This is a genomic window from Geodermatophilus sp. CPCC 205506 (assembly GCF_051383635.1).
Taxonomy (GTDB): domain Bacteria; phylum Actinomycetota; class Actinomycetes; order Mycobacteriales; family Geodermatophilaceae; genus Geodermatophilus.
The window spans coordinates 1-56403 of the sequence record NZ_JALPKP010000038.1; the positions used below are offsets into that span (position 1 = coordinate 1).

Sequence of the window (56403 nt, forward strand, 5' to 3'; positions counted from 1 at the left end):
CCCCGACCAGCCCCTGTTCCCCGGCCACAGCAGCGACGACCCCGCCGGCATCGGCGCGACCGCGCACTGAGCCCTGATCTCAGGAGACACCCCCGTGCCCTACGTCATCGGCTCCGAGTGCATCGACACCACGGACATGTCCTGCGTCGAGGAGTGCCCGGTCGACTGCATCTACGAGGGCGACCGCAAGCTCTACATCAACCCCAAGGAGTGCATCGACTGCGGCGCCTGCGAGCCGGTGTGCCCGGTGGAGGCGATCGCCCAGGACCGGCGGGTGAGCGAGGACAACGAGCCGCACATCGACGACAACCGGCGCTTCTTCGTCGAGGTCCTCCCCGGCCGGGACGCCCCGCTGGGCAGCCCGGGCGGCGCCTCCAAGGTGGGCAAGATCGGCGTGGACACCGAGCTGGTCGCCGAGCACGGTTGACCGATGCGCGTCGTCCTCACGCTCAGCAGCGACCAGCCCGCCGTCGCCGCCGAGGCCCGGGCCGCCGAGGAGGCCGGCTACGACGGCGTGGCCACCGGCGAGCACCTGTTCTTCCACGGCCCCGTCGCCAACGGCTTCGTCGTCCTCGCCGCGGCCGCCGGGGCGACCACCCGCATCCGGCTGCTCAGCTCGCTGACCGTCGTGCCGCTGTACCCGGCGGCGCTGGCGGCGAAGCTGGCGACCACGCTGGACCAGGTCAGCGGCGGCCGCTTCGACATGGGCGTCGGTGTCGGCGGCGAGCACCCGCCGGAGTTCGTCGCCGCCGGCGCCGACGTCGCCGAGCGCGGCGCCCGGGCCGACGAGGCGCTGGAGCTGTTCCGCGCGCTGTGGCAGGGCGGGCCGGTCGACTTCGCCGGCCGGTTCACCCGGGTGCCGGGCCTGGCCCTGGACCCGGGGCCGGTGCAGCCGGGCGGGCCGCCGATCTGGCTCGGGGGCCGCCGGCCGGCGGCGATCCGCCGGGCCGGCCGGTTCGGCGACGTCTGGATGCCGTACATGTACACGCCCGAGCAGGTGGCCCGCAGCCTCGGGGAGGTGCGCGCGGCGGCCGAGGCCGCCGGCCGGGACCCGGCGTCGGTCCGGGGCGCGGTCTTCTGCTGGGGCGGCGTGGGGGAGGACGCCGCCCGGTCGCGCCGGCAGGTCGTCGACACGGTCAGCACCGTCTACCAGCAGGACTTCGACCCGCTGGCCGACCGCTACCTGCTGCACGGGGACCCCGACCGGGTCGCCGCCCGGGCGCGGGAGTACGCCGACGCGGGTGCGGAGACCCTGGTCTTCTCCCCCGTCGGCGAGGGCGCCGAGCGGCGGCAGATCGTCGACCTGTTCACCGCGCAGGTGCTCCGCCGCCTGCGCTGACGCCGGCCGGCGATCACCCGGCGCGCCGCCCGTCCCACTGGTACCGTGCGGTTCCGGTCGAAGCTCCGGCCGCGCGCACACCGGTGCGCACCTCTCGGCCGCCCGGAGCTCTCGCCCGGGCTCGGACACCGCGACGAGGTGCTCCGTGCTGGCTCGTTCCCCCGGGTCGTCCCCCGACCCGCTCCCCCGCCCCCTGCTCGTGTCGGTCGACCTCCGGGCCGGCCGCGTCTCCGTCACCGGCGAGCTGGACCGCGGCTCCGCCCACCACCTGCTCGACGCCCTGGCCGCGCTGTCGCTGACCGGCCTCCCGGCGTGGACGGTCGACGGCGCCGGCATCACCTTCTGCGACGCCACGGGCCTGCGGGCGCTGGCCCGGGCCCGGGTGCTGGCCGCCGGCCGCGGCCGGACGCTGGGGGTGGTCGGTCTCCGGCCGTTCCTCGCCGCACTCGTCGAGCTGGCGGGGCTCGGCTCGCTGCTGCCCGGGGAGCCCGTCCGCGGTGGGCGGACACCGTCCTGGCGCTGCGGCACGACGTCGTAGCGGGCCTCCCCCGTCGGGGTGGCGGGCGGGCGCGCGGGAGGTCCCGCCGCCGCGTCCGGCGGGGATGATGGGCTGGGCGACGGGCGCCGGGGACAGGGTGGGGGCGATGGCCGGACGCGGAACGGGACCGGACTTCGTCGAGGCGCTGGCCCGCGGCCTCGACGTCATCGCCGCCTTCGGCGCCGACCGGCCGGCCATGTCGCTCACCGAGGTGGCCACCGCCGCCGGCCTGGCCCGGCCCACCGCCCGCCGGCTGCTGCTGACGCTGGAGGAGCTGGGCTACGTCCGGACGGCCGACGGCGTCTTCCACCTCACCCCGCGGGTGCTCGAGCTCGGCACGGCCTACGTCGGCGCCCTGGGCCTGTGGGACATCGCCCGCCCGCACCTCGAGGCGCTGGTCGCGCAGACCGGCGAGTCCTCGTCCATGGCCCAGCTCGACGGCTCCGACATCGTCTACGTCGCCCGGGTCGCGGTGCCGCGGATCATCGCGCTGCGGGTGGAGATCGGCACCCGGTTCCCCGCCGTCCGGACCTCGCAGGGCAAGGTGCTGCTGGCCGCCCTCTCCCCCGCCGAACTGGAGGCGGCGCTCGCCCAGCCCAGCCGCGCCGGGCTCCCGGCGTCGCCCCCGCCGGACCCGGAGCAGCTGCGCGAGGAGCTGGTCAAGGTGCGGGCACGGGGCTGGGCGCTGGCCGACGAGGAGCTGGCCCCGGGCATCCGCTCGGTGGCGGTGCCGGTGCGCGACGGGGACGGAACCGTGCGCGCCGCCATGAACGTCACCGTGCACGCCGCCGAGACCTCGACCGAACGGCTCGTCCAGGAGCACCTGCCGCGGCTGCTGCAGACCGCCGGCAACGTCAGCGCGGAGTGGGCGCTGTGGCGGTCCCGGCCGCACGTGGAGACCCGCCAGGCGCCCGCGGCGGACACCGCCAGCGCCTGACCCCCGGCACCGCCGTCGGGCTCAGGGCAGCTCGAGCGCGGCGTGGGTGCCGAACACCCGGCCGTGGTAGGTCAGCGGCTGCCCCTCCGTGGTCTCCGCCGCGACCACCGTGCCGAGCGCGACCACGTGGTCGCCGCCGTCGACGAGGGTGGCGACCTCGCAGGCCAGCCAGCCCGGCGCACCGGGCAGCCGCGGCAGGTCGGAGTCGATCTCCCACCGGACGCCGGAGAACTTCCCGGTGCCGCCCTTGCGGGCGAAGGCCAGCGCGAGGTCCGACTGGTGCGCGCCGAGCACGTTCACCCCGAACCGCTGCGTCTCCCGGACGACGGCGAGCAGGTCCGACCCGCGGTCCAGGCTGACCAGCACCATCGGCGGGGTCATCGACAGCGAGGCGAAGGCGCTGACCGTCGTCCCGTGCGGGAGGCCCCCGGCGGTGCTGGTGACGACCGACACCGGCGTCGGCACCCCGGCCATCACCTCGCGGAAACGTGCCTGCAGCTCCGGGTCGACGGGCGCGTCCTCGTCCACCGGGACGATCGGCTGGGCGGGATGGGTCATCAGGAGGTCCTCCCGGGGTCGTCGGCGGGCGGCGTCCGTGCCGGGCCGTACTCGATGAGCTCGATCATGCCGGGCCGGCTCGGGCCGCCGTCCAGGTAGGCCACCTCGCCGCCGGTCAGGTCAGCTGCGTCGCAGGTAGCGCGAGATGGCCACCGCCGCGACCAGCGCGCCGCCGTAGAACAGCTGCTGGGCGTAGTCCTGCGCGCCGAGCAGCTGCAGGCCGGCGGTGCCCGTGGCCAGGAAGAGCACGGCCACGCCGGTGCCGAGGGCGTTGAACCGGCCCGGCTGGATGGTCGTGGCCCCGAGGAACACCGCCGCATAGGCCGGCAGCAGGAAGGTCTCCACCGAGGTCGGGCCGGCCGAGCCGGTGGTGCCGACGTACAGGATCCCGGCCAGGGAGGCGATCACGCCGGCGAGGGTGAAGGCGCCGAACCGGATGCGGTCGGCGTTGATGCCGCTGAGCACCGCCACCTCGCGCGACTGGCCGACGAACAGGTTCCGCACGCCCAGCGGGGTGTGGTTCATGACGTACCAGATGACGAGCATGACCAGCAGGCAGTAGTAGAACTGCACCGGCACCTGCCCGATCTGGCGCAGGTAGGTCCACATCGACAGGTCGCGGTCGACGCCGACGATCGTCGTCGAGTTGGCGATCCAGAACACCAGGCCACCGAAGAGCGTGCCGGTGCCGAGGGTCATGATGAACGGCTCGGTCTTGAACTTGACCACGAACAGCCCGTTGAACGCCCCGCACAGCGCGCCGACGGCGACCGCGATCAGGCAGGCCAGCGGGAGCGACACCCCCTGCTGGACGTTGAGCACCGCGACGAGGATCGCCGCGAGCCCGCCGATGCTGCCCAGCGACAGGTCGAGGTCACCGGACCGGGTGGGCAGCAGCGCGGCCAGCGCCAGCATGAACAGGATCGACTGCGATCCCAGGATGTTGGCGATGTTCCCCATCGAGAGGAACGTGTCGGGGGCGAGGGCGGCGAAGACGACGAACAGCACGAGCCACGCGATGGGCAGCGCGGCCTTCTCCCCCCACCGGCCGCGGACCGAGCCACTGCCCTGGGCGACGCTCGGCGGCGGCTGCTGGTCCTTGGTGTCGACGGCGTCCGTCGCGCTCATGGCCTCACCTGTTCAACGGTCGGGACGATGGTGGACTCGCTGGTGCTGGCCCCGTAGACCCCGGAGGTGATCGACTCCGGGGTGATGTCCTCGAGCGGGATCTCGGCGGCGGCCGCCCCGCCGCTGACCACGACGACGCGGTCGCAGACGGCCGCGAGCTCGTCGAAGTCGCTGGAGACCCACACCACCGCCATCCCGGTCTCGGTGGCGCGCTTGATGACGCGGTAGATCTCCGCGCGGGCGGCGATGTCGACGCCCTGCGTCGGCTCGTGCAGCAGCAGGACCGCCGGCTCGATCTCCAGCCACTTGCCGACGACGACCTTCTGGGCGTTGCCGCCGCTCAGGGTGCCGACGGGCAGGTCGGTGCGGCGCGGCCGGACGTCGAGCGCCTCGGCCCGCTGGTCGGCGGCGTTCCGCAGCCGGCGGTTGCGCAGCCGCCCGCCCGAGGCGAAGCGGCGGACCACCAGCAGCATCATGTTCTCCGCGACCGAGACGGCCGGGGCGATGGCGTCGCGGCGGCGGTCGGCGGGGATGAGCGCGAACCCCATGCCCACGGCGGTGGCCGGCTGCTGCTTGTGCGCGGGGACGGTCCGGCCGCCGAGGGTCAGCTCTCCGCCGGTGGCCTGCCGGGCGCCGAAGAGCAGGTAGGGCACCTCCTCCGCGCCGGAGCCGAGCAGCCCGGCCAGGCCGACGACCTCGCCGGGGGCGACGTGCAGGTCCAGGCCGCGCACCTGGCCGCCGCGCAGTCCGGTGACGTGCAGCCCGACGTCCGGGGACCGGTCGAAGGTGCGCGGTGGCGCGGTGGCCGCCTGGGTGGTCCCGTGCACGTGGCCGTGGCCGAAGGCGTCGAGCTTGGCGATGGCCGGGCCGACGATCATCTCGACGATCTCGGCGTCGCTGACGTCGCTCATCCGGGCGACGGCGGCCAGCTTGCCGTCGCGGAGCACGGTGACCCGGTCGGCGATCTCGCGGACGGCGGGGAGGTCGTGGGAGATGAAGACGACGCTGGCGCCCGAGGCGACGATCGTGCGGATCAGGTCGAAGAGGAACTGAACCTCCTCCTCGGGGAGGAAGACGGTCGGCTCGTCGAGCACGAGCACTGACGACGAGGCCCCGGTGCGTTCCCGGTACTGCTTGAGCTCCTCGGCCGCGCGGGCGATGGCGACCAGCGCCTGCTCGACCGGTGGCAGGTGGTTGACCACCGCCAGCGGGTCGACGTTCACGCCGTAGCTGCGCAGCATCGCCCGGGCCTTGCGCGCCTCCGTCCGCCACCGGATGCGCAGCCGGGAGCCGCTGCGCGCGGCGGCCCCGCCGAGCAGGTTCTCCAGCACGGTCAGCGGGCGCGCCAGGCCGAGGTCCTGGTGGACGAAGCTGAGCCCGAGGTCCCGCGAGGCGCCGGCCTCCAGCGGGAGCGGGACCTCCCCGCCGTCGACCAGCATCCGGGCACCCGGCTCCGGGTCGTAGACGCCGGCCATGACCTTCACCAGGGTGGACTTCCCGCAGCCGTTCTCCCCCAGCAGCGCGAGCACCTCGCCCCGCTCGACGGTCATGGAGACGTCCTGCAGCGCCCTGGTGGCGCCGAAGGTCTTGGAGACGTCGTGCAGCTCGAGGGCGGTGGTCGTCATCCGGAGGCTCCCCTGGGTCGCCGGCTCAGGCCGCGGGGGCGTCCAGCCAGAGGCCGCGGTACCCCTCGATGTAGGAGTCGCCGAAGCCGTCGTTGGGCCCCTCCACCTCGGCGGCGTTCTCCGGGGTCCAGAGCCGGTAGGGCGAGAATGCCTGGTCCGCCGGGATCGGCTCACCGCCGGCCAGGACGCGGAACAGCTGGTCGGCCCCGGTGTAGGACATCCAGTCGAAGTTCGGGCCCATGTCGGTGCCCATGGGGTTCTCCGGGTCGGTCATCAACTGGACGAAGGTGCGGTCGGCACCGAAGGCGTAGGTCTTGGCGTCCACGTTCGACGACTGGATGGCCGGCAGCACGAACGGCGTCTGCGCGTCGAAGACGGTGAACACCGCGCGGATGTCGGGGTTGGCCACCAGCGCCGAGGACACCGCGCTGGTCAGGTCGGTGGCGTAGTCGGGGATCGGGATGTTGATCGACTCGACGCCGCACTCGTCGCCGCAGAGCTCGGCGAACTGGTCCTTGACCGTCTGCTCCATGCCGACGGACGGCGGGTTCTCGTTCGAGGTGATGACCAGCGCGTCGATCGGCCGCCCCTCGGACTCGATCAGCGCCTGGGCCACGCCGAGCTCCATCGTCCGGTTGAACTGGCCGTTGGTCTGCGCGGCGATGAGGTCCGAGGGCTCCTCGGAGACGTCGGACAGGTGCATGTCGACCACCGCGATCCCGGCCGCCCGGGCGGCCTCCATCTGCGGGGCGAGGGCCGCCGGGTCGATGCCGCAGACCAGCGCGACGCCGTCGTAGCCCTGGTTGATCGCCAGGTTCATGCCCTGGACCCACGCCTGGGGGCCACCGTCGTTCTGGAAGTACGTGCTGTCGGTCATGCCGACGCTCTTGGCGATGTCGACGACGGTGCGGGCCATGCGGTCGCAGCCCTCCAGCTGGCTGCTCACCGGCATCGAGAAGATCTTCTTGCCCGCCAGGCCCGCCACCGAGAACGCCTCGCCCTGGGCCTCGAACTGCGGCTGGGCCATCGCCTCCTCGACCTCGGCGCGGAGCTCGTCGAGGGTCTCCTCCGGGACGACGGCCTCGGCACCGCTGTCGGTGGCGCCCTCGTCGGTGTTCGTGGGCGCGCAGGCCACCGTCGCCAGGGCCAGGACCGCCGCTGCGGCCGGCAGGGCCAGCCGTCGGGAGCGCGTCGAACGGAACACGCGATGAGCCATGGGGTCGTCCTCTTCGTCGGGGTCGCACAGCTGCGGGGATCGCCGCGCACGGGCCGCCGGACGGGCTCGGGCACCGTGGCGGTGGCGGTGGCGGTGGTGGTGGCGGAACAGTGACAGCGGCCACACCCCTTGTCAACCGTCTAGCGGTCAGCTGTCCGTTTCTATCGCGAGGGCAGGTTCTCGCGGCATCGCGCCCGCGCGCGGACGAACCGGAGCACCGCCTGGCGGAGGCAGCGTTGACACCGCGACGTGTCATGCGTCACGGTGCAGCCCGAAGCGGACGACTGTCCGTTCCCGATTGCCGAGGCAGGAGATGCCGTGACCGTTCCCGCTGCTGGACCGACGCCGACGAGGGTGCCGATGGGCTCCGGCGAGATCAGCCTGTTCCGCCAGGGCTCGGGCCGGCCCGTCCTGGTCCTGCACGCGGCCGGCGGGGCGGGGGCCTGGAACCCCTACCTCGAGCAGCTGTCGGAGCACGTCGACGTCATCGCACCCGACCACCCCGGCTTCGGGCTGAGCGACGACCTGCCCGAGGTGGCCACGATGGCCGACCTCGTGCAGCACTACGTCCGGCTGCTCGACGTCCTCGGGCTCGACCGGGTCGACGTCGTCGCCGCCTCCTTCGGCGGGTGGATCGCCGCGGAGCTGGCCAGCACGGTCCCCGACCGCGTCGACCACCTCGTCCTCATGGCCCCCGCCGGGCTGCACATCCCCGACGCCCCGCCGGCCGACCTCTGGCAGATGACGCCGGAGGAGACCGTGCGCGCGCTGTTCTACGACCCCGCCCTCGTCGAGGCCGTGCTGTCGGTGCCACCGACCCCGGAGGCGGCGGCGCAGACGGGTCGGGACATGGAGTCCTTCAGCCGGTTCGCCCGCGAGCCGTTCCTGCACAACCCCGAGCTCCCTGCCCGGCTGTCGAAGATCACCGCCCGCACGCTGGTCATCGCCGCGGAGGTGGACACGATCATCCCGCGCGCGCACAGCGAGGCCTACGCCGCGGCGATCCCCGGCGCGACGCTCCGCACCGCGGAGAAGTGCGCGCACGGGCTGTACCACGAGCGCCCCGACCACCTCGCCGAGCTGGTCGTCGAGTTCCTGACCGGCGCTCCGCAGCCCGCCGACCGCTGAGGCGCCCGCCCCGCCTCGGATCGAACGAGAGGGCCGGACCGGGAACCCCCGGTCCGGCCCTCTCGCCGTTCCTCCCCCGTGCGGGGGCTCAGCCCTTCGGCACCAGGTTCATGTAGGCCCAGGTGTGGTCCGCGGCCAGGCCGGCGAGGTACCGGCCGCAGCCCTCGACCACGTGCGGGGCCGACGTGACGTGCTGGGTGCCGGCGTGCATGTCGCGGAAGTACTGCTGGATCGCGCCGGTGCGCAGCGCGGCGGTGCCCGCGGCCTTGTACACCTCGACGCTGATGGCCTCGGCGGTCCAGGTGGCGTTGTACAGCGCCAGCCGCAGCCGGGTGCGCTGGTCGACGTCGAGCTCGCCGCCGTTCTCCAGCGTCTCGGTGGCCTCGCGCCACACGTCGTACACGAAGGCCCGGGCGGCGTGGTACTTCGCCTCGAGCTCGCCATAGGTGGCGTGGAACCGGTTGCTCTCGGCCATCGAGCCGGCCCGGCCGGCCTTGGCCCGCACCTGCTCGGCCAGGTCGTCGAGCATCCGGCGGGCGACGCCCAGCGCCCAGCCCGAGTGGCCGATCAGCGCGAAGTGCATGATGCCGAGCCTGAAGATCCAGCCCCCGCGGCGCCCCTCCTCGACCGGGCCGAGGTGGGTGAACGTCTCGGGCACGAACACGTCGCGGATCTTGTAGTCGATGCTGCCGGTCGCCTTGAGGCCCATGACGTCCCAGGTCTCGAGGAGCTCGGCCTTGCCGACGGGCAGCACGAAGATCCGCGGCTCACCGGTCTCCTCGATGATGCCGAGGGTGTGGATCCACTGGGCGTGCTTGATGCCGGAGGCGAAGCTCCAGTCGCCGCTCAGCTTGTAGCCGTCGCCGTCGGTCACCGCGGTGCCGGGGCGGGTGCCCTGGCCGGCCACCACGGGCAGCCGCTCGCCGGAGAACATCTCCTTGACGGCCTCGTCCTGCAGGTAGGCGCCGCCGGTGCCGATGGCCAGCGAGGCGGCCATGTGCACCCACGCGGTCGACGGGTCGGCCGCGGCGAGGGCCTGCACGATCTCCAGCGAGGAGATCGGGTCGCACTCGGCACCGCCGAGCTCGCGGGGTGTCCACATCCCGTAGAGGCGGGCCTCGTGCAGGGCGTCGTCGACGGCGTCGACCAGCCGACCGGCCTCCTCGTTGGCGGCCGCGTTCTCCCGGACCAGCGGCTGGAGCGCGCGGGCGGCAGCGACCAGGTCGGCCGGCTGGACGCCGGCGGATCCGAGGGCCGCGTCGGGGGCGGTCGTCGTCATGGGGGCTCCTGTTCTGCTGAGCGAGGCTCGTGCGGGTGGGGATCGAGGCATGCAGTGTCCGTATACCGGACAACCATCCGCAGCCAGTCTCGGCGGCCGCCGCTGGGTGTGTCAAGAGACACATGTCCCGTGCGGAACCGCGGGCCGCGGCCGCGCCCTCCGGAACTTGACAGCAACCGGAGCGGGACCCACCGTACGACCGATCGACAGGCGGACACGCGCGCGGGAAGAGGACGACGATGACGGTCGGATCGGCGGCTCCGGTCGTGTCCCTCGCGTACGGCAGGGGGGCGGTCGAGGTCCCCCTGCACGAGGGCGCGCTGGTCGTCACCCCGCACGACGACCCGGCCCTGCCCGACCCCGCGGCCGCCCTGCGCCGGGCCCTGCGCAGCCCGCTCGGTGCTCCGCCGCTGGCCGCCCTGGTGCGCGACGGCATGACGATCGCCGTCTCGGTCTGCGACGGCACCCGCGCCCAGCCGCGCGAGCCGATGCTGCGGGCGCTGCTCGAGGAGATCGACGGTGCCGCGCGCGGCTGCGAGGTGGTCGTGCTGGTGGCCACCGGCACCCACCGCGGCAACACCCCCGACGAGCTGCGGGCGATGCTCGGCGAGGAGGTCGTGAGCCGGTGCGAGGTGGTCAACCACGACGCCCGCGACCGCTCCACGCTGACCTCGCTGGGCACGGTCGGCGACGGGGTCCCGCTGGAGCTCGACTCCCGGTGGCTGGCCGCCGACCTGCGGATCACCACCGGCTTCGTCGAGCCGCACTTCTTCGCCGGGTTCAGCGGCGGGCCCAAGATGGTGGCCCCGGGGCTGGCCGGCCTGGACACCGTGATGGTGCTGCACGACGCCGCCCGCATCGGCAGCCCGAGGGCCACCTGGGGCGTCGTGGAGGACAACCCGGTGCACCGGGACATCCGGGCCTGCGCGGCGGCCGCTCCGCCCGATCTCGCCCTGGACGTGCTGCTGGACCGGGGCAAGCGGATCACCCACGTGGTCTGCGGCGAGCTGTTCGCCATGCACGCGCGCGCCTGCGAGCTGGCCCGCGCCGCCGCGATGCGCGCCGTCCCCCACCCGATGGACGTCGTCGTCACCACCAACTCCGGCTTCCCCCTGGACCAGAACCTCTACCAGGCGGTGAAGGGCATGGCCGCGGCCGAGCGGGTGGTGCGGCCGGGCGGGACGGTGGTCGTCGCCGCCGAGTGCGCCGACGGGCTGCCCGCGCACGGCTCGTTCGCCGAGGTGCTCGGGGCGGCGCCGGACCCGGCCGGGCTGCTGGAGCTGATCGGCAGCCCCGGGTTCAGCGTCCCCGACCAGTGGCAGGTGCAGGTGCTGGCGCGGGTCCTCGCCACGGCCGAGGTGCAGCTGTACTGCACCGGCCTGCCGCCGGAGGAGGTGCGGGCGGCGCACCTGGTCCCGGTGGACGACCTGGCCGGGGCGATCGACGACGCCGTCCGCCGGCACGGCCCGGACGCCCGGGTCTGCTACCTGCCCGAGGGGCCGCAGACCATCCCCTACCTCGCCGGCTGACCGGCCCCTGACCCGAGGAGGCCCGGACATGGCCGGCCCGCGGATCGTGCTCGCCCCCGACAAGTTCAAGGGCTCGCTGAGCGCCCCCGAGGTGGCCGCGGCGCTGGCCCGCGGGCTGCGGCGGAGCCTGCCCGCCGCCGAGCTGGTCGAGACCCCGATCGCCGACGGCGGCGAGGGCACCGTGGACCTGGTCCTGGCACACGGGTTCACGCCGCGGACCCAGGAGGTGCCCGGCCCGCTCGGCGCCCCCGTGCGGGCCCGCTACGCCGTGCGGGGCGACACCGCGGTGCTCGAGATGTCGGCCGCCGCCGGCCTGGCGCTGCTGCCGGCGCCCGGGCCGACCGAGGAGACCGCGCTGCGCGCCTCGACGCTCGGCGCCGGCCGCCTGGTCGCCGACGCGCTGGACGCCGGCGCCCGGCGGATCGTGCTCGGCGTCGGGGGCAGCGCCACGACCGACGGCGGCGCCGGAGCCCTGGTCGGCCTGGGCGCCCGGGTGCTGACCGGGGACGGCGACGACGTGCCGCCCGGCGGCGCCGCGCTGGCCGCGGCGGCCCGGCTGGACCTCACCGGCCTGGATCCGCGGCTGGCCGGGGCCGAGCTGGTCATCGCCTGCGACGTCGACAACCCGCTGACCGGTCCCGACGGCGCCGCGGCGGTCTACGGCCCGCAGAAGGGCGCCACCCCGGTCGCCGTCGCCCGGCTGGACGCCGCCCTCGCCCGCTGGGCCGACGTGGTCGCCGCGGCGACCGGCGTCGACCGGCGGGACGAGCCGGGCGCCGGAGCCGCGGGCGGCATCGCCTTCGGGCTGTCCAGCGTGCTCGGCGCGCGGCTCACCCCCGGCGTGCGGCTGCTGCTGGACCTCACCGGCTTCGCGGACACGGTCCGCGGCGCCGCCCTGGTGGTCGTGGGCGAGGGGTCGCTGGACGGCCAGAGCCTGCGCGGCAAGGGCCCGGTCGGGCTGGCCGCGCTGGCCGGCGAGGCAGGGACGCCGGTGGTCGCCGTCGCCGGGCGCAGCCTGATCAGCCCGGCGCAGGCGCGCGCGGCCGGCCTGTCCGCGGTCCACACGCTCACCGAGCTCGAACCCGACGAGGCCCGGTGCATGACCGAGGCCGCCGCCCTGCTCGAGACCGTCGGACGGCGGATCGGCGAGGAGCTCGCCCTCAGCCCCCCGCGGCGACCCGGTCGACGGTGACGTCGACCCGCCCGAACGCGCGGATCAGGTTGTTCAGCGCGCGCTCGGAGTCCTGCAGGTGGAAGCGGGCCACCCGCGGCGCCAGGGCCTGCAGCAGGGACTCCGACTCCATGCGCGCCAGGCCGGCGCCGGCGCAGCCGTGCTCGCCCATGCCGAAGCCGAGCTGGTGGACGGCGTTGCTGCGGGTGACGTCGAACTCGTCGGGCCGCTCGAACCGGCGCTCGTCGCGGTTGGCCGCGGCGTAGACGACCAGCACGCGGGAGCCCTCGGGGACGTCCACGTCGCCGATGCGGGTGTCCGTGCTGGTGATCCGGCCGAAGGCGCGGATCGGCGACTCGAGGCGGACGACCTCGTTGACCGCGTTCGGGATGAGCTTCGGGTCGTCGCGGACCAGGTCCCACTGGTCGGGGTGCTGCGCGAACAGCCAGATGGCGCTGCCGACGGCGCTGATCGTGGTGTCCAGCGACGGCGCCAGGTAGTCGAGCATGAGCATCATCGCCTGCTCGGTGGAGATGTCGCCCTCGTCCACCGACTCGAGGACGCCGGCGCCCAGGCTGCCCGGCGAGACGTTGCGGGTGCGGACGATCTCGGCGCCGAAGGCGGCCATCTCGCCGCACTGCGGGAGCGCCCGCTGGGCCCGCTCGTTGAGCGGCCCGAACGAGTCGAAGTTGGCACCGGCCCACCGGAGCAGGTGCTCGCGGCCCTCCTGCGGCCACCCGATGAAGTCGGGCACGACCGACAGTGGGAGGGCGCGGGCCAGGTCGGCGACCGCGTCGAACGAGCCCTTCTCGACCAGGCCCGCGACGAGCTGCTCGGCCTTCTCGGTGACGACGTCCTTCATCGGGCGCAGCGCGCGCGGGGTGAGCCGGTTGGCCACCACCTGCCGCAGGTGGGCGTGCAGCTCGCCGTCGCTGGCCAGGGTGCAGCCGAGGATCGCCTGGTTGGCCGGCTCGTTGAGCGCGATGCCGTTGGCCGAGCGGAAGGTGTCGGCGTCCATGAGCACCGCCTTCGCCTCGTCGTACCGGGCGACGGCGTACGCGCCGTGCTGGGACAGCCAGACCGCCGGGCCCAGCTCGCGCAGCGCGCGGTAGTCCTCGTACGGCTCGAGCAGCGCCTCGTCCGCGTAGATGTCCCCGTCGTAGGTGGGGGCGGACGTCGGGGCGGTCGTCGTCATGTCCGAGAAGGTCCTTCCAGCGCGCGGCGCCGCACGGCGGCGTTCGTGGACAGTTGTCCGCGTCGCGGACACCGGGGACGATGCACGAGCGCCGCGCGGTGTGTCAAGGCACACACCCGCCCCGCGGAGCACCCGCCGGAGGGCGTCGCCCGCCGTCAGTCCACCGGCGCTCCGGGGACGAGGACGACGCGTCGTCCGGCGCCCTCGGCGGTGAGCGTCCAGCCGCGGGTCACCTCGGCCAGCGGCAGCACGAGGTGGTCGAGGCCGACCTCGCCGCGCTCGGCGTGCCCGAGGACGGCGGTCAGCGCCTGCGCCCGCTGCTCGGGGGTGAGCGCGTTGTTCGTGTACCCGAGCACCTCGGCGCTGCGGCCGCGCAGCACCGAGGACGAGAACCGCGCCTCGTCACCGGAGGCCCCGCCGAGGTTGACCAGCCGGCCGAACGGGGCCAGCACCCGCGAGGCCGCCGTCGCCGCGGTTCCGAAGACGGGGTCCACGACCACGTCGACGGCACCGCCGGCGGCCGCACCCAGCCGGGAGGTGAGGTCGTCGACGTCGCCGGACAGCGGCACCACCTCGTCCGCGCCGGCCCGCCGGGCCCGGTCCTCCGACGCGCCCGGACGGCAGACGGCGACCACCCGGCCGGCGCCGAGCAGCTTCGCCGCCCCGACGGCGACCTGGCCGACCGCACCCCCGGCGCCGAGCACGAGCACCCGCTCCCCCGCCTGCAGCCGACCGCGCCAGGTCAGCGCCATCCACGCCGCGACGGCGGACAGCCCGAGGGCGGCCGCGAGCTCGTCGGGCACCTCGGCGGCGATCGGCACGACGTCGCGGTCCGGCACGGCGCACCGCTCGCCCAGGCTGCCGTCGCCGGGCGCCATCCCGGCCTGCGTGGCGAACCAGACCCGGCTGCCGGGCGGGTGCACCCCGGAGTGCTCGACCACCCCCACGCCCTGCACCCCCGGCACGTACGGCGTCGCGGGGCGGCCGAAGTAGGAGGTGCCCGAGGCGCAGAGCAGGTCGAGCGGCACCACCGGTGCCGCGGTGACCCGCACGAGGGTCTGGCCCTCGGCGGGCTCCGGGGCCGGGTGCGTGCCGAACTCCGGCGGCGCCCCCGGAGAGGTCAGGACGGCGGCCCGCACAGCACTGCTCCCTCTGTCAGGTGGCGATGTCGGGGTAGGGCATCGAGATGTGCTCCATCGCCCTGCCGTAGGCCTTCTGGTACTCCAGCGGGCCGTGGTCGCGCTCGAACATCGCGATGAACAGCGTCAGGCTCAGGAACGGGTGGGCACCCATCTGGAAGAGCGTGACGTGGTCGTGCTCGCGCAGCGCCGTCCGCTCCTCCTCGCTGAACGCCAGCCAGGTGGACTTCTCCGCGTCGATGCAGTTGAGGATCGTGTTGGCCATCTCGGCCTCCCACCACTCCACCGTGCCGGCCGGGTCCTCCCGGTAGCGCTCGACCAGCTCCGGGTCGCGGTCGACGGTGTAGAGGAACTTGTCGAGCAGGTACTTGCTCATGCCGGGACTCCGTTCGGGTACCAGGTGAAGTAGGCCTCCATCGTGTGGAAGAGGTCGAGAGTGTCGACGTGGTCGGCCTTCGCGCCCTCGCCGGCCACGCCCATCATCAGCATGAAGTCCATGAACCCGTGGGTGGCGTTGCCCGGGTGGTGCAGGGACTCCAGCGACACCTCGGCCAGGCAGCCCTCGATGTCGCCGGAGGCGATCCACTCGACGGCCTTGCGATCGAACTCGGGGTCGGGGCCGTGCTCGCCGAACTGGCGCGGGCCGCCGAGCTCCAGCGACAGGTGGCCGGTGCCGATGATCGCGACCCGCTTGTCGCTCTCCCAGGACTCGACCATCTCCCGGATCGCGCGGCCCAGCTGCACGAACCGCTTCGGTTGCGGCAGCGGCGGGGCGAAGATGTTGGTGTAGACCGGCACGATCGGCAGGTCCGCCTGCGGGCGCAGCGTGATGATCGGGCAGGTGATGCTGTGGTCGATCCGCAGCTCATTGCTGAACGCCAGGTCGAAGTCGCGGTCCAGCCCGTCGCGCAGGAGGTGCGCGGCCAGCTCCTCCTCGCCCTTCAGCGTCATCCGCGGCAGGCCGAACTCGCGCTCCTCGTTGTAGAAGTTGGCGTCGAAGAACGGCGCCTTGCCCACCAGGAACTGCGGCATGTTGTCCAGCCACAGCTGGTGGAAGTGGTCGCTGCCGACCATCACCAGCACGTCCGGCTCGGCCTTGGTGAGCGTCTCCCGGAACTTCTCGATCTTGGCCACCCACTCGTCGGCGAACGGCGGCCGGTCGGCACCGGTCGACGTGCTGGCCCGGTAGTAGAACGGGTGGTGCGTGGACGCGATGACCGCGGCGACTTCAGCCATGCCGACCTCCGTTGGCGTCGATGTCAGGGGTGTACGGGTCGGGCGCGACGGACCGGTTGTTGAGGTCCACCGACAGGAAGATCTCGTTTCCGACCGGGTTGCGCAGCTCCTCGGCGAGCTGGCCGATCAGGCCGGCGGTGCGGGCCAGCAGCGCGAACCCGCGCAGCAGCTCCAGCGGCAGGCCGAGGTCGGCCAGCGCGGCCCCGCACACCCCGGCCCCGTTGAGCGGCAGCGTCCTGCCCAGCACCTGCGGGTGCACCCGGCCGATCGCGGCGAACAGCGACAGGTGCGGACCGACGAGGCCTTCCTCCGCCGCGATCGCGAACAGCCGCGGCGTGCGCGGGTCGCCCTGCTTGTGCACGTGGTGTCCCAGGCCCGGGACGAACCGCTTCGCCGCCCGCTGCGCGGTCACCGTCTCCAGCGCCAGGGCGTCCCAGCCGGCGTCGTCGGTGGGCAGGTCGCCGTCCACGCCGGTGAGGACGTCGTGCAGGAACCGGCCGCAGTCCTCGGTGACCCCCAGGAACCGCGAGCCCCCGCCGAGCAGCCCGGCGGCCAGCGCGCCCTGCACCGAGTCCGGCGCGGACAGGTAGGTCAGCCGGGTGACGATCGCGGTCGGCGTGAACCCGTGGTCGGCCAGCGCGGCCAGCACCGCCTCGAACACCCGGGTCTCACCCGGCGAGGGCCGGCGCTGCGTCGCCAGCCAGAACGCCAGCTCACCGAAGCCGACCTGCCCCATCACGTCCCGGGCGAGGTCGGTGCCCAGCAGGGTGATGCACTCCAGGCTGGAGGCGCCGAGCGCGGTGGGGTAGACCGGGCCGTCAGGAGCGGTCACGCGGTGCCCTCCGTCCCGTCGGCGGCCCGGCCGGCCGGCGCCGACAGCCAGGCGCGGATCTCGGCGCCGTGCTCGTCGAGCCCCGGCGGGGGCAGGCGGTAGTCCGCGGGGTTGGCGGAGAAGGTGATCGGGTTGCGCACCGACGGGACGGCGGCCGCACCCTCCCCCACCGTCACGACCGGGTCCAGGCCGACCTCCTCGGCGAAGGCCACCCCCTGGTCGACGGTGTTGATCGGCCCGCACGGGACGCCCGCGGCGATGATGTCGCGGAACCACTCCTGCTTGGTCCGGGTCCGCAGCCGCTCGACCAGCAGGGGACGCAGCTCGTCCCGGTTGGCCGTGCGGTCCTCGTTGCGCACGAAGCGGGGGTCGTCGGCGAGCTCGGGGACGCCGAGCACCTCGACCAGCTTCCGGAACTGCCCACTGTTGCCCGCGGTGATGATCAGGTCGCCGTCGGCACAGGGCAGCGGCTCGTAGGGGAACAGGCTCGGGTGGCTGTTGCCCATCCGGAACGGGACCACCCCGCCGGCCACGTAGGCGCTGGAGTGGTTGACCAGACCGGAGAGCGCGGAGGCCAGCAGGTTGACCTCGACGTGCTGGCCGGTGCCGGTCTCGTGCCGCAGGTTGAGCGCGCTGAGGACGCCGATCATCGCGTGCAACCCGGCCATCACGTCGAAGACCGAGATCCCGGCGCGGTACGGCTCGCCCTCGGGGTCGCCGGTGAGGCTCATCAGCCCGGAGATGGCCTGGACGATCAGGTCGTAGCCCGGCAGCGCGGCACCTTTCGGGCCGCTGCCGAAGCCGCTGATGGAGGCGTAGACGACGCCCGGGTTGACCTCGGCGACCGACTCGTAGTCCAGTCCGAACCGGGCCAGCCCGCCGGGCTTGAAGTTCTCGACCACGACGTCGGCACGGCGGGCCAGCTCGCGGGCGGCCGCGGCGTCCTCGGGGTCCTTGAGGTCCAGCGCGATCGACCGCTTGTTGCGGTTGATCCCCAGGTAGTAGGTGGAGACGCCGTCGCGGACCGGCGGGGTCCAGCTCCGGGTGTCGTCGCCCGCGGGGCTCTCCACCTTCACCACCTCGGCGCCGAGGTCGGCGAGGAGCATGGTGGCGTAGGGGCCGGCGAGCACCCGCGAGAAGTCAGCGACCAGCAGGCCCGCGAGGGGCCCCCGACCGGGCGTCGCGCCCGGGGGGAGCTGGTGTGCGGTCATCGGTCAAGCCCCTCTCGTAGCTGGCGACCGGCATGCGGACGAGAGTCCGCATACCGCGGCCCCTGAGTCTTGGTGTCCTCCGCCACACTGTCAAGAACACCCCTTTGGCCTGGTCAGCCCGCGCCGCGGTGAACGGGCGTCTTGACAGCGTCGCAGCGACGGCGCGAGGGTGGCTCGTCCGACGTCCTGACCGGTATACGGACGCAGGTCCGCGCACGGTCGCCTGTCTCGAGGAGGAGACGATGACCAGTTCCGACGGCCCCGTTCCGCAGGCCGGGCGCCCCCTGGTGTTCCGCGGCGGCACCGTGCTCACCATGGACGACTCCTGCACGGTCCTGACCGGCGCCGACGTCCTGATCGTCGACGACCGGATCGCCGAGATCGGCAGTGGCCTGGAGGTGCCCGAGGGCACGCAGGAGATCGACGCCTCCGGCGGCATCGTGATGCCGGGGATGATCGACACGCACCGGCACATGTGGCAGACGGCGATGCGCGGCTACGGCGCCGACTGGACGCTCACCCAGTACTTCGTCTGGTACTACCTCGAGCACGGCAAGAAGTTCCGCCCCGAGGACATCGCCGCCGGCAACCGGCTGGCCGCCATCGAGTCCCTCGACGCCGGCGTCACCACGACCGTCGACTGGTCGCACAACCTGCACACGATCGACCACGGCGAGGCCGCGCTCGACGCGCTCCGCTCGGTCCCCGGCCGGTTCGTCCTCGCCTACGGCAACATCCAGCAGGGCCCGTGGGAGTGGACCGCCGACCCCGCCGTCCGCGCCCTGCTCGAGCGGCTCCGCGACGCCGGCGACGACCGGATGGGCGTGCAGATCGCCTTCGACGTCACCGGCGACCCGGCCTTCCCGGAGAAGGCGGCGTTCGAGGTCGCGCGTGACCTCGGCATCCCCGTGACCACGCACGCCGGCGTGTGGGGCGCCACCAACGACGACGGCATCCGGCTGATGCACGAGCACGGGTTCATGACGCCGGAGACCGTCTACGTGCACGCCTCGACGCTCACCCGGGACAGCTACCAGCGGATCGCCGCCACCGGAGGGTCGATCTCCGTGGCGACGGAGTCCGAGTGCAGCGCCGGTCAGGGGCACGCCCCCACCGAGCAGGTCCTGCAGTACGGCATCCCGGTGTCGCTGTCGGTGGACACCAGCGTGTGGTGGAGCGGTGACATGTTCTCCGCCATGCGCTCGACGCTGAACGCCGACCGCATGTCGGAGCACCTCACCGCCCACCTGAAGGGCGACACGATCACGCAGCTCCGACTGCGCGCCCAGCACGTGGTCGAGTGGGCGACGAAGGGTGGGGCGCACGCCATCGGCCGCGACGACCTCGGCAGCCTCGAGCCGGGCAAGAAGGCCGACGTCGTGCTGATCAAGAACGACGACTCCCCGGTGTCGTTCCCCCTGCTCAACCCGCTCGGGCACGTCGCGTTCCAGGCGCAGCGCGGCGATGTGCACACGGTGCTCGTCGGCGGCCGGGTCGTGAAGCACGCCCACCGGCTGGTCGGCATCGACCTGGCGCCGGTGCGGCGGGAGATCGAGTCGACCGTCGAGTACCTGCGCTCGGAGCTGGGCGAGGAGACCTGGCAGCAGGGCATGTTCCCGGAGATGCCGGACGCCGAGGCCGAGATCCTGGCGAACCCGTACCAGTACACCGACTACGAGGACGAGTCCAAGCGCGCCGGCGGCGAGGAGCGCGTCCTCGGCCGTTGAGCTCCACCGCGGGGAGGGCCGGCACCCGGCCCTCCCCGCGGCGCACCGTCGTCCGGTCGCGCAGGCCGGCACCGCAGGTGAGGGGGACGTCATGGCAGGGCGAGGCACGGGACCGGACTTCGTCGAGGCGCTGGCACGCGGGCTGGACGTGCTGGCCTGCTTCGACGCCGACCACCGGAACATGACGCTGTCGGAGGTGGCCGCGGCCGCGGGGCTGGCCCGCCCGACCGCCCGCCGGCTGCTGCTCACGCTGGAGGAGCTCGGCTTCGTGCGCTCGGCCGGCAACGCCTTCCAGCTGACGCCGCGGGTGCTCACGCTCGGCATGGCCTACGTCGGCGCGCTCGGGCTGTGGGACATCGCCCGGCCGCACATGGAGGCGCTGGTGGCCAGCACCGGCGAGTCGTCGTCCATGACCCAGCTGGACGGGTCCGACGTCGTGTACGTCGCCCGGGTGTCGGTGCCCAAGCTGATCGCGCTCCGCGTGGAGATCGGCACCCGGTTCCCCGCGGTGCAGACGTCGCAGGGCAAGGTCCTGCTGGCCGCCCTGTCGCCCGCCGAGCTCGAGGCGACGCTGGCCCAGCCCAGCCGCGCCGGGCTGCCCGCCTACATCGGCCGCACGTCCGAGCAGCTGCACGAGGAGCTCGTCGGGGTGCGCGCCCGCGGCTGGGCGCTGGCCGACGAGGAGCTCGCGCCGGGGGTCCGCTCGGTCGCCGTCCCGGTGCGCGACGCGTCCGGCTCGGTGCGCGCCGCCATGAACGTCACCGTCCACGCGGCGGAGACCTCGACCGAGCACCTGCTCGGCGAGCACCTGCCCAGACTGCTGCGCACCGCCGGTGACGTCAGCGCCGAGTGGGCGATCTGGCAGTCGCGCCCGCACCGCGACGTCGCGCGTCCGGCCGAGGACGGCACCGCCTCGGCCTGACCCCTACGGTCGCAGGGAGAGCACCCGCCCGACCGTCAGGAGCCCGCCGTGACCGACCACGACCTGTCCGCACCCTCGGCCCACGCCCGCGACCTCCACGACCGCATGGTCGCCTTCATGCGCGAGGAGGTGCTGCCGGCCGAGGCCGACTACCTGGCGCACCGCCGGGCGACCGGGCCCGACGGCCACGAGGTCCCGCCGGTGGTCGAGGAGCTCAAGCGCCGGGCGCGGGAGCGCGGGCTGTGGAACCTGTTCCTCCCGGCGGAGTCGGGGCTGACCCAGCTGGAGTACGCGCCGATCGCCGAGCTGTCCGGGTGGAGCCTGGACCTCGCCCCCGAGGCGATCAACTGTGCCGCCCCGGACACCGGCAACATGGAGCTGCTGCACCTGCTCGGCACCGAGGAGCAGAAGAAGCAGTGGCTGGAACCGCTGCTGGCCGGGGAGATCCGGTCGGCGTTCGCCATGACCGAGCCCGACGTCGCCAGCAGCGACGCGACCAACATCGGCACCCGCGTGGAGCGGGACGGCGACGAGTACGTGATCACCGGGCGCAAGTGGTGGACCAGCGGCGCCATGGACCCCCGCTGCGCGCTGTTCATCCTCATGGGCAAGACCGACCCCTCCGCCCCGGCGCACCGGCAGCAGACGATGGTGATCGTCCCGCGGGACACCCCGGGGGTGACGGTGGTCCGCGACTACCCGGTGCTCGGCCACCACGACCAGCACGGGCACGCGCAGGTGCGGTTCGAGGGTGCGCGGGTGCCGGTCGCGAACGTCGTCGGCGAGGAGGGCGGGGGGTTCGCCGCCGCCCAGGCCCGGCTGGGCCCCGGCCGCATCCACCACTGCATGCGCGCGCTGGGCGCCGCCGAGCGCGCCCTGGCGCTGCTGGTCCGGCGGGCGCAGCAGCGCGAGGCCTTCGGCGGGCCGCTGGCCGACCAGGGCGTCGTGCAGCAGCAGATCGCCGAGTCCCGGCTGGAGATCGAGCAGGCCCGGCTGCTGTGCCACCGCGCCTGCCAGGTCATCGACACCCAGGGCAACAAGGCCGCGAAGGACCTCGTCGCGATGGCGAAGGTCGCCGTTCCGCGGGCGGCCACCCGGGTCATCGACCGGGCCATCCAGGTGCACGGCGGGGCCGGCATGACCGACGTGACGCCGCTGGCGGCCATGTACGCCTGGCACCGGGCGATGCGGCTGTTCGACGGGCCGGACGAGGTGCACCTCCGCTCCGTGGCCCGCACGGAGCTCAGGCGCGAGCCGGTGCTGCCGCCCGGCGACGTGGTCGTGGACTGAGGCCAGCGGGCCGCGCTCTACGATCCCGCTCGTGGACCAGCAGGCGGTGGCCGGGATCGTCCGGCGGTACTGGGACGGGTTGTGGAACCGGCGTGACCTCGGCGTCATCGACGAGCTGATCGGCGAGCCCTACGTCCGGCACTCGTCGGCCGGCACCCGGTCGCTGACCCGCGCGGAGTTCCGGCGCGAGGTCAGCAACTCCTGGCAGCTGCTGCACGACCCGGCCACGACCGTCGACGACCAGGTCACCGCCCAGGACCGGGTCTGGACGCGGGCGACCACCACCGGGGTGAACCTCGACACCGGGGAGACCTCGGTGGTGACCTGGCTGGTCGTGCACCGGGTGGCCGGCGACCGGATCGTGGAGTCCTGGAGCGCGACCCTGCCCGGGGTCGACTGGCGCTGAGCGGGCGGTTCAGCCGAGGTCGCGCAGCCGCTGCGCGGTCCCGACCCCGCGCCGGCTCACCAGCACGTACATCAGCACGAACAGCAGGACGCCGACGCCCATCCCGGTGAGCGTCCAGCGCAGGCCGATGACGTCGGCGAGCAGGCCCAGCGGCAGCGCGGCGATGCCGAACGCCCCGAAGCTGAGCATGATCAGCGACTGCACCCGGCCGTGGTACTCCATGTCCGACAGCGCGATCAGCTGCGACTGGTTGGTCGTCTGGAAGGCCAGCATCGCGCCGCCCAGCACCAGCAGGACGCCGACCGCGACGGCGGCGTTCGGCGTGACCGCCAGCGCGCAGATCGCCAGGCCGAACAGCGCGCCGGAGACCACGAACACCCGTCCCTCCCGGACCCGCGACGACCGCCGTCCGAGCAGCAGGCCGGTGACGACCCCGCCCACGGCCGACATCGCCGAGAGCACCCCGTAGCCGAGCGAGCCCAGGCCGAACAGGTCGGTGGCGATGGTGGGCATGAAGGCCAGGTAGGGCATCCCGCACATGGTCACGCCGATGCCGCACCAGGTCAGCGCGCTCAGCGAGCGGTGCCGGCGGACGTAGCGGACGCCGTCGGCCAGCTCACCGACCGGGGACCGGTCCGAGGGAGCGCCGCGCCGGTGCCCGGGCGGCAGGGCCCCGGTGAGCAGCACGCCGACGGTGGCCAGTCCCGCGCTCATCAGGAAGATCGCCTCGGTGCCCCAGGCGACCGCGCCGATGACGACGCCGGCCAGCGCGGGGCCGATCACCCGGTTCACCTCGGCGTTGACCAGGAGCAGGGACACCGCCTGCGGCACCGACCCGCGCGGCACGAGCTCGGAGAGGAACGCCATGCGGGCCGGGTTGAACAGCGCGAAGCCGATCGCCTGCAGAACGCCGGCGCCGAGCAGCATCCAGTACTGGATGACGTCGAAGACGACGGCCAGGCCGATCCACGCGCTGGAGGCGGCCAGCACGAGCACCGAGACCTGGAGGACCAGCCGCTTGGGCAGCCGGTCGGCGGCCACCCCGCCCCACGGGGTCGCGATGATCAGCGCGATGCCGAAGGAGAGCAGCACCCCGCCCAGGGCCGCGTTGGAGCCGGTGAGCTCGAAGGCCAGCCAGCTGCGGGCGATCGCCTGCGCCATGACGCCGAGGAAGACCGCGGCGGCGTTGAGGTAGAGCACCAGGAAGCCGCCGATGCGCAGGATGGCCAGCGCGCCGAGCGGCTGCGGGGCGGCGGGGGGCCCGGCGCTGGTCCCGGCGTCCGGCGTCGTGTCCGCGCTCATGGCCCCCCTCGGTACCGCAGCGCCGGACCGGCGGCTGCACCCTGCCGGTCTACCACCGCGGGCCCGCCGGCTCCGAGCCGCCTCCCGGCCCGGGGAAGACGGCGGCCCTCCTCAGCGGCCGCGCCAGACCGGCGCGCGCTTCTCGGCGAAGGCGGTCGCCCCCTCCCGCGCGTCCTCGCTCGCGAACACCGGGCCGATGATCTCGGCCTGCCGCGCCCAGCCCTCCTCGAAGGTCCAGTCGGCGCCGCCGCGGGCGACGGCCTTGGTCGCCGCGAGCGCCAGCGGGCCGTTCGCCGCGATCGTGGCGGCCAGCTCCAGGGCGCCGTCGAGCGCGCCGCCGGCCGGGGTCAGCCGGTTCACCAGGCCCACCTCGGCCGCGCGCGGGGCGCCGAGCGGTTCGCCGGTCAGCAGCATCTCCATCGCCAGGTTGACCGGCACCCGCCGGGACAGCAGGAGCGCGCCGCCGCCGGCGGCGACCAGCGAGCGCTTGACCTCGGGCACGCCGAAGCGGGCGTCCTCGGCGGCCACCACGAGGTCGCAGGCGAGCAGGAGCTCGAAGCCGCCGGCCAGCGCCCAGCCCTCGACCGCCCCGATCAGCGGCTTGCGCGGTGGGGTCTGGGTGATGCCGCACAGTCCCCGGCCCTCGATCGCGGGGGTCTCCCCGCGCAGGAAGGCCTTGAGGTCCATCCCGGCGGAGAAGGTGCCGCCGGCGCCGGTGAGCACGCCGACCCGCAGCTCGTCGGAGGCGTCCAACTCGTCGACGGCCGCCGCCACCGCCTCGGCGACCGCGCGGGTCAGCGCGTTCCGCGCCTGCGGGCGGTTGATCGTGACGACCTGGACGCCGTCGCGCCGCTCGACCAGTACCTCGTCCGTCACGGGACCTCCTCGCGTGGTGGGTGCGCCGGTCAGCCGGCCTGGACGACCGCGCCGGAGTCGAGCAGCCCGGTCACCTCGTCGGCGGACAGGCCCCAGGCCTCGAGCGCCGTCCGGGTGTCCTGGCCGGGTGTGCGCGGGGCGCTGCGCACCGCCGCGGGGGTGCGGGAGAACCGCGGGGCCGGGCCCGGCTGCGGCCCGCCCCCGACGTCGGCGAAGGTCCCGCGGGCGGCCAGGTGGGGGTGGGCCGGCGCCTCGGTCAAGCCGAGCACGGGGGTGACGCAGGCGTCGGTGCCGGCGAAGACCTCGGCCCACTGGTCCCGGGTCCGGGTGGCGAAGACCTCGGTGAGCAGCGCCTTCTGCTCGGGCCACCGGGCCACGTCGAGCTGCCCGCCGGGATACCGGTCGGTCAGCCCCAGCCCGGCCAGCAGCTGGGCGTGGAACTGCGGCTCGATCGCGCCGACGGCCACGTGCCCGCCGTCCGAGCACGCGTAGGTGTCGTAGAAGGGCGCGCCGCCGTCCAGCAGGTTCGCCGCCCGCCGGTCCTGCCAGAGGCCGGCCCCGAGCATCCCGTAGACCATCGTGACCAGCGAGCTCGCGCCGTCGACCATGGCCGCGTCGACCACCTGCCCCCGCCCGCTGCTCCCCCGCTCGAGCAGCGCGGCGAGGACGCCGACGACGAGGAACAGCGCCCCGCCGCCGAAGTCGGCGCCGATGTTGAGCGGGACGACCGGCTTGTCCGCCGTCCCGATGGCGTGCAGCGCGCCGGTGAGCCCGAGGTAGTTGATGTCGTGGCCGGCGCGGGCGGCCAGCGGGCCGTCCTGCCCCCAGCCGGTCATCCGGGCGTAGACCAGCCGCGGATTGCGGGCCCAGCAGTCCTCCGGGCCGACGCCCAGCCGCTCGGTGACCCCCGGCCGCAGCCCCTCGACCAGGACGTCGGCCGCGTCGACCAGCCGCAGGACGACGTCGCGCCCCACCGGGGTCTTGAGGTCGACGGCGACGGACGGGCGGCTGCGGTGCAGCGCCTCCTTGGCCGGGTGCACCAGCGCGGTGCCGCCGCCGGGGCGGTCCACGCGGACGACGTCGGCACCGAGCTCGGCCAGCAGCATGCACGCGTACGGGGCGGGTCCGAGCCCGGCGAGCTCGACGACGCGGATCCCGGCGAGCGGACCGGTGGGGGGCTGCACGCGGGCCACGCTAGCAACGGGCCGGGTCGCGCACCGGGTGCCGTCGTCCTACGTTCGGGCCGGTGAGCGACGAGCGCTGGTTCGAGGACTACGTCGTGGACACGACCGCCGAGTTCGGCCCGCTGCGGGTCGAGGAGGACGACGTCGTCGACTTCGGCCGGCGCTTCGACCCCCAGCCCTTCCACGTCGATGCACGGGCCGCGGCGGCCGGGCCGTTCGGCGGCCTGATCGCCAGCGGCTGGCACACCTGCGCCCTGATGATGCGGCTGTTCGCCGACGAGTACCTCTCCCCCGTCTCCAGCCTCGGCTCCCCCGGCGTCGACGAGCTGCGCTGGACCGCCCCGGTGCGCCCCGGCGACGAGCTCACCCTGCGGACCACCGTCGAGGAGGCCCGGCTGTCCCGGTCCAAGCCCGACCGCGGCCTGCTGCGCACCCGCATCGAGCTGCTCAACCAGGACGGCGTCGTCGCCCTGAGCATGGTGGCGATGAACCTGGTCCGCACCCGTCCCGCCTAGGAGGAGCTGTGCCCTGGCCCGGCGCCACCGCGCGCACCGACCCCGACAAGCCGGCCCTGGTGATGGCCGGCTCCGGAGCCACCCTGACCTACGCCGAGCTGGAGGAGCGCTCCACCCGGCTGGCGTCGTGGCTGCGCTCCGAGGGCCTGCGGCGGGGGGACGTCGTGGCGCTGCTGAGCGACAACCGGCCGGAGGTCTCGGAGGTCTACTGGGCCTGCCAGCGCGCCGGGCTGTACGTCACGGCGGTCAACTGGCACCTCGCCCCGGCCGAGGCGGCCTACGTCGTGGCCGACAGCGGCGCCCGGGTGCTCGTCGCCGCGGCGACGCTCGCCCCCCTGGCGCGGGAGGTGCGGGCCGCCGTCCCGGCGGTCACGTCCGCGCTGGCCGTCGGCGGGCCGATCGAGGGCTTCGCGGACCACCGGTCCGCGGTGGCCGCCGGCGACCCCGTCCCGCCGGCCGACCAGCCGCGCGGCGCGGACCTGCTCTACAGCTCGGGCACCACCGGCCGGCCCAAGGGGATCCGCCCGCCGCTGCCCGACCGGCAGGTGACCGAGCCCGGCGACAGCCTCGTGGCGGTGTTCGGCACCCGCTACGGGTTCGGGCCGGACACCGTCTACCTCTCGCCCGCGCCGGTCTACCACGCGGCGCCGCTGCGGTTCGTCGCCACCGTCCAGGCCACCGGCGGGACGGTCGTGATGATGGAGTCCTTCGACCCCGAGGCGGCGCTGGCCGCGATCGAGCGGTACCGCGTCACGCACAGCCAGTGGGTGCCGACGATGTTCGTGCGGATGCTCAAGCTGCCGGCGGAGGTTCGGGCCCGCTACGACGTGTCCAGCCTGCGGGTCGCCGTCCACGCCGCGGCGCCGTGCCCGCCGGAGGTCAAGCGCGCGATGATCGACTGGTGGGGCCCGGTGCTCGAGGAGTACTACGCCTCGACCGAGAGCGCCGGCATCACGATGGTGAGCAGCGAGGAGTGGCTCGCCCGGCCGGGCACCGTCGGCCGCGACGGCTTCCTCGGCACCGTGCACGTCGTGGGCGACGACGGCCGGGACCTCCCCCCGGGCGAGGTGGGCGTCGTCTACTTCGAGCGCGACACCATGCCGTTCGCCTACCTCAACGACCCGGCGCGGACGGCGGAGGCCCAGCACCCCGACCACCCGACCTGGTCGACCGTCGGCGACATGGGGTACCTCGACGAGGACCGCTACCTGTACCTCACCGACCGCCAGGCCAACATGATCATCTCCGGCGGGGTGAACATCTACCCCCGCGAGGCCGAGGACGTCCTGGCCCTGCACCCGGCGGTGCTCGACGTCGCGGTGATCGGCGTCCCCGACGAGGAGATGGGCGAGTCGGTGCTGGCGCTGGTCCAGCCCGCGCCGGGTGCGGCGACCGCCGCCCTGCCGGAGGAGCTGGTGGCCTACACCCGCGAGCGGCTCAGCCACTACAAGTGCCCGGCCCGCGTGGAGCTGGTCGACGAGCTGCCGCGCACGCCGACCGGGAAGCTGCAGAAGCACCTGCTCCGGCGCCGCTACACCCGGTCCTGAAAGGCCCTCCTCAGCGCGCGGAGCGCCCGGGCCGCCGTCGCCGCCACCGTTGCCGGTGCCGCCAGGCGGGCCTCCAGCTCGGTCACCCGGTCCTCCACCGCCGCCAGCCGGGGCTCCTCCCCCGCGGGCGGGTGCACGGCCACCTCGGCCAGCCCGTCGGTCAGCGCGGCCACCAGGCTCGCCACCTCGTCCGGCCGCAGCTTGACCGTGCCCACGCAGGTCTCGTCCCGCCAGACGCTCAGGTTGAGCAGCCCGACCTCGGGATGGGCGGAGACCCGGACCGCCCGCGTCCGGTCCCGGGCGTCCCACACCCAGCGGCCACGGCTCGGGAGGGACAGCACCGTCATCGGCACAGGCTCGGGCCCGACGGGAGCGGCGTCAACCCGGTCCCCCGATCGCGGCCAGCAGGCGGGCGCGGGCGGGGGCCAGCGACGGCCCGTACCAGGTGAGGTCGCGGCCGGAGACCAGCGCCGTCCGCACGCCGGGGAACGCCTCCGGCCCGTCGTCCGCGGTGAAGACGTACGGCTCGTCCGGGAGGACGACGACGTCCGGCGCGGCACCGCGGATCTCCTCCACCGCCACCTTCGGGTAGCGGTCGGCCGCGTCGGCGAAGACGTTGACCAGCCCGAGCCGGGCCAGCACGTCGCCGGTGAAGGTGCGCGCGCCGACGACCATCCACGGATCCCGCCACACCGGGACGGCGACCCGGAGCCCGGTTCCCGGAGCCGGGTCCGCCCAGGCGGCCGCGGCGGCGGTCAGCCAGGCGGGCTCCCCGACGTCGAGCACCTCGCCGAACAGCCGGCGCATCGAGGCCAGCGCCTCGTCGACCGACTCGATGACCGTCACCCACACCGGCACGCCGGCCGCGCGCAGCCGGTCGACGTCCAGCCGCCGGTTCTCCTCCTGGTTCGCGACCACCAGGTCGGGCGCGAGGGCCTCGATCGCCGCGCGGTCGGGGTTCTTGGTGCCGCGCACCCGGGCCACGTCGAGGTCCGCCGGGTGGGTGCACCAGTCGGTGGCGCCGGCCAGCCGGTCGGGCACGGTGGCCGCCAGCGCCTCGGTGAGCGAGGGCACCAGCGAGACCACCCGCCGCGGCGGCCGGGGCAGCTCGACCGCCGTCCCCAGGTCGTCCCGGAGGGCAGAAATGGCCATTTCTGCCCCTAGACGTTGCGCCGGTACTGGCCGCCGACCTCGAAGAACGCCTCGGAGATCTGGCCGAGCGAGCACACCCGGACGGCGTCCATCAGCTCGGCGAACACGTTGCCGCCCTCCATCGCCACCTGCTGCAGCCGGGCCAGCGCGGCCGGCGCCGCGTCGGCGTGCCGGGCGGAGAAGTCCGCCAGCCGCTGCAGCTGCGACTGCTTCTCCGCCTCGGTGGCGCGGGCCAGCTCCAGCGGCTTCGGCGGGGTCTCGTCGCGGTGCGGGTCGAGGAAGGTGTTGACGCCGACGATCGGGAGACTGCCGTCGTGCTTGCGGTGCTCGTAGAGCATCGACTCGTCCTGGATCCGGCCGCGCTGGTAGCCGGTCTCCATGGCGCCGAGGACGCCGCCGCGCTCGGCGATCCGGTCGAACTCGGTCAGCACCGCCTCCTCGACCAGGTCGGTGAGCTCCTCGATGACGAACGAGCCCTGCAGCGGGTTCTCGTTGCCGGCCAGCCCCCACTCCTTGTCGATGATCATCTGGATGGCCAGCGCCCGGCGGACCGAGTGCGGGCTGGGGGTGGTGACGGCCTCGTCGTAGGCGTTGGTGTGCAGGCTGTTGGCGTTGTCGTAGATGGCGCAGAGGGCCTGCAGCGTCGTCCGGATGTCGTTGAAGTCCATCTCCTGCGCGTGCAGGGACCGGCCCGAGGTCTGCACGTGGTACTTCAGCTGCTGCGACCGCGGGTTCGCGCCGTAGCGCTCCCGCATCGCCACCGCCCAGATCCGGCGGGCGACCCGGCCGATCACCGAGTACTCGGCGTCCATGCCGTTGGAGAAGAAGAAGCTCAGGTTGGGCGCGAAGTCGTCGATCGCCATGCCCCGCGCCAGATAGGACTCCACGTAGGTGAAGCCGTTGGCGAGGGTGAACGCCAGCTGGCTGATCGGGTTCGCCCCGGCCTCGGCGATGTGGTAGCCGGAGATCGAGACCGAGTAGAAGTTGCGCACCCGGTGGTCGATGAACCACTCCTGGATGTCGGCCATGCAGCGCAGCGCGAACTCGGTCGAGAAGATGCAGGTGTTCTGGCCCTGGTCCTCCTTGAGGATGTCGGCCTGCACCGTGCCCCGGACGTTGGCGAGCACCCAGGCGCGGATCTCCTCGGCCTCGCCGGCGTCGGGCTCGCGGCCCTCGTCGGCGCGGAACGCCTCCAGCCGCTGGTCGATCGCGGTGTTGAGGAACATCGCGAGGATCGTCGGCGCGGGGCCGTTGATCGTCATCGACACCGACGTCGTCGGCGAGCACAGGTCGAAGCCGGAGTACAGGACCTCCATGTCGTCCAACGTGGCGATGGAGACCCCGGAGGTGCCGACCTTGCCGTAGACGTCCGGCCGCGGGTCGGGGTCGCGGCCGTAGAGGGTGACCGAGTCGAAGGCCGTCGACAGCCGGGTCGCCTCGTTGCCGGCGCTCAGCAGCTGGAACCGGCGGTTGGTGCGGAAGGCGTCGCCCTCGCCGGCGAACATCCGCGCGGGGGCCTCGCCGGCCCGCTTGAACGGGAACACCCCGGCGGTGAACGGGAAGAACCCGGGCAGGTTCTCCCGGCGCAGGAACCCCAGCAGCTCGGCGTCGTCCCGGGTGCGCGGCAGGGAGACCCGCCGCACCTCCGTCCCGGACAGGGTCCGCCGGGTCAGCGGCGTGTGGATCTCCTTCCCGCGCACCGTGTAGACCAGCTCGTCGCCGGAGTAGTCCTCGACGCGCGCCGGCCACTCCTCCAGCAGCGACCGCACCTCGGGCAGCAACTCGGCGTCGGCCGCCGCCATCGCCGTCCGGGCGGCCTCGGCGGCGTCCCCGTCCAGCACGTCGGCGGCGGTGCGCAGGTGCTGCCGCCGCCGCGCGATCTCCGCCTGCGCCTCGGTCGCCGCGTGGTAGCCGCGCACCGCCTCGGCGATCTCGGCCAGGTACCGCGACCGGGACGACGGCACCACCGACGACAGCCCGGTGGAGGTGCGGACGTCGACCCGCGGCAGCACCCCGGACCCGACCGGCAGCCCCTTGTCCGCCAGCAGGCCGAGCAGGTGCTGATAGAGCGCGGTGACGCCGTCGTCGTTGAACCGGGCGGCGCTGGTGCCGAAGACCGGCATCTCCTCCCACGGCTGCCCGAACGCCTCGCGGTTGCGCACCAGCTGGCGGGCGACGTCGCGGCGGGCGTCCTCGGCCCCGCGCCGCTCGTACTTGTTGATCGCGACGGCGTCGGCGAAGTCGAGCATGTCGATCTTCTCCAGCTGCGACGCGGCGCCGAACTCCGGCGTCATCACGTACAGCGCCACGTCGGAGAACGGCACGATGCCGGCGTCGCCCTGGCCGATGCCAGGCGTCTCCACGACGACCAGGTCGAACCCGGCGGCCTCGACCGCGCACAGCACGTCGTCCAGGTGCTGCGGGGTCTCCGCGCCGGCGGACCGGGTGGCCAGCGAGCGGAAGAAGGTGTGCGACCCGTCGCCGGTCTCCAGTGCGTTCATCCGGATCCGGTCGCCGAGCAGGGCACCGCCGCCGCGGCGCCGGGTCGGGTCGATCGCCAGGACGGCGACCCGCAGCTTGTCCTCCTGGTCCAGCCGCAGCCGGCGCAGCAGCTCGTCGGTGAGCGAGGACTTCCCCGAGCCGCCGGTGCCGGTGATGCCCAGGACCGGCACCGTCCGCCCGGCCGCCGCCTCCCGCACCCGCGCGGCCAGCTCCGGGTCGCGGCCGGCCTCCAGCACCGTGATCGCCCGGGCGAGGGCCGCCGGGTCGCCGGTGCGCAGCGCGTCGACGTCCGGGCCCGACGCGGTCAGGTCGACGTCGCAGGCGCGGATCAGCTCGTTGACCATCCCCGGCAGGCCGAGCCGCTGGCCGTCCTCCGGCGAGAAGATCGTGACGCCGCGCTCCCGCAGCAGCGCGATCTCCTCGGGCACGATCACGCCCCCGCCGCCGCCGAACACCTGCACGTGACCGGCGCCGGACCGCGCCAGCCGCTCGACCAGGTAGCTGAAGTACTCGACGTGCCCGCCCTGGTAGGAGGAGATCGCGACCCCCTGCACGTCCTCCTCCAGCGCCGCGCGCACCACGGCGTCCACGCTGCGGTCGTGCCCGAGGTGCACGACCTCCGCGCCCTGGCTCTGCAGCAGCCGGCGCATCACGTTGATCGCCGCGTCGTGCCCGTCGAACAGGCTCGCCGCGGTGACGAACCGGACCGGGTGGACGGGGACGTGCAGGTCGGTCGGCATGACACTCCCGAACTAGTAGGACGTCCAAGTAACTCTACGCGGCCCCCGGCCCTGATCACCACGTCCGGGAGCCACCGCTCCCGCCGGCGCGGGCATGATGAGCCGTCCCCGCCCGGACCCGAGCCCGGAGGCCAGCCCGTCATGGACGCGACGTTCCTGCCCGACACCGCCGCCACCGTCGCCCGCGCCCGCCAGCACGCCGTCGGCGATCTCCTCCACCGCACCGCCGCCCGGTACCCGGACAAGCTCGCGGTGGTGGCCGGCGACCTGCGCGTCACCTACGCGGAGTTCGACGTCGCGGTGAACCGCACGGCGCACGCCCTGGCCGAGCGGGGCCTGGCCAAGGGCGACCGGCTGGCGCTGCTGAGCCACAACTGCTGGCAGTTCGCGGTCCTCGCGTTCGCCACCGCCAAGCTGGGCGTGGTGCTCGTGCCGGTCAACTTCATGCTCGGCGCGGAGGAGATCGCCTACATCCTCGGCCACTCCGGTGCGCGCGGGATCGTCGCGGAGGACGCCCTGGCCGGGACGGCGGACCAGGCGATGGCCGCCGCGGGCGTCGACGGCGGGCTGCGCGGCTGGATCCCGCTGGCCGGCGCCGCGCCGGCCCCCGGCTGGGAGGACGTCGACGGGTGGTGGCGCGACGGGACCGCCACGGCCCCCGACGTCGCGGTCGCCGACGACGACCCGCTGCGGCTGATGTACACCTCGGGCACCGAGTCGCGGCCCAAGGGCGTCCTGCTCTCGTCCCGCTCGCTGATCACCCAGTACGTGTCCTGCGCGATCGACGGCGGCATGAGCGCCGACGACGTCGAGCTGCACTCGCTGCCGATGTACCACTGCGCGCAGCTGGACTGCTTCTTCTCCGTCGACGTCTACCTCGGCGCGACCAGCATCATCCTGCCGGGGCCGGACGCCGGCACGATCCTCGCCACGATCGCCCGGGAGCGGGTGACCAAGCTGTTCTGCCCGCCGACGGTGTGGATCTCGCTGCTGCGGCACCCCGACTTCGACACCACCGACCTGTCCAGCCTCCGCAAGGGCTACTACGGCGCCTCGCCGATGCCGGTGGAGGTGCTGCGCGAGCTGCAGCGCCGGCTGCCGGACGTGCAGCTGTGGAACTTCTACGGCCAGACCGAGATGGCCCCGCTGGCCACGATCCTGCGGCCGCACGAGCAGCTGGAGCGGGCCGGCTCGGCCGGGCGGGCCACGCTGAACGTCGAGACCCGGCTGGTCGACGACGACGGCCACCCGGTGCCGCCCGGCCAGGTCGGCGAGATCGTGCACCGCAGCCCCCAGGCCACGCTCGGGTACTACGCGGACGAGGAGAAGACCGCCGAGGCCTTCCGCGGCGGGTGGTTCCACTCCGGCGACCTCGGCGTCATGACCGAGGACGGCTACCTGTCGGTGGTCGACCGCAAGAAGGACATGATCAAGACCGGCGGGGAGAACGTGGCCAGCCGGGAGATCGAGGAGGCCATCTACGAGCTCGACGGCGTCGCCGAGGTCGCGGTCTTCGGCATCAGCCACCCGTACTGGGTCGAGGCGGTGACCGCCGTCGTCGTCCCGAAGCCCGGGGCGACGCTGACCACCGAGGACGTGCAGGCGCACACCCGCGACCGGCTGGCCGGCTACAAGCGGCCGAAGTACGTCGTCCTCTCCGAGGCGCTGCCCAAGAACCCCAGCGGCAAGATCCTCAAGCGGGAGCTGCGCCAGCAGCACGCCGATCTGGCCCGGGACTGACACCTGCCCCGCTGCTACCTTCCGGCCGGTGGGCGCCGACGCGGGTGGGTTCGCCGGGCTCCTGCGCCGGTTCCGCGGGCGCGCGGCGCTGAGCCAGGAGGAGCTCGCGGCGCGGTCCGGCCTCACCGCCAAGGCCGTGAGCGCGCTGGAACGCGGCGAGCGGCGGCGGCCCTACCCGCACACCGTCCGGGCCCTCGCCGACGCGCTGGACCTCGACCCCGCGGAGCGGGACGCGCTGGCTGCGGCCGCCCGCCCGGAACAGCCCGGCCCCGGGGCCCCGGCGGCTCCGCCCGAACCCGCCCCGCTGCCCCACCCGCCGGCGCCGCTGATCGGCCGGTCGGCCGAGCGGGACGAGGTGGTCGCGCTGCTGCGGTCGGGCGCCACCCGGCTGCTCACCCTCACCGGGCCGGGCGGCGTCGGGAAGACCAGCCTCGCCCTCGACGTCGCGCGGGCCCTGGCCGGCGACTTCCCCGGCGGCGGCACCGTCGTCGAGCTCGCCCCGCTGCGCGACGCGCGGCTGGTGCTGGCGACGGTCGCCCGGGCGCTCGGCGTCCGGGCGGGCGGTGCCCCGCTGCTCGACACGATGGCCGCCCAGCTCGGCGGGCGCCGGCAGCTCGTGGTGCTCGACAACCTCGAGCACCTGCTCCCGGCCGCCGGCGACGTGGCCGCGCTGGTCGCCCGCTGCCCCGGGCTGGTGGTGCTGGCCACCAGCCGGGCCGCGCTCCGGGTGCGGGCCGAGCTCGAGGTCCCGCTCGAGCCGCTCGCCGTGCCCGCGCGGTCCGACGTCGAGGCCGTCTCCGCCTCACCGGCGGCCCGGGTGTTCCTCGACCGTGCCCGGGCGGCCGGCCGGGCCGTCGCGCTCACCGAGGCCACGGCGCCCGACGTCGCGGCGATCTGCCGCCGGCTGGACGGCCTCCCGCTCGCCCTGGAGCTGGCCGCCGCGCACGCCCGCTTCCTCTCCCCCGCCGCGCTGCTGGCCCGGCTCGACCAGGCGGTCGCCTCCCCGCGCAGCCGCGACCTGCCGGAGCGGCAGCGGACGATCGGGGCGACCCTCGACTGGAGCCACGAGCTGCTGACCGCCGAGGAGCAGGTGCTGCTGCGCCGGCTCTCGGTGTTCGCGGGGGGCTTCGCGCTGGAGGCGGTCCAGGAGGTGGCGGGCGCGGACGTCGACGTGCTGCCCGCCCTGGCCGGCCTGGTCGAGCAGTCGCTGGTGGTCGCCTCGGACGAGCCGGCCGGCCGCTACCGCCTGCTGGAGCCGGTCCGCCAGTACGCCGCCGTCCGCCTGGGCGACGCCGGGGAGGCCGACGCGGTCGCCGACCGGGCCGCCGACCTCGTCCGCGCGCTCGCCTCCGGTGCCCGCCGGGGACTGCGCGGCCGGGAGCAGCCGGAGTGGCTGGACCGGCTGCAGCTCGAGCACGGCAACCTCGGCGCGGCGCTGGCCCGGCTGGTCGCGGCCGGCCGGCACGGCGCGGCGGCCGGGCTCGCGGCGGACACCTGGCTCTACTGGGCGCTGCGCGGCACCACCGCCGAGGGGCTGGCGTGGGCGCAGCGCGTCGAGGAGGACACCCTCTCGCCCGGCGAGCGGGCCGCCCTGCACGTGGCGATCGCCGGGCTGAGCCTCGCGTCGGGGGACGTCGGCGCCACGGCGTCGGCAGCCGTCCGGGCGGCCGCCGCGGCGGAGCAGGCCGGGGACGACGCGGTGCGGGCCGAGGCGCTGGTGCTGGCGGGGTCGGCCGCGGTCTTCCTCGGGTCCTTCGAGGAGGCGGCGCCGCTGCTGGCCGCCGCCCGGCGCCTGGGCGAGGCGACGGAGCACGCGTGGGCGCTGGCGCACGCGGCCACGGCGCAGGCGCAGCTGCTGTTCCGCGCCGGCGACCTCCCCGGTGCGGCGACGGGGCTGGCCGAGGCGGAGCGGATCGCGCGCGCGGCCAGCGGGCCGTTCACGCTGGCGACGGTGCTCAACGTGCGGGCGAGCCTCGCCCTGGCCCGCGGCGACGACGGTGCCGCGCTGCGCGAGTGGACCGAGGCCGCGGAGCTGGCCGCGGCGGTCGGCACGACCTGGACGATGGCCTACACGGTGCCGGGGCTGGCGGTGCTCGCCGCGCGGCGGGGGCGGCCGGAGCTGGCGGCGGAGCTGTTCGCGGCCGGGTCGGCGACGGCGGAGGCGGCCTCGGTGGCCGTGTCCTTCCCCCCGGACCTGGAGAGCCTGGCCCGGCACCTGCCCGAGGTGCGGACGGCGCTGGGCGAGGAGGCGTTCCGGCGGGCCTGGGAACGCGGGCGCGGCCTGCGGCCGGCCGACGTCCCCGGGCTCGCCGCGCAGCTCACCGCCCGTTCCGCACCCGGCTGACGTAGCGCCGGTACCGGCGCGCGAACACCGTCCGCAGCAGGAACCGGACCGGCGCCGGGAGGACGGCGAGGATCGCCCGCCGCTCCTCGGGCGTGGCCTCCTCGACCACCGCGCCGAACATGATCGGCAGGTCCCTCGGCCGCATGTCCGCGACACCGTGCTCGCCGAGCTGCGACCACTCGGCCTGGGTGACGTGGCGCGCGGCGAGGGGCAGGATCTCGCGCTCCTCCTCGTCGAGGTGCTCGATGAGCGCCGCGCGGAGGGTGTCGAAGCCGGCGGCGACCTCCTCGGTGACGGCCGGCCGGGCCTCGGCCTCCCAGCGGTCCAGCGCGGGGCCGAGCCGCTCGATGGCCTGCTCGACCCGGGAGTGCTGGTCCTCCATGCGGTGCACCAGCGCGGCGTCGGGGGCGGCGCGCTCGAGCAGCTTGGGCCAGAGCAGCTCGTCCTCGCTGGTGTGGTGCAGGTGCAGCCCGGTGAGGACCATGCGGGCGTGCCCGGCGAGGACGCGGGCGCGGGCGGTGTCGCCCGGGGCCACGGCGCGGGCCAGCTCGGGGATCAGCCGGAACTCGCGGCGGAAGACGCGGTGCACGACCACCATGTCGGAGACGTCGGTGAGGGGGCAGGAGGAGGTCTCGGTCATGGCGACGAGCCTGTCGCCGCGCGCCGGCGTCCGGCACCCACACGACCGCCACGCTGCCCCCACACTCCGCGCCGGCGGCGGAGCGGAGGCCCCTTGACGGGGCTCCGCGGCGGCGCGACCGTCGGCCGGAGGCAGCGCGCGAGGAGACGCCATGGCCACCACCCGATTCACCGAGCTCACCGGCTGCTCCGTCCCGGTGCAGCAGGCCCCCATGGGAGCGGTGTCCCCGCCGGCCCTCGCCGCGGCGGTCGCCGAGGCCGGCGGGGTGGGCACGCTCTCGTCCCTGCGGATGACGGCGGACCAGGTGGTCCGGGGCATCGACGAGGCGCGCCGGGCCACCGCCGGGGTGCTCGCGGTCAACGTGCTGACCGCGGACGTCGACGAGGACGTGGTCGCGGCCGCCGCCGAGCGGGTCCGGCTGGTCGACTTCTTCTGGCTGGACCCGCGGCCGGACCTGGTCGAGCTGGCGCACCGGGGCGGTGCCCTCGTCGGCTGGCAGGTCGGCTCGGTCGAGGAAGCCCGCGCCGCCACGGACGCCGGCAGCGACGTGGTGACCGTGCAGGGGACCGAGGCGGGCGGGCACGTGCGCGGGTCGCGCCCGCTGCGGCCGTTGCTGGCCGAGGTGCTCGCGGCGGTCGACGTGCCCGTGCTGGCCGCCGGCGGCATCGCCTCGGGGCCGGCGCTGGCAGCGGTGCTGGCCGACGGGGCGGACGGCGCGCGGATCGGCACCCTCTTCGTCGCGACCGAGGAGTCCGCGGCCCACCCGGACTACAAACGGGCGGTGGTGGACGCCTCCTCCGGCTCGGCCGTGGTCACCGGGGCGTTCGCCACGGAGTGCCCGCTGTGCGCCACCAGCCGCGTGCCCGGGTGCTGCGCGCCGCCGTGGACCGGGTGGCCTCCTTCGACGGGGACGTCGTCGGCACGCTGACGATCGCCGGCGGGGAGCTGCCGCTCCCCCGGGGCGCGGGCATGCCCCAGGTCGCCGCGGTGTCCGGCTCGGTCGACGCGATGGCCCTCTCCGCCGGCGAGGGCGTGGGCTCGGTGACGGGCGTCCGGCCGGCCCGCGAGGTCGTCGCCGACCTGGCCGCCGCCCTCCCGCGGTGATCGGTCAGCGCAGGGGCGCCGGCGGGCCGTCGTCGTCGGGGTCGCCGAGCGGCCGCTGGCTCCAGGCGACGTCGTGCCACCGGCCGTGCTTCCAGCCCGCCCGGCGGTAGGTCCCCACCGGCTCGAAGCCCACCGCCCGGTGCAGCCGCTCGCTGGCCGGGTTGGGGAGGACGACGCCGGCGAAGGCCATCCGGTAGCCGCGCGCGGCCAGCCGGTCGAACAGCGCGGTGTAGAGGGCCCGGCCGGCGCCGGGGCGGCGGGTGCCGGCCTCGGTGTAGACGCTCACCGACGTCGACCACCGGTAGGCCGCCCTCGTCATGAACGGCGCGCCGTAGGCGTAGCCGGCCACCCGACCGGCGTCCTCGAGCACCACCCAGGCGTGCGTGCCGAGGGCAGCCTCGATCCGCCCGGCCATCGCTGCCGGCGTCGGGGGCTCGGTCTCGAACGAGATCGTGGTGCCGGTGACGTAGGGGGCGTAGACCTCCGCGCAGCGCGCCCCGTCCTCCGGGGTCGCGTCCCTGACCAGCCATCTCGTGCTCACCCCGCCATCCAAGCGGGTTCCGCCGCGGCGGCTCGACCGTAGGCTCGGCGGGTGGACTTCGCGTTCACCGAGCGGCGCCCCGGGGGCCGGCTCGGCCGGTACGTCGAGTCGCTGTGGCACGCCCGGGGGCAGATCCCGTACCGCCGGGAGCGGATCGCGCCCACCGGGTCGACGGTCGCCGGCATCGTGCTCGGCCCGCCGATCCGGCAGACCCCCGACGGCGGGCCCGAGTTCCTCGCGGTCACCGGCTTCCTCATCGGGCCGCACGACCGGCCGGTCCTCAACGAGCCCACCGCGGGCACCCACTGCGTGGGTATCGTCACGACGCCGATCGGCTGCCGGGCGGTCCTCGGGCTGGACCCCGCCCCGCTCCGCGGCCGGGTGGCCGACCTGCCGGCACTGTGGCCGGCCGGCCGTGCGCTGCGCGCCGACCTGCTGGCGGCCGGAGCCGAGGGCGGCGAGGCGCTGGACCGGACCGAGGCCGTGCTGGCGGCCGGGCTGGACGAGTCCGACCGCGGGCTGGACCGGGTCGCCGCCGCCGTCGCGGCCTTGGAGGCCGACCCGGCGCGTCCGGTCGGCGACCTCGCCGCGGACCTGGGCATCTCGCACGGCCCCCTGGACCGGGAGTTCACCCGCGTGGTCGGACTGAGCCCCCGCACCCTGGCCCGGGTGCTGCGGGTCCGCCGGCTGCTCGAGCGGGTCGACGTCCGGGACCGCGTGGCCTGGACCCGGATGGCCGCCGAGCTCGGCTGGTACGACCAGGCGCACCTGATCCGCGACGTCGTCCGCCACACCGGCGTCCCGCCGTCGGCCTACGTGGCCGCCCAGCGGCGGTTCCTCGAGCCCGGCGAGGAGGCCCCCGGCTTCGTCCCCGAGGCCGGGTGAGCCGCCGCAGCGTGTGCAATCCGTCCAAGACCGCGCCGGCCGGGCGGGGAAGGGTGGGCGCTCCGCGAACCAGGAGGCCCGGCATGACCCGCGCGTTCACCGCGACCCACGCCATCGACCGACCCGCCGAGGAGGTCTGGCGGCTGCTCACCGACTGGGACCGCGCCGCCGGCTGGCTCGGCGTCGACCGGGTCACCGCCGAGGGCCCGACGGCGGCCGGCACCCGGCTGCGGTTCACCACCCGGGGCAAGGACCGGGCCGCCGAGATCACCGCCGTCGACCCCGGCCGGTCGGTCACCGTGCGGTCGCAGCAGGGCGGCGTCACCGCGGACTACACCTACCGCGTGGAGCCGGCCGGCACCGGCGCCCGGCTGACCCTCGACGCCGACGTCCGGACCCGGGGGGCGTGGGCCGCGATCGGGCCGCTGCTCCGCTGGGTGATCCGGCGCACCGACGCCCGGCAGCCCGCCGCGCTGGACCGGGAACGCGCCGGTCGCTGACCAGCGGTCCGAGTCGGCCGGACCGCGCCGCCGTAGCGTGTCCGGCATGAGCCACGCACACCCCGAGCTCCGCACTCCCCCACCGCTGGCCGCGGGCGGCCTGCGGGTCGTGGCCCTCGGCGGCCTCGGGGAGATCGGCCGCAACATGACCGTCTTCGAGCACGCGGGCCGGCTGCTGGTCGTCGACTGCGGCGTGCTGTTCCCCGAGGAGCACCAGCCCGGCGTCGACGTGATCCTCCCGGACTTCACCTCGATCCGGGACCGGCTCGACGACGTGGACGCCATCGTGCTCACGCACGGCCACGAGGACCACATCGGCGGCGTCCCCTACCTGCTGCGGGAGCGGTCCGACATCCCGCTGGTCGGCTCGAAGCTGACGCTGGCGTTCGTCGAGGCCAAGCTCAAGGAGCACCGGATCCGGCCGGTGACCCGCCAGGTCAGCGAGGGCGACCGGCTGCGCTTCGGCCCGTTCGACTGCGAGTTCGTGGCGGTCAACCACTCGATCCCCGACGCGCTGGCCGTGGCGATCCGCACGCCCGCGGGGACGGTGCTGCACACCGGCGACTTCAAGATGGACCAGTTCCCGCTGGACCGGCGGATCACCGACCTGCGCGCCTTCGCCCGGCTCGGCGAGGAGGGCGTCGACCTCTTCCTCACCGACTCGACCAACGCCGAGGTGCCCGGCTTCACCACCTCGGAGGGCGAACTGGTGCCGGCCATCGAGACGGTGTTCCGCACCGCGCCGCGGCGGGTCATCGTCTCCAGCTTCGCCAGCCACGTGCACCGGATCCAGCAGATCCTCGACGTCGCCGCCGCGCACGACCGCAAGGTCGCCTTCGTCGGCCGCTCGATGGTGCGCAACATGGGCATCGCCAAGGACCTCGGCTACCTGACCGTGCCGCCCGGGCTGCTGGTGGACATGAAGGAGCTGGAGAAGATGCCGGCCGACCGGGTGTGCCTGATCTGCACCGGGTCGCAGGGCGAGCCGATGGCCGCGCTGTCGCGGATGGCCAACCGGGACCACGTCATCCGGATCACCGAGGGCGACACCGTGCTGCTGGCCAGCTCGCTGATCCCGGGCAACGAGAACGCCGTCTACCGCGTGATCAACGAGCTGACCCGGTGGGGCGCGAACGTGGTGCACAAGGGCAACGCCAAGGTGCACGTCTCCGGTCACGCCAGCGCCGGCGAGCTCGCCTACTGCTACAACGTCGTCCGCCCGCGCAACGTGATGCCGGTGCACGGCGAGTGGCGGCACCTGCGGGCCAACGCCGACATCGCGGTCCGCACGGGGGTGCACCCGCGCGGGGTGGTCATCGCCGAGGACGGCGTCGTCGTCGACCTGCTCGACGGCAAGGTGCGGATCACCGGCAAGGTGCCCGCCGGCAACGTCTACGTCGACGGCACCACGGTCGGGGGCGCCACCGAGGCGCACCTCCGCGACCGCCGCACCCTCGCCCAGGAGGGCGTCATCACCGTGGTCGCGATCGTCGACGCCGACACCGGGCAGCTGGCCGAGGCGCCGGACTTCCTCGCCCGCGGCTTCGCCCACGACGAGGAGATGTTCGAGGAGGTCGTCCCGCTGATCGAGAAGGCGCTGGCCAAGGCAGCCGAGGAGGGCGTGGGCGGCTCCCTGCAGCTCGAGCAGCTCATCGCCCGCGCGGTCGGCACCTGGGCGCACCGGACGCACCGGCGCAACCCGATGGTCATCCCGGTCGTCGTCGACGCCTGACCTCAGCCTCCGTGGCGGTAGGCCGTGACCCAGAGTCCGGGCAGCACCTCCCGGTCGCCGGTGCGGACGAACCCCAGCCGCTCGTAGAGGGCACGGGCGGGGACGTTGTCCCGTCCGGTGGCGACGACGGCCGGGCGGGGGCCGGCCCGGCCGAGGAGCGCGCGGACCAGGGCCGTCGCGGTCCCCCGGCGGAGGCCGGTGGGGGCGACGACCAGCCGCTCGACGTCGAGGACGGCGCCGTCGTCGGACCACCCCAGCGCCCCGGCCAGCCGCCCGTCCTCGCCGAGGGCGCCCAGCCAGGCCAGGCCGGCGCCGCGGAGCCCGTCGAGGTCCTCGCGCAGCGGCGGGATCCGGTCGTCGCCGATCAGCGCCGCCTCGACGGCGTAGGCAGCCGCCTGGACGGCGAGCAGCTCGCGGGCCAGCGCGTCGTCGGCGGCGGGGTCGATCGGGACGATGCGCACGCCGGGCAGCCTGCCAGCGGCCGGTGGCGGCTCGCGGTGCTGGGCGGGCTGCTGGCGCTCGCCGTCGTCCTGGCGCTGACGGTGGAGCGGCCCGGCGTCCCCACGCTGCGGGCCTGGCTGCACGACGCCGGCCCGCTGGGCTGGGGCGCCGTCGTCCTCGGGGTGGCGCTGGCGCTGTGCACCCCGGTGCCGCGGACCGCGCTGTCGTTGCTGCTCGGCGCCGCGGCCGGGTTCCCCGCGGGGCTCGCCGTGGCCGTCGTCGGCGGGTGGCTGGGCGGCATGGGCGGGTTCGCGGCGGGCCGGCACCTGGGCCGGGACGCCGTCGCGCGGCTGGCCGGCCACCGGCTGGCGCGGGCCGACCGGCTGTTCCGCGACCGCGGGTTCCTCGCCGTGCTCACCGCGCGGGTCAGCCCGGTGCCGTTCTGGGTGGTCAGCTACGCGGCCGGGCTGTCCAGCGTGCGGTGGGTGCCGCACGCGCTCGGGACCGCCGTCGGGGTGGTGCCGGGGGCGGTGCTGTACGTCGGCATCGGCGCCTCGGTGCTCGGCTGGCTCTGACCCGGCACCCTCAGGCGGCCGGGGCGGGCGCGAGGGCGCGCGCGAGCCCGGCCGGGTCGTCGGTGCACACGAGGTGCGCACCGAGCCCGTCGAGGTCGGCCGCCTCGGCGGGGTCGTCGACGACGCCGACGCCGACCAGGAGGCCGAGGGCGCGGATGCGGGCCACCACCCCGCGGTCGTCGCGCACGTGGACGGGTGAGAGGTGGACGTCGTCCAGGCCGCGGGCCCGGGCCTGCAGCGCGCTGCGGTCGGGGTCGAGGTGCGGGGCGACGATGAGCGCGCCGGAGACGGTGCCCACCCCGGCCAGCGACGCGGCGGTCGTCAGGTCGAACGACGTGGTGGTGACGCGGTCGCCGTCGGGCCGGCGCCGGCGCCGGTCGGTGAGCAGGGCGGCGAGCAGCCGCGCGGTGCGCCGGGCGTCCTCGCCGCCGGCCTCGGGCTTCACCTCGGTGAGCACCTGCGCGCCGGCGGCGGCCGCGACGTCGAGCACCTCGGAGAGGGTGGGCACCGCGGTGCCGCCGGGCAGCTCCAGTTCGCGGAGCACGGCGAACGGGGTCCGCGAGACCACCGGGCCGGTGCCGGGGCCGGTGCCGAGCACCCGCCCGAGGTCCCGGTCGTGCGAGAGGACGAGGACGCCGTCCCCGGTGGCCTGGACGTCGACCTCGATCCCGTCGGCGCCGGCCTCGAGGGCGGACCGGACGGCGTCGAGGGTGTTCTCGGGGTTGAGGGAGCTGGTGGGCGTGCCGCGGTGGCCGATGACGCGCATGCCGGCACGCTCTCGGCGCCGGGCGGCGGACCGGTGACGCCGACACGAGGCGCGGGTGTCCGCCCCGTGAAGCCCGCGGTGTATCGACGAGGGGACACGTCGGGAAACCGACGCGGCCGCCGGGGCGGGAGAACCGGCGAGCTCGTCTACCGGCCGTGCCGCGTGCCGCGGACCATGCGGATCTCCCGCACCCCGCCCTCGACCTGGACCGCCCCATCGGCGACGAAGCCGTGCTTGCGGTAGAACGCCTGGGCGCGAGGGTTCGGGTCGGCCACCCACAGGGCCGCCGACTCGCCCGGATCGACGACCGCCTCCAGGAGTGCCCGCCCGGCACCCGTGCCGTGGTCGGCTGCACGCACGTAGAGCACGTACAGCTGCCGCGCCCACGCCGCCGCGGCGTCCAGGGGCGGGCCCGACATGGCGATCCCCACCACCTCGCCATCCCGCTCGGCGACAGCCACGCGGTTCTCGCGATGGCGCTCGTCGGTCAACGCGGCAGTCCAGAACCGCGCCCGCGCAGCCGGGAAGCCCGGGTCATCGAGGACCGCATCCGGCATGAGCCCTCGATAGGTCTCCTGCCAGCACCGGACGTTCACCCGCGCCATCTGCGCGGCGTCCTCCACCCGTGCCCGGCGAACCGTCAGCGCGGAGATCACCGCCGGATCGCAGGGCGGCGGTTCGCGCCGTCTCACCGCGGCAGCCGGACGGCCACCACCTCGTACGGCGGCGCGGCGACCGGCTCGTCGAACTTGCTGTCCACCAGCAGGAGCCGGCCGCGGGCCTCCTTGCCCGTGGTGAACACCCGCGCGGGGTCGGTGGGCGTCTCGGAGACCAGCTCGGCGGAGCGGGCGTGCCGGTCCAGCCGCAGCGTGGTCAGCACCCGGCTGAAGTTGCGGATCACCACGAGGCGGTCGTCGTGCAGGACCAACCCGTCGGCGTCGGTCAGCCGGGCGTTCCCGGTGTCGATCCGGGAGGCGGCGCCGGTCCGCAGGTCGAAGCGCCACAGGATGCCGGCGTTGCCCTGCGCGACGACCAGCGAGCGGTGGTCCGGGGAGACGACGATGCCGCCGAGGTTGAAGCCCTGGCGCTGCTCGATGGTGCCGGTCGCGTCGGCCCAGGTGCTGACCCGCCACTCGCCGTGCTCGCGGGCGACGCGGAAGACCTGGGGCGCGTTGGAGTTGGTGAAGTACGCCGCGCCGTCGGGGCCGATGGCGACGTCGTTGAGGAAGGCGCCCGCGACGTCGACCCGCAGCGCCGCGAGCAGGCTGCCGTCGGCGTCGTAGACCCAGAGGTCGGGCCTCGACTCGTCGTCCAGCCCGTTCGGCCCGCCGGCGATGTAGACCCGGCCCTCGGCGTCGGTGGTGATCCCGCGCGCGGTGACGCGGCCGTCGGCGCCCTCACGGAGCCACACCTCGGTCTCGCCGGTGCGGACGTCGCCGCGGTGGATCTCCCCACCGGTGGTCTCGCTGACGTAGAACGTCCGCTCCCGCGGGTCCACGCCGATGCCCTCGAACTTCGAGCCGGCCGGGTCGCGGGGGTCGCCGTCCAGCTCGTACGTCGCCGGGCGGCCGTGGTCGTCGTCCGATGCGGCAGCGGGCGGGACGGCGAGGAGCAGCGGCAGGGTGAGGCCGAGGGCGGTGGCAGGGGCGAGCAGTCGTCGCACGGGTTCTCCCGGGGTCGTCGTGGGATCTCCACGCTGCCCCCGCCGAGGGCCACGGGCATCGGGCGAACGGTCCCCGCGGGGGTAGCCGAACGGATGATGACCCCGGTCGCCGGGAGTCGTAGCGTCGAGGGGTCATGGACCGGATGCTCGAGCGCCACAGCGGCGTGCGCGGCATCCTGGCCGACATCAGCCGGCTCGACGTCTGGCTGGACGTCGTCCTCGTCCTCCTCACCCTCGCCTCCGCCGCCCGCTACGTGGACGCGCACGGGTCCGGCGACCGCACCCCCGCGGTGCTGGCGGCGGCCGGCCTGCTCGTCGTCTGTCACCTGGCCGGCCGGCGCTCGGGCCGGTGGGCGCGCGGCGCGCCGGCGTCGGTGTGGTGCCTCGCGCTGGTCCTGATCTGGGCGGTCCTGCTCTCGCTGGCGCCGTCGTTCGCCTGGATCGCGGTTCCGCTCTCGTTCGTCGCCCTGCGCGTGCTGCCCTTCGCGGCGGCCGGGGTGGTCATCGCGGCGATGACCGCCGGCGTCGTCGTGGCCTGGACGCTCATGCAGGGCGAGCTGGACGCCACCGTGGTCGCCGGGCCGATCTGCGTCGCCTGGCTGACCGTCGTGGCGTACCGGGCCCTGGAGCGGGAGGCCGCGTCGCGTCAGGAACTGGTGCGCGAGCTGCAGGAGGCCCAGGGCGACCTGGTCGAGGCGCAGCACAGCGCCGGCGTGCTGGCCGAGCGGGCCCGGCTGTCCCGCGACATCCACGACAGCGTGGCGCAGGCGCTGTCGAGCATCAACCTCCTGCTCCAGGCCGCGGAACGGTCGTGGACCAGCCGCCCCGCCGCTGCCCGCGACCACGTCGCCCAGGCGGCCGGCACGGCGCGGGACGGGCTCGAGGAGGTCCGCCGCGTGGTGCGCGACCTGGCCCCGTCCGAGCTCGGCCTGACCGGCACCGGCCCGGCCCTGGTGGCCGCGCTGCGCCGGACCTGCGACCGCGCCGTGTCGGGCACCGGCGTGCACGTCGACGTGCACGTCGACGGGACGCCGGTCGAGGTGCCCGCGGACGTGGCCACCGCGCTGCTCCGGACCGCCCGCGGCGCGCTGGCCAACGTGGTCGAGCACGCCGCCGCGACCACGGCCACGGTGTCCCTGACCTACCAGCCGCACGTCGTCTCCCTCGACGTCCGCGACGACGGGGTCGGGTTCGACCCCCGACGCGCCGCCGCCCGGGGTGCCCGGGGCCGCGGCCTGCCCGGGATCCGGGACCGCGCCGAGCAGTTCGGCGGCACGCTGGCCGTCGAGAGCGCCCCCGGCGAGGGCACCGCGCTGGCCTTCTCCATCCCGGTGGGAGGCAACGGCGATGGACGGCGGTGAGCCCGCGCTGCGCATCGTGCTCGTCGACGACCACCCCGTGGTGCGCGTCGGCCTCCGGGCGCTGCTGGAGAGCCAGCCCGACCTGCTCGTCGTCGACGAGGCGCCCGACTCGGCCGGCGCGCAGGAGGTCGTGCGGCGCACCCGGCCCGACGTCGTCCTCATGGACCTCAACCTGGGCGACGGCCCGGGGGGCGCCGCCACGACCGGGCTGCTGCGGGACCTCCCCGACCCGCCGCGGGTGCTCGTGCTGACGACCTACACCACCGAGGCCGACGTCCTCGCCGCGCTGGACGCCGGCGCCTCCGGGTACCTGCTCAAGGACGCGCCACCGGAGGAGCTCTTCCGTGCCGTCCGGTCCGTCGCCCGGGGCGAGACGGTGCTCGCCTCGGAGGTGGCGGCCCTGCTGGTCCGCCGCGCCCGGTCGCCGGTGCCCGCGCTCACCGAGCGGGAGGTGCAGATCCTCGGCCTGTTGGCCGGCGGCCTGGCGAACAAGGAGATGGCCCGGCGGCTGCTGGTCAGCGAGGCGACGGTGAAGTCCCACCTCTCGCACATCTACACGAAGCTCGGCGTGGACACCCGGGCCGGCGCCGTCGCCCGGGCCATCGAGCGGCGGATCATCCGGGCCTGACCCTCGAGCCCGGACGATCCGCCGTCGACCGGGTCAGTGCCCTGCCGGCTCCGCCGCGGCGACCGGACGGGCCAGCCGGACGCCGACCGCGGCGACCACCGCGACCGCGCCGAGCACCGCCAGCGCCGAGTCCAGGCCGCTGATCGCGTCACTGAGTCCGAGGACCAGCAGCGGGCAGACGAACTGGCCGATGAAGACCGCCGACGTCCAGACGCCGGTGCCGCGGCCGCGCTGCTCGAAGCTCAGCGAGCCCAGGGCCCAGGTGAGCAGGGAGGGCAGCAGCAGCCCGTTGCCGAACCCGGTCACCACCGCGAAGACGACGACCGCCGGGATCGATCCGGCGAAGGACAGCCCGAGCAGGCCGATGCCGGAGAAGGCGAGCGCCGCCGGCACCGTGACCGCCGGGCCGAGGCGGGCCAGCCGGCCGAACAGGAACGCGCCGGTGGCCGTGCCGAGCGACGCGATCGCGCTGATCGCACCGATGGTCCCGGTGGACTCCACGCCGATGCCGTCCAGCACGAACGACAGCTCGACGACCAGCACGTAGAAGACCAGCCCGCCGACGAGGCTGACGCCGACCGGCGCGGCCAGCTGCCGCCACGGCAGCGCGGGCAGCGCCGTGGTGCGGGCGGCGCCCTGCGGGGCCGGCTGCCACACGTACTTCGCGGCGAGCGCGGCCAGGGGCAGGCTCACCGCGTAGAGCCAGAAGGGCGTCCGCCAGTCCTGCGCACCCAGCGCGCCGCCGAGGCCGAAGAAGACCGTCGCCGCGACCGTGGTGCAGGCGACCTGCAGGCCGAAGTAGCGCTCGCGCTGCGAGCCGGAGAAGTAGTCGGCCAGCAGCGTCGTGCAGCAGGTCATGATCGCCGCCTCGGTGAGGCCGACGAGCACCCGGCTGGCCACGATCAGCTGCAGCGAGTCCAGCCACAGCGGCGCGGTGCCGGCGAACGCGTAGGCCACCAGGGCGCCGACCAGCAGCCGCTTGCGGCCGACCCGGTCGACGATCCGCCCGGCCACCATCGCGGTCAGCCCGATGACCAGCGCCGGGGCGGTCAGCACGATCGGCGTGAGCGTCTCGACCCCCGGCGTCCCGGCGAAGGCGTCCTGGATGCGCGGCAGCACCGGCGCCAGCAGGACGGCGCCCAGCACGGCCAGGCAGCTGGACAGCAGGAGGACGACGGCCTGCGGCCGGCCCGCCGGACGGCCGGTCGCCGGGTCGACGGCGACCTCTCCGGCGAGGGGTTCCCGGCCGAGGTCGGCGGGGTCGAGGACGTGTTCCGACACGGGCAGCTCCGAGGCGAGGGCCGGTCCCGGTGACCGGCATCACGACCGCGAAGTGTGCGGACGGCGGCCCGCGAGCGGAAATCACTTCGCTCGGGGGTCTGGTATCAGCGCGGGCTATACCGCCTCGGGCGCGGCCCCGACCGCGATCTCCGCCGCCCGCGCGACGACGTCCCGCAGGTAGGCGTGCTCGGCGTCGTCGTCGTACACCGGGTGCCACCACATCGCCTCGATCAGCGGGGACACCTCGAAGGGGCACGGCAGCGCCCGGATCCCGAGGTCGAGCGGCAGCTGCTCGACCAGTCGGCGCTGCAGCAGGCCGATCCGGTCGCTGCCGGCCACCAGAGCCGGCACGGTCAGGAACGCCTCGGTGATCACCTGGACCCGCGGCTCGATGCCGAGCATCCGCATCTGCCGCGCGGCCGGCGTCGACGCCGTCTGCCCGTGGTAGGTGGCCACCCACGGCAGCCGCTGGAGGTCCTCGACGGTCAGCCCCTCCTCCGCCGGCCGCGTGCCGGCGGCGACCACGCAGACCCACTCGTCCCGGTAGAGGTCGCGGTGCGACAGGTCGGTGACGAAGCCGTGCGGCAGCAGCAGGAGGTCGGTGGAGAGCAGCACCTGGTCGGCCCGCTCCACCGCGGCCGGGGTGTTGGCGGTCAGCCGCAGCCGGGTGTGCGGCGCCTCCTCCGCGAGCAGCCCGGCGACCGCGTCGCCGAGGATCGCGACGACGTAGTCGCTGACCAGCAGGGAGAACTCCCGCCGGGAGGACGCCGGGTCGAACTCGGTCTGCGCCTCGAACACCCGCTCCACACCGGCCAGCGCGAGCCGGGCGAGCTCCTTGAGCTGGACCGCCAGCGGCGTCAGCCGGTACTCGTTGCCCGCCCGGGTGAGCAGCTCGTCGCCGAAGTGCCGGCGCAGCCGGGCCAGGGACGCCGACAGGGCCGGCTGGGACAGCCCCATCTGCGCCGCGGCGCGGGTGACGCTGCGCTGCTGCAGGAGGGCGTCGAGCGACACGAGCAGGTTGAGGTCCAGGCTCGCGATGTTCACGGCCGAACGGTATCGACCGCGCTGATGTAGCACATCAGACATCTCCTCTTCCCGAGTGACATCGATCCGTAGACCGTTGGACACGTGACGGACACGCCGGCGCTCGACCGCACCGACCCCGAGGGCGCGATCGCCGCGGCCGCCGGGCGCTGCTCCAACTGGGGCCGCTGGGGCGCCGACGACGTCCTCGGCACGCTGAACTTCCTCGACGAGGCCAAGCGCCTCGAGGGTGCGAAGCGGGTGCGCCGCGGCGCGAGCTTCTCCCTCGCCCAGTCCTTCGACATGAACGGCCCGCAGAAGGGCTGGCGGCGCCGGACCAACCCGGTGCACACGATGCTCGACACCGGGACCGACGCCGAGCGCGGCACCCAGGGGTTCCCGCACGGCATCGGCGGCGCCGACGACGTCGTGTTCATGCCGCTGCAGGCCTCCACCCAGTGGGACGGGCTCGGCCACATCTTCGACCACGGCAACGCGTGGAACGGCCGCCGGGCCGGCGACGTCGTCACCAGCGACGGCGACACGGTGACCGGCATCGAGACCGTCGCCGCGCTGATCGCCGGCCGCGGCGTGCTGCTCGACGTCGGCCGCGCCATCGGCACCGACGGCGAGCTGCCCGACGGCTTCGCGATCACCGCCGAGCACCTCGAGGCCACCATCGCCGCGCAGGGCGCGACGGCCCGGGTGGGCCGCGGCGACCTGCTGCTGGTGCGCACCGGCCGGCTGGCCCGGGCCCGCCGCGAGGGCTGGGGCGACTACGCCGGCGGCGACTCCCCCGGCCTGTCGTTCACCACCGCCGACTGGCTGCACGGCACCGAGATCGCCGGCGTCGCCACCGACACCTGGGGCTTCGAGGTCCGGCCCAACGAGTTCGACCTCGCCTTCCAGCCGCTGCACCAGGTCGCCATCCCGAACATGGGCCTGTTCATCGGCGAGATGTGGGACCTCGACGCGCTCGCGGCCGACTGCGCCGCCGACGGCGTGTGGGACTTCTTCCTGACCGCCGCCCCCCTGCCCGTGACCGGCGCCGTCGGCGCCCCGGTCAACCCCGTCGCCGTCAAGTGAGGGAGCTGCCCGTGCCCGCCGTGAACAGCGTCCTGGTGGTCGGGGCCGGCCTCGCCGGCACCGCCACCGCGATCCGCCTGGCCGAGGCCGGCGTCGCCGTCGAGCTCGTCGAGATCAAGACCGAGACCACCGCCCTCGGCTCCGGCATCACCCTGCAGGGCAACGCGCTGCGGGAGCTGCGCGGCCTCGGCGTCTGGGAGCAGGTGCGCGACGCGGGGTACGCCTTCGACGTCACCGGCATCCGCGCGCCCGACCCGGCCGGCACCGTCGTCGCCGAGATCCAGGACGCCCGCACCGGCGGTCCCGACCTGCCCGCCGTCATCGGCATGCCCCGGCCCGAGCTGGCGCGGATCCTGGTCGACCGCGCCACCGAGGTCGGCGTCAAGGCCCGCTTCGGGACGACGCACACCGAGCTGCGCCAGGACGCAGCGGGCGTCGACGTCACCTTCGCCGACGGGTCCACCGGCCGCCACGACCTCGTCGTCGGCGCCGACGGCGTCCGGTCCTGGACCCGCCGCGCGCTGGGCATCGACCTGGAGACCCGCGCGATCGGCATGGGCATCTGGCGCGCCTTCGGTCCCCGCCCGGCCGGCGTGACCCGCACCGACCTCTACTACGGCGGGCCGTCGTTCATCGCCGGCTACTGCCCCACCGGCGAGGACTCGCTCTACGCCTACATCGTCGAGCCGGCGCAGGACCGCTCCACGCTGACCCCCGACGAGCAGCTGGCCACCATGAAGCAGCTGGCCGCGGCCTACCACGGCCCGTGGGACGAGATCCGCGAGTCGCTCACCGACCCGGCCCGGGTGAACTACACCTGGTTCGAGACCCACGTCCTCCCGGCGCCGTGGCACCGCGGCCGCGTCGTCCTGATCGGCGACGCCGCGCACACCTGCCCCCCCACCCTCGCCCAGGGCGGAGCGCAGGCCCTCGAGGACGCCGCCGTCCTCGCCGACCTGCTGCTCACCCGCGACGCCCTCGACGAGGACCTGTGGAACGCCTTCCACGCCCGGCGCGTCGCGCGCGCGACGGCCGTCGTCGACGCCTCCAACCAGCTCGCCCAGTGGCAGCTCGACCACGTCCAGGGCGACGCGCCCGCCCTCTTCCGCAGCATCGCCGAGCTCGTCAGCCGGCCGGCCTGAACGCACCCGAGGACATCCCCATGACCCAGCGCCTGATCACCCACCTGCGGCACGTCGACCTCGCCGTGCCCGACCACGCCAAGCAGCTCGACTTCTACACCGACACCTGGGGCCTGACCGCCGAGCACTCCGACTCGGAGCTCACCTTCCTCGCCGCCGAGGGCAGCCCGGAGCAGTACGTCGTCCGGCTGCGCCAGTCCGACGACAAGCGGATCGACCTGATCGCCTTCGGCGCGAAGGACGCCGCCGACGTCGACACCCTCGCCGGGCAGCTCGCGCGCGACGGCGTCCAGCTGGTCACCGAGCCGGGCACGCTGCAGACCCCCGGCGGCGGCTACGGCTTCCGCTTCTTCGACAACGAGGGCCGCACCGTCGAGATCAGCGCCGACGTCGCCGTCCGGCAGCACCGGGCCGTCGAGGAGGGCGAGTCCATCCCGGTCCGCCTGTCGCACGTGGTGATCAACTCCGCGGACCCGGAGGGCACCCGGGCCTTCTACGAGAAGCACCTCGCCTTCGCCCTGTCCGACACCCTCATGCACCCGCGCATGGGCAACATGATGTGGTTCATGCGGATCAACGCCTGGCACCACAGCCTGGCGATCGCGCGGGGCCCGCACCCCTCGCTGCACCACGCCTCCTTCGAGCTGCGCGGCCTCGACGAGTACATGCGCGGCACCGGCCGGCTGCTGCGCGCGGGCGTCGAGAAGATCTGGGGCCCCGGCCGCCACCTGGCCGGCAACAACACCTTCAGCTACTTCCTCGACCCACACGGCAACACCGTCGAGTACACGACGGAGCTGGAGCAGATCGACGAGGACACCTGGCACCCGCACCTCTACGACTTCACCGACCCCGAGGTCTCCGACCAGTGGGGCACCGCCAACGCCATGAACGAGTTCGTCGCCTCGCGCTCGTTCAACGACCCCGACAAGGGCCTCTTCGTGGCCCCCCCGGTCTGATGCGGTTCGCCACCTGGGAGGCGGACGGCCGGGTCCGCGCCGGCGTCGTCAGCGACGCCGGGCTGCACGAGCTCCCCGCGCGGACGACGGTGCTCGACCTCGTCCGCGCGGGGCTGCCGGCCGCGCTCGACGTCGGCGCGGTCGCGCTCGACCGGCCGGCGGTCCCGCTGGACGGCGTGCGGCTGCTGCCGCCGCTGGCCGCGCCGACGGTGCGGGACTTCGTCGCGTTCGAGGAGCACGTCGAGGGCGTCGTCGCCTCGGTCGGGGACGGCGCAGGGGTCGTGCCCGAGTGGTACCAGGCGCCGACCTTCTACTTCACCAACCCGTACGCGCTGATCGGCGCGCACGACGACGTCGCCGTCCCGCCGGGGTCGCAGCTGTTCGACTTCGAGCTCGAGGTGGCCGTCGTGGTGGGCCGGGACGGCGCCTCGCTCACCGCCGAGCAGGCCCGCGACCACGTCTTCGGCTACACCGTGCTCAACGACTGGTCCGCCCGCGACCTGCAGCGCCGCGAGATGAAGGTCAACCTCGGCCCGGCCAAGGGCAAGGACTCCGCCACCACCCTCGGGCCCTGGCTGGTGACCGCCGACGAGCTGGAGTCCCACCGGGACGCCGACGGGTTCCTGGCGCTGGACATGCGGGTGTCGGTCAACGGCACCGAGGTCGGCCAGGACCTGCTGTCCAACATGGGCTGGCCGTTCGAGGAGCTGATCAGCTACGCCTCGCGCGGCGCCGAGGTCCGCGCCGGCGACGTGCTCGGCTCGGGCACCTGCGGCAACGGCGGCTGCCTGGCCGAGCTGTGGGGCCGCCGCGGCGAGCAGACGCCTCCCCCGCTGCGGCCCGGCGACGTCGTCGAGATGACCGTCGAGGGCATCGGCACCATCCGCAACCGCGTCGTCGAGGGCCTCGAGCTGCCGCCGGTCGCGCCGGCGCGCCCGAGGTCGCGGGCCCGCAAGCGCATCTCGTGAGAGTGGCGGGCAAGGTCGTCGTCGTCACCGGCGCCGGCCAGGGCCAGGGGGCGGCCGAGGCGCGGCTGCTCGCCGCTGAGGGCGCCACGGTCATCGGCTGCGACCTGTCGCCGGCGCCGGCCGAGGACCTCGGCGGCGCCGACTACCGGCGGCTCGACGTCACCGACGGCGCCGGCTGGACGGCGCTCGCCGCTGACCTGGGAGCCCGGTACGGCCGGGTCGACGGGCTGGTCGCCAACGCCGGCGTCACCTGGCGGGCCCGGCTGGCCGACCTCGACCCCGCCGACCTCGCCCGGGTCTCCGACGTCAACGTCACCGGAACGCTGCTGGGCATCCAGGCGCTCACCCCGCTGATGACCGCCGGCGGGTCGGTCGTCGTGGTCGGCTCGGTGGCGGCACTGACCGGGCACTTCCCGGTCGCCTACACCGCGTCGAAGTGGGCGCTGCGCGGTCTGGCCAAGGCCGCCTGCCTGGAGCTCGGGCCGCGCGGCATCCGGGTCAACACCGTGCACCCCGGGTACATCGAGACGCCGATGACCGCCTCGGCCGCCCCGGCGTTCCGCGACGCCAACGTCGCCGAGACCCCGCTCGGCCGCACCGGCACCGTCGACGAGGTCGCGCCCCTGGTGCTGTTCCTCGTCAGCGACGAGGCCTCCTTCATCACCGGCGCGGAGATCCCCGTCGACGGCGGGATGACCGCCCACGGCGGCGTGAAGTCGATCAGCGACGCCGTCGGCACCGCTTCCTGAGCACACCGAGAGAGGAACCCCTGTGTTCGAGTACTTCCCGGGCAACTACGTCTGGAACCTGGGCGTCGTCGCCACCCTCAACTCCGGCGGGCTGATCGACGAGGTCGACCGCGCCTGCCGGCCGATCAAGGACGCCGCCCAGCAGGGCGAGGACGCCGGGACGCCGGACTTCCTCCGCGCGTGGACGGCGCTGACCGACCAGCTGGTCGGGCAGGCCGAGGACGCGGAGAAGGCCGGGCACACCCGCACCGCCGGCCAGCTGTACTCCCGCGCCACCAACTACCTGTGCCAGGCCGAGCGGATGCTGGCCCACTCCGACCCGAACCGGGTGCCCACCTACACGCGGGTGCTGGAGCTGGCGGAGAAGGCCTTCGCCCTGCACAGCCCGCGGGTCTCCCGCGTCGAGATCCCCTACGAGGGCACCACGCTGCCGGCCTACCTCAGCGCCGCCCCCGCGACCGACGCCGGCCCCGCCCCGGTGATCGTGCTGGTCAACGGCCTGGACTCGACCAAGGAGCACATGTACTCCTCGGGCCACTGGGAGGAGCTCGCCGCCCGCGGCATCTCCTGCCTGATGCTCGACCAGCCGGGCACCGGTGAGGCGCTGCGGCTGCAGGGGCTGGCCGCCCGCATCGACACCGAGGCGTGGGCCGGCGCGGCCGTCGACTGGCTGGAGCAGCGGGACGACGTCGACGCGGCCGCCATCGGCATCGTCGGCTGGTCGCTGGGCGGGTACTACTCCCCCCGCGCCGCCGCGTTCGAGAAGCGCTTCGCCCTCTGCGTCGCCTGGGGCGCCAACCACGACTGGGGCGCCGTCCAGCGCCGCCGGCTGGAGCGCGAGGGCGAGCGCCCGGTGCCCCACTACTGGGAGCACGTGCTCTGGGTGTGGGGCCACGACGACCTCGACGCGTTCATCGAGTTCGCCGACGACGTCCACCTCGACGGCGTCGTCGAGAGGATCACCGTGCCGTTCCTCATCGCGCACGGGGCCAACGACCGGCAGATCCCGCTGGAGTACGCGCACCGCTCCTACGACCAGGCGGTCAACTCCCCCAAGCGAGAGCTGCGGGTGTTCACGCCCGAGGAGGGCGCGACCGAGCACATCGGGCTGGACCACCTGCCCTACGTCAGCACCTTCATCGCCGACTGGGTCGCCGACACCTTCGCCGAGCTGAAGCGCTCCTGACCGCCCCCGGGGAGACGGCGATGGGCGAGAACGGCGGCACCCACGTCCCCGTGACCTACGAGCACTGCGAGCACATCCGGGGGCCCTTCTACCACGGGACGAAGTCCGCACTCGAGGTCGGCGCCGAGCTGGTTCCCGGCCGCGGCTCCAACTTCCAGGAGGGCCGGGTGTCGAACAACGTCTACTTCACCGCGCTCGTGGACACCGCCGCCTGGGGAGCGGAGCTGGCGACCGCGCTGGCCGGCACCGGGGAGCGGGGGCACATCTACGTCGTGGAACCCCTGGGTCCCTTCGAGGACGACCCGAACGTGACCGACAAGAGGTTCCCCGGCAACCCCACGCAGTCCTACCGCACCCGCCACCCGCTGCGCGTCGTCGGCGAGGTGGACGGCTGGGAGCGCCACGACCCGGAGGTCCTGAAGGGGATGCTGGACCACCTGGCCCTGCTGCGGGAGCAGGGACTGGACGTCATCGAGGACTAGGAGCCCTCCGGACCTCGGACGGGGCGGCCGCGCAGCCGCCGGTAGTGCTCGACCAGGGCCGTCGTCGAGGGGTCCTGGTCGACCTGCGGCGCCTCGGCCGAGGTCAGCGCCGGCTCCAGCTGGCGGGCCATCACCTTGCCCAGCTCCACACCCCACTGGTCGAACGAGTCGATCTGCCAGATGACGCCCTGCGTCATCACGGTGTGCTCGTAGAGGGCGACGAGCTGGCCCAGCGTCGACGGCGTCAGCTTCGGCGCGAGGATCGTCGTCGACGGCCGGTTCCCGGGCATCACCTTGTGCGGCACGAGCTCGGCCGGCGTCCCGTCGGCGGCGACCTCCTCGGCCGTCCGGCCGAAGGCGAGCACCGCGGACTGGGCGAACAG

General features: G+C 74.8%; 56 protein-coding genes (1 of these 56 only partly in view). 30 read left to right on the forward strand and 26 right to left on the reverse strand.

Annotation, left to right across the window (positions count from 1 at the left end):
* The first annotated feature begins 94 nt into the window (after positions 1-94).
* The 4 genes from fdxA (at position 95) to MY520_RS19805 (ending at position 2814) form a co-directional block, all read left to right on the forward strand.
* Entirely contained in the window at positions 95-427 is a 333-nt protein-coding gene (fdxA, locus tag MY520_RS19790) for a ferredoxin (RefSeq protein ID WP_436694282.1), read from the forward strand.
* 3 nt (positions 428-430) lie between these two features.
* Positions 431-1339, forward strand: a complete 909-nt coding sequence (locus tag MY520_RS19795; RefSeq protein ID WP_436694283.1) for an LLM class flavin-dependent oxidoreductase — start codon at positions 431-433, stop codon at positions 1337-1339.
* A gap of 145 nt (positions 1340-1484) precedes the next feature.
* A complete protein-coding gene (locus MY520_RS19800) occupies positions 1485-1877 on the forward strand; it encodes an STAS domain-containing protein (RefSeq protein ID WP_436694284.1) in 393 nt (130 codons plus the stop codon).
* Positions 1878-1983: 106 nt separating this feature from the next.
* Positions 1984-2814 (forward strand): IclR family transcriptional regulator domain-containing protein, encoded by an 831-nt coding sequence (locus MY520_RS19805; protein ID WP_436694285.1) that lies wholly within the window; start codon positions 1984-1986, stop codon positions 2812-2814.
* A gap of 21 nt (positions 2815-2835) precedes the next feature.
* Here MY520_RS19805 and MY520_RS19810 read toward each other — a convergent pair whose 3' ends face one another.
* From MY520_RS19810 to MY520_RS19825, 4 genes are all read right to left on the reverse strand, one after another.
* Positions 2836-3372, reverse strand: coding sequence for a flavin reductase family protein (locus tag MY520_RS19810; protein ID WP_436694286.1), 537 nt, complete (start codon positions 3370-3372; stop codon positions 2836-2838).
* A gap of 120 nt (positions 3373-3492) precedes the next feature.
* Positions 3493-4500: an ABC transporter permease gene (locus MY520_RS19815; protein WP_436694287.1), complete on the reverse strand. Its 1008-nt coding sequence runs from the start codon at positions 4498-4500 to the stop codon at positions 3493-3495.
* Complete coding sequence (locus tag MY520_RS19820; RefSeq protein ID WP_436694288.1) at positions 4497-6125, reverse strand: sugar ABC transporter ATP-binding protein; 1629 nt, start codon at positions 6123-6125, stop codon at positions 4497-4499. Before MY520_RS19820 ends, MY520_RS19815 begins: the two co-directional genes overlap by 4 nt.
* A gap of 25 nt (positions 6126-6150) precedes the next feature.
* Positions 6151-7341 (reverse strand): sugar ABC transporter substrate-binding protein, encoded by a 1191-nt coding sequence (locus MY520_RS19825; RefSeq protein WP_436694289.1) that lies wholly within the window; start codon positions 7339-7341, stop codon positions 6151-6153.
* A 318-nt stretch (positions 7342-7659) separates the two neighbouring features.
* Here MY520_RS19825 and MY520_RS19830 point away from each other — a divergent pair, with 318 nt between their 5' ends.
* A complete protein-coding gene (locus MY520_RS19830; protein WP_436694290.1) occupies positions 7660-8469 on the forward strand; it encodes an alpha/beta fold hydrolase in 810 nt (269 codons plus the stop codon).
* An 88-nt stretch (positions 8470-8557) separates the two neighbouring features.
* Here MY520_RS19830 and MY520_RS19835 read toward each other — a convergent pair whose 3' ends face one another.
* Positions 8558-9748 (reverse strand): acyl-CoA dehydrogenase family protein, encoded by a 1191-nt coding sequence (locus MY520_RS19835; RefSeq protein ID WP_436694291.1) that lies wholly within the window; start codon positions 9746-9748, stop codon positions 8558-8560.
* A gap of 239 nt (positions 9749-9987) precedes the next feature.
* On the opposite strand from MY520_RS19835, the gene larA reads away from it, so the two are divergent.
* The gene (gene larA, locus MY520_RS19840; protein ID WP_436694292.1) at positions 9988-11277 is read left to right on the forward strand and encodes a nickel-dependent lactate racemase; all 1290 of its coding nucleotides are present in this window, start codon (positions 9988-9990) and stop codon (positions 11275-11277) included.
* Positions 11278-11305: 28 nt separating this feature from the next.
* A complete protein-coding gene (locus tag MY520_RS19845; protein WP_436694293.1) occupies positions 11306-12469 on the forward strand; it encodes a glycerate kinase in 1164 nt (387 codons plus the stop codon).
* On the opposite strand, the gene MY520_RS19850 is transcribed toward MY520_RS19845, so the two are convergent.
* From MY520_RS19850 to MY520_RS19875, 6 genes are all read right to left on the reverse strand, one after another.
* Positions 12438-13643: a cytochrome P450 gene (locus MY520_RS19850; RefSeq protein ID WP_436694294.1), complete on the reverse strand. Its 1206-nt coding sequence runs from the start codon at positions 13641-13643 to the stop codon at positions 12438-12440. The two genes, MY520_RS19845 and MY520_RS19850, sit on opposite strands and share 32 nt — an antisense overlap.
* Positions 13644-13798: 155 nt before the next feature.
* Positions 13799-14782 carry a quinone oxidoreductase family protein gene (locus MY520_RS19855; protein WP_436694295.1) on the reverse strand — a complete coding sequence of 328 codons (984 nt, stop codon included), beginning with the start codon at positions 14780-14782 and terminating at the stop codon, positions 13799-13801.
* 16 nt (positions 14783-14798) lie between these two features.
* Positions 14799-15158 carry a hypothetical protein gene (locus tag MY520_RS19860; RefSeq protein WP_436694296.1) on the reverse strand — a complete coding sequence of 120 codons (360 nt, stop codon included), beginning with the start codon at positions 15156-15158 and terminating at the stop codon, positions 14799-14801.
* Positions 15155-16018: an extradiol ring-cleavage dioxygenase gene (locus MY520_RS19865; RefSeq protein WP_436694297.1), complete on the reverse strand. Its 864-nt coding sequence runs from the start codon at positions 16016-16018 to the stop codon at positions 15155-15157. The genes MY520_RS19860 and MY520_RS19865 overlap by 4 nt, the downstream gene beginning before the upstream one ends.
* Complete coding sequence (locus tag MY520_RS19870) at positions 16011-16850, reverse strand: citryl-CoA lyase (RefSeq protein ID WP_436694298.1); 840 nt, start codon at positions 16848-16850, stop codon at positions 16011-16013. Before MY520_RS19870 ends, MY520_RS19865 begins: the two co-directional genes overlap by 8 nt.
* Positions 16847-18061 carry a CaiB/BaiF CoA transferase family protein gene (locus tag MY520_RS19875; protein ID WP_436694299.1) on the reverse strand — a complete coding sequence of 405 codons (1215 nt, stop codon included), beginning with the start codon at positions 18059-18061 and terminating at the stop codon, positions 16847-16849. Before MY520_RS19875 ends, MY520_RS19870 begins: the two co-directional genes overlap by 4 nt.
* A gap of 242 nt (positions 18062-18303) precedes the next feature.
* Here MY520_RS19875 and MY520_RS19880 point away from each other — a divergent pair, with 242 nt between their 5' ends.
* The 4 genes from MY520_RS19880 to MY520_RS19895 all read left to right on the forward strand — a co-directional run bounded on the left by MY520_RS19880 (position 18304) and on the right by MY520_RS19895 (position 22406).
* Positions 18304-19788, forward strand: coding sequence for an amidohydrolase family protein (locus MY520_RS19880; protein WP_436694300.1), 1485 nt, complete (start codon positions 18304-18306; stop codon positions 19786-19788).
* 91 nt (positions 19789-19879) lie between these two features.
* A complete protein-coding gene (locus MY520_RS19885; RefSeq protein WP_436694301.1) occupies positions 19880-20710 on the forward strand; it encodes an IclR family transcriptional regulator domain-containing protein in 831 nt (276 codons plus the stop codon).
* Between the two features lie 48 nt (positions 20711-20758).
* Positions 20759-22000, forward strand: a complete 1242-nt coding sequence (locus tag MY520_RS19890) for an acyl-CoA dehydrogenase family protein (protein ID WP_436694302.1) — start codon at positions 20759-20761, stop codon at positions 21998-22000.
* Between the two features lie 31 nt (positions 22001-22031).
* Positions 22032-22406: an ester cyclase gene (locus MY520_RS19895; RefSeq protein ID WP_436694303.1), complete on the forward strand. Its 375-nt coding sequence runs from the start codon at positions 22032-22034 to the stop codon at positions 22404-22406.
* Between the two features lie 9 nt (positions 22407-22415).
* Here the strand turns inward: MY520_RS19895 and MY520_RS19900 are convergent, their stop codons facing one another.
* The 3 genes from MY520_RS19900 to MY520_RS19910 form a co-directional block, all read right to left on the reverse strand.
* Complete coding sequence (locus MY520_RS19900; RefSeq protein ID WP_436694304.1) at positions 22416-23708, reverse strand: MFS transporter; 1293 nt, start codon at positions 23706-23708, stop codon at positions 22416-22418.
* 111 nt (positions 23709-23819) lie between these two features.
* On the reverse strand, positions 23820-24584 hold the full coding sequence (locus MY520_RS19905) for a crotonase/enoyl-CoA hydratase family protein (protein ID WP_436694305.1): 765 nt from the start codon (positions 24582-24584) through the stop codon (positions 23820-23822).
* Between the two features lie 29 nt (positions 24585-24613).
* Positions 24614-25768 (reverse strand): CaiB/BaiF CoA transferase family protein, encoded by a 1155-nt coding sequence (locus tag MY520_RS19910; RefSeq protein WP_436694306.1) that lies wholly within the window; start codon positions 25766-25768, stop codon positions 24614-24616.
* A 62-nt stretch (positions 25769-25830) separates the two neighbouring features.
* Here MY520_RS19910 and MY520_RS19915 point away from each other — a divergent pair, with 62 nt between their 5' ends.
* Both MY520_RS19915 and MY520_RS19920 read left to right on the forward strand, forming a co-directional pair.
* Positions 25831-26283, forward strand: coding sequence for a MaoC family dehydratase (locus tag MY520_RS19915; RefSeq protein WP_436694307.1), 453 nt, complete (start codon positions 25831-25833; stop codon positions 26281-26283).
* 8 nt (positions 26284-26291) lie between these two features.
* Positions 26292-27830 (forward strand): acyl-CoA synthetase, encoded by a 1539-nt coding sequence (locus MY520_RS19920; RefSeq protein WP_436694308.1) that lies wholly within the window; start codon positions 26292-26294, stop codon positions 27828-27830.
* Here the strand turns inward: MY520_RS19920 and MY520_RS19925 are convergent.
* From MY520_RS19925 to icmF, 3 genes are read right to left on the reverse strand one after another with little or no spacing between them, the layout of a single operon-like run.
* Complete coding sequence (locus MY520_RS19925) at positions 27815-28177, reverse strand: hypothetical protein (RefSeq protein ID WP_436694309.1); 363 nt, start codon at positions 28175-28177, stop codon at positions 27815-27817. The genes MY520_RS19920 and MY520_RS19925 overlap by 16 nt on opposite strands.
* A 31-nt stretch (positions 28178-28208) precedes the next feature.
* Positions 28209-28982 (reverse strand): helical backbone metal receptor, encoded by a 774-nt coding sequence (locus MY520_RS19930; RefSeq protein WP_436694310.1) that lies wholly within the window; start codon positions 28980-28982, stop codon positions 28209-28211.
* Positions 28983-28990: 8 nt separating this feature from the next.
* Positions 28991-32224, reverse strand: a complete 3234-nt coding sequence (icmF, locus tag MY520_RS19935; protein ID WP_436694311.1) for a fused isobutyryl-CoA mutase/GTPase IcmF — start codon at positions 32222-32224, stop codon at positions 28991-28993.
* A 141-nt stretch (positions 32225-32365) separates the two neighbouring features.
* Between icmF and MY520_RS19940 the strand changes: the two genes are divergently transcribed.
* Both MY520_RS19940 and MY520_RS19945 read left to right on the forward strand, forming a co-directional pair.
* Positions 32366-33964, forward strand: a complete 1599-nt coding sequence (locus MY520_RS19940; RefSeq protein ID WP_436694312.1) for an acyl-CoA synthetase — start codon at positions 32366-32368, stop codon at positions 33962-33964.
* A gap of 28 nt (positions 33965-33992) precedes the next feature.
* Complete coding sequence (locus MY520_RS19945) at positions 33993-36308, forward strand: ATP-binding protein (RefSeq protein WP_436694313.1); 2316 nt, start codon at positions 33993-33995, stop codon at positions 36306-36308.
* Here MY520_RS19945 and MY520_RS19950 read toward each other — a convergent pair.
* On the reverse strand, positions 36283-36948 hold the full coding sequence (locus MY520_RS19950; protein ID WP_436694314.1) for a hemerythrin domain-containing protein: 666 nt from the start codon (positions 36946-36948) through the stop codon (positions 36283-36285). The genes MY520_RS19945 and MY520_RS19950 overlap by 26 nt on opposite strands.
* A 151-nt stretch (positions 36949-37099) precedes the next feature.
* Here MY520_RS19950 and MY520_RS19955 point away from each other — a divergent pair, with 151 nt between their 5' ends.
* Positions 37100-37876 (forward strand): NAD(P)H-dependent flavin oxidoreductase, encoded by a 777-nt coding sequence (locus MY520_RS19955; protein WP_436694315.1) that lies wholly within the window; start codon positions 37100-37102, stop codon positions 37874-37876.
* On the forward strand, positions 37840-38052 hold the full coding sequence (locus MY520_RS19960; protein WP_436694316.1) for a hypothetical protein: 213 nt from the start codon (positions 37840-37842) through the stop codon (positions 38050-38052). Before MY520_RS19955 ends, MY520_RS19960 begins: the two co-directional genes overlap by 37 nt.
* 4 nt (positions 38053-38056) lie before the next feature.
* Here the strand turns inward: MY520_RS19960 and MY520_RS19965 are convergent, their stop codons facing one another.
* Complete coding sequence (locus MY520_RS19965) at positions 38057-38593, reverse strand: N-acetyltransferase family protein (protein WP_436694317.1); 537 nt, start codon at positions 38591-38593, stop codon at positions 38057-38059.
* 51 nt (positions 38594-38644) lie between these two features.
* Between MY520_RS19965 and MY520_RS19970 the strand changes: the two genes are divergently transcribed.
* The 3 genes from MY520_RS19970 to MY520_RS19980 all read left to right on the forward strand — a co-directional run bounded on the left by MY520_RS19970 (position 38645) and on the right by MY520_RS19980 (position 41710).
* Entirely contained in the window at positions 38645-39478 is an 834-nt protein-coding gene (locus MY520_RS19970) for a helix-turn-helix domain-containing protein (RefSeq protein ID WP_436694318.1), read from the forward strand.
* An 83-nt stretch (positions 39479-39561) separates the two neighbouring features.
* Complete coding sequence (locus MY520_RS19975; protein WP_436694319.1) at positions 39562-39978, forward strand: SRPBCC family protein; 417 nt, start codon at positions 39562-39564, stop codon at positions 39976-39978.
* A 46-nt stretch (positions 39979-40024) separates the two neighbouring features.
* On the forward strand, positions 40025-41710 hold the full coding sequence (locus tag MY520_RS19980; RefSeq protein ID WP_436694320.1) for a ribonuclease J: 1686 nt from the start codon (positions 40025-40027) through the stop codon (positions 41708-41710).
* Between the two features lie 2 nt (positions 41711-41712).
* Here MY520_RS19980 and MY520_RS19985 read toward each other — a convergent pair whose 3' ends face one another.
* Positions 41713-42171, reverse strand: coding sequence for a GNAT family N-acetyltransferase (locus tag MY520_RS19985; protein ID WP_436694321.1), 459 nt, complete (start codon positions 42169-42171; stop codon positions 41713-41715).
* Positions 42172-42207: 36 nt separating this feature from the next.
* Between MY520_RS19985 and MY520_RS19990 the strand changes: the two genes are divergently transcribed.
* Positions 42208-42726, forward strand: coding sequence for a TVP38/TMEM64 family protein (locus tag MY520_RS19990; RefSeq protein ID WP_436694322.1), 519 nt, complete (start codon positions 42208-42210; stop codon positions 42724-42726).
* Between the two features lie 10 nt (positions 42727-42736).
* Here MY520_RS19990 and MY520_RS19995 read toward each other — a convergent pair whose 3' ends face one another.
* The 3 genes from MY520_RS19995 to MY520_RS20005 all read right to left on the reverse strand — a co-directional run bounded on the left by MY520_RS19995 (position 42737) and on the right by MY520_RS20005 (position 45155).
* Positions 42737-43492, reverse strand: a complete 756-nt coding sequence (locus tag MY520_RS19995; protein ID WP_436694323.1) for a glycerophosphodiester phosphodiesterase — start codon at positions 43490-43492, stop codon at positions 42737-42739.
* Positions 43493-43638: 146 nt separating this feature from the next.
* A complete protein-coding gene (locus tag MY520_RS20000) occupies positions 43639-44148 on the reverse strand; it encodes an N-acetyltransferase family protein (RefSeq protein ID WP_436694324.1) in 510 nt (169 codons plus the stop codon).
* A gap of 32 nt (positions 44149-44180) precedes the next feature.
* Complete coding sequence (locus MY520_RS20005) at positions 44181-45155, reverse strand: SMP-30/gluconolactonase/LRE family protein (RefSeq protein WP_436694325.1); 975 nt, start codon at positions 45153-45155, stop codon at positions 44181-44183.
* A gap of 134 nt (positions 45156-45289) precedes the next feature.
* Between MY520_RS20005 and MY520_RS20010 the strand changes: the two genes are divergently transcribed.
* Positions 45290-46516: a sensor histidine kinase gene (locus MY520_RS20010; protein WP_436694326.1), complete on the forward strand. Its 1227-nt coding sequence runs from the start codon at positions 45290-45292 to the stop codon at positions 46514-46516.
* Positions 46503-47144 carry a response regulator gene (locus tag MY520_RS20015; RefSeq protein ID WP_436694327.1) on the forward strand — a complete coding sequence of 214 codons (642 nt, stop codon included), beginning with the start codon at positions 46503-46505 and terminating at the stop codon, positions 47142-47144. Before MY520_RS20010 ends, MY520_RS20015 begins: the two co-directional genes overlap by 14 nt.
* Positions 47145-47177: 33 nt before the next feature.
* Here the strand turns inward: MY520_RS20015 and MY520_RS20020 are convergent, their stop codons facing one another.
* A complete protein-coding gene (locus tag MY520_RS20020; RefSeq protein WP_436694328.1) occupies positions 47178-48425 on the reverse strand; it encodes an MFS transporter in 1248 nt (415 codons plus the stop codon).
* A 114-nt stretch (positions 48426-48539) separates the two neighbouring features.
* On the reverse strand, positions 48540-49469 hold the full coding sequence (locus MY520_RS20025) for a LysR family transcriptional regulator (protein WP_436694329.1): 930 nt from the start codon (positions 49467-49469) through the stop codon (positions 48540-48542).
* Positions 49470-49553: 84 nt separating this feature from the next.
* Between MY520_RS20025 and MY520_RS20030 the strand changes: the two genes are divergently transcribed.
* Genes MY520_RS20030 through arr form a run of 7 tightly spaced genes read left to right on the forward strand, consistent with a single transcriptional unit; the run spans position 49554 to position 56020 of the window.
* The gene (locus tag MY520_RS20030) at positions 49554-50534 is read left to right on the forward strand and encodes a cyclase family protein (protein WP_436694330.1); all 981 of its coding nucleotides are present in this window, start codon (positions 49554-49556) and stop codon (positions 50532-50534) included.
* An 11-nt stretch (positions 50535-50545) separates the two neighbouring features.
* Positions 50546-51676 carry an FAD-dependent oxidoreductase gene (locus tag MY520_RS20035; RefSeq protein WP_436694331.1) on the forward strand — a complete coding sequence of 377 codons (1131 nt, stop codon included), beginning with the start codon at positions 50546-50548 and terminating at the stop codon, positions 51674-51676.
* 20 nt (positions 51677-51696) lie between these two features.
* Positions 51697-52635, forward strand: a complete 939-nt coding sequence (locus MY520_RS20040; RefSeq protein WP_436694332.1) for a VOC family protein — start codon at positions 51697-51699, stop codon at positions 52633-52635.
* Positions 52635-53603 carry a fumarylacetoacetate hydrolase family protein gene (locus MY520_RS20045; RefSeq protein ID WP_436694333.1) on the forward strand — a complete coding sequence of 323 codons (969 nt, stop codon included), beginning with the start codon at positions 52635-52637 and terminating at the stop codon, positions 53601-53603. Before MY520_RS20040 ends, MY520_RS20045 begins: the two co-directional genes overlap by 1 nt.
* A 2-nt stretch (positions 53604-53605) precedes the next feature.
* On the forward strand, positions 53606-54352 hold the full coding sequence (locus MY520_RS20050) for an SDR family NAD(P)-dependent oxidoreductase (RefSeq protein ID WP_436694334.1): 747 nt from the start codon (positions 53606-53608) through the stop codon (positions 54350-54352).
* A 22-nt stretch (positions 54353-54374) separates the two neighbouring features.
* Entirely contained in the window at positions 54375-55538 is a 1164-nt protein-coding gene (locus tag MY520_RS20055; protein ID WP_436694335.1) for an alpha/beta hydrolase family protein, read from the forward strand.
* 20 nt (positions 55539-55558) lie between these two features.
* Positions 55559-56020, forward strand: coding sequence for an NAD(+)--rifampin ADP-ribosyltransferase (gene arr / locus MY520_RS20060; protein ID WP_436694336.1), 462 nt, complete (start codon positions 55559-55561; stop codon positions 56018-56020).
* Here arr and pgi read toward each other — a convergent pair.
* Positions 56017-56403 carry the final stretch of a glucose-6-phosphate isomerase gene (gene pgi / locus MY520_RS20065; protein WP_436694337.1) on the reverse strand. The gene runs 1278 nt beyond the window's last position, so only the last 387 of its 1665 coding nucleotides appear in the window; its start codon lies beyond the right edge, outside the window; the stop codon is at positions 56017-56019. The genes arr and pgi overlap by 4 nt on opposite strands.

What these genes read in the sequence shown, in the direction of transcription:
- MY520_RS19795 (WP_436694283.1), top strand. Translation starts at nt 431, where the DNA reads ATGCGCGTCGTCCTCACGCTCAGCAGCGACCAGCCCGCCGTCGCCGCC.
- MY520_RS19805 (WP_436694285.1), top strand. Translation starts at nt 1,984, where the DNA reads ATGGCCGGACGCGGAACGGGACCGGACTTCGTCGAGGCGCTGGCCCGC.
- MY520_RS19810 (WP_436694286.1), bottom strand. Translation starts at nt 3,372, where the DNA reads ATGACCCATCCCGCCCAGCCGATCGTCCCGGTGGACGAGGACGCGCCC.
- MY520_RS19815 (WP_436694287.1), bottom strand. Translation starts at nt 4,500, where the DNA reads ATGAGCGCGACGGACGCCGTCGACACCAAGGACCAGCAGCCGCCGCCG.
- MY520_RS19820 (WP_436694288.1), bottom strand. Translation starts at nt 6,125, where the DNA reads ATGACGACCACCGCCCTCGAGCTGCACGACGTCTCCAAGACCTTCGGC.
- MY520_RS19825 (WP_436694289.1), bottom strand. Translation starts at nt 7,341, where the DNA reads ATGGCTCATCGCGTGTTCCGTTCGACGCGCTCCCGACGGCTGGCCCTG.
- MY520_RS19835 (WP_436694291.1), bottom strand. Translation starts at nt 9,748, where the DNA reads ATGACGACGACCGCCCCCGACGCGGCCCTCGGATCCGCCGGCGTCCAG.
- larA (WP_436694292.1), top strand. Translation starts at nt 9,988, where the DNA reads ATGACGGTCGGATCGGCGGCTCCGGTCGTGTCCCTCGCGTACGGCAGG.
- MY520_RS19845 (WP_436694293.1), top strand. Translation starts at nt 11,306, where the DNA reads ATGGCCGGCCCGCGGATCGTGCTCGCCCCCGACAAGTTCAAGGGCTCG.
- MY520_RS19850 (WP_436694294.1), bottom strand. Translation starts at nt 13,643, where the DNA reads ATGACGACGACCGCCCCGACGTCCGCCCCCACCTACGACGGGGACATC.
- MY520_RS19860 (WP_436694296.1), bottom strand. Translation starts at nt 15,158, where the DNA reads ATGAGCAAGTACCTGCTCGACAAGTTCCTCTACACCGTCGACCGCGAC.
- MY520_RS19865 (WP_436694297.1), bottom strand. Translation starts at nt 16,018, where the DNA reads ATGGCTGAAGTCGCCGCGGTCATCGCGTCCACGCACCACCCGTTCTAC.
- MY520_RS19875 (WP_436694299.1), bottom strand. Translation starts at nt 18,061, where the DNA reads ATGACCGCACACCAGCTCCCCCCGGGCGCGACGCCCGGTCGGGGGCCC.
- MY520_RS19880 (WP_436694300.1), top strand. Translation starts at nt 18,304, where the DNA reads ATGACCAGTTCCGACGGCCCCGTTCCGCAGGCCGGGCGCCCCCTGGTG.
- MY520_RS19885 (WP_436694301.1), top strand. Translation starts at nt 19,880, where the DNA reads ATGGCAGGGCGAGGCACGGGACCGGACTTCGTCGAGGCGCTGGCACGC.
- MY520_RS19900 (WP_436694304.1), bottom strand. Translation starts at nt 23,708, where the DNA reads ATGAGCGCGGACACGACGCCGGACGCCGGGACCAGCGCCGGGCCCCCC.
- MY520_RS19925 (WP_436694309.1), bottom strand. Translation starts at nt 28,177, where the DNA reads ATGACGGTGCTGTCCCTCCCGAGCCGTGGCCGCTGGGTGTGGGACGCC.
- MY520_RS19930 (WP_436694310.1), bottom strand. Translation starts at nt 28,982, where the DNA reads ATGGCCATTTCTGCCCTCCGGGACGACCTGGGGACGGCGGTCGAGCTG.
- icmF (WP_436694311.1), bottom strand. Translation starts at nt 32,224, where the DNA reads ATGCCGACCGACCTGCACGTCCCCGTCCACCCGGTCCGGTTCGTCACC.
- MY520_RS19940 (WP_436694312.1), top strand. Translation starts at nt 32,366, where the DNA reads ATGGACGCGACGTTCCTGCCCGACACCGCCGCCACCGTCGCCCGCGCC.
- MY520_RS19950 (WP_436694314.1), bottom strand. Translation starts at nt 36,948, where the DNA reads ATGACCGAGACCTCCTCCTGCCCCCTCACCGACGTCTCCGACATGGTG.
- MY520_RS19955 (WP_436694315.1), top strand. Translation starts at nt 37,100, where the DNA reads ATGGCCACCACCCGATTCACCGAGCTCACCGGCTGCTCCGTCCCGGTG.
- MY520_RS19975 (WP_436694319.1), top strand. Translation starts at nt 39,562, where the DNA reads ATGACCCGCGCGTTCACCGCGACCCACGCCATCGACCGACCCGCCGAG.
- MY520_RS19980 (WP_436694320.1), top strand. Translation starts at nt 40,025, where the DNA reads ATGAGCCACGCACACCCCGAGCTCCGCACTCCCCCACCGCTGGCCGCG.
- MY520_RS19995 (WP_436694323.1), bottom strand. Translation starts at nt 43,492, where the DNA reads ATGCGCGTCATCGGCCACCGCGGCACGCCCACCAGCTCCCTCAACCCC.
- MY520_RS20010 (WP_436694326.1), top strand. Translation starts at nt 45,290, where the DNA reads ATGGACCGGATGCTCGAGCGCCACAGCGGCGTGCGCGGCATCCTGGCC.
- MY520_RS20015 (WP_436694327.1), top strand. Translation starts at nt 46,503, where the DNA reads ATGGACGGCGGTGAGCCCGCGCTGCGCATCGTGCTCGTCGACGACCAC.
- MY520_RS20040 (WP_436694332.1), top strand. Translation starts at nt 51,697, where the DNA reads ATGACCCAGCGCCTGATCACCCACCTGCGGCACGTCGACCTCGCCGTG.
- MY520_RS20045 (WP_436694333.1), top strand. Translation starts at nt 52,635, where the DNA reads ATGCGGTTCGCCACCTGGGAGGCGGACGGCCGGGTCCGCGCCGGCGTC.
- arr (WP_436694336.1), top strand. Translation starts at nt 55,559, where the DNA reads ATGGGCGAGAACGGCGGCACCCACGTCCCCGTGACCTACGAGCACTGC.